Here is a 50,518-nt window from a genome sequence, read left to right as displayed (position 1 = left end):
TTCAGCGCGCGCCCTTCCTCGTGGTAGATGGCCGTGGCTTGTTGGTTGCTATACTCGATCTCGCCGAAATAGTCGCGCCGGGGGGCACCGCCCGCCGGGGTCTGGGTCAGCTTACTGCCGCCCGCGCCATACACGATGCTGTGGGTACCTTGGGGATTGACGATGGCGGTGGGGAGGTTCAAGTGATGGGCAGATTTGAAGGGCAAACGATGGACCAGACCCGGGTGGTATGACCGGCCCATCCTCCCCCATCCCCAAATCCTAAGAATCCTCATCCAGACAATGCGTACAGCCCCCAAACGTTAAAAAACGACAATTGTAGTACTCCCCCTTGCGCAGTATTACACTTGTAGTATATCTTTGGCCCAAACTACTGCCCCATGCCTGATTTGCCGATGCCTTCGGAGGCCCAATTGGAGATTCTCGACCTGCTCTGGCAGCAACAACCCGCTACCGTCCAGGACCTGCACGAGCGGCTGGCCGACCGCCGGCAGGTGAGCTACAACACCGTACTCACCCAACTGCAGCGCATGGCCAAAGCCGGTTTTGTGCTGCGCAATACCGAGCAACGCACCCACACCTACGTCGCCGCCCTGCGCCGCGAGCAGGTGGAGCACCGCCTGTTTGACCGCCTGGCCGACACCGCCTTCGGAGGCAGCAAAATCAACCTGGCCCTGCGTGCGCTCGGCAACGAAACCCCCACCGCGCAGGAGCTGGACGAACTGCAAGAATGGATCAACCGCCAAAAGAAATAAGCCATGGCCCTCCCCCCTACCCTCCTGCCCCTCGCCACGGCCTTCGGACTGGCCCTCTTGCACAGTCTCTGGATTGGCGGACTCCTCTACGCCGCCGTACGGGCCATTTTTCCGCTGCTGGGCAGCCCCGCAGCGCGGCACAACGTGGCCTACTTCGCCCTCTGCCTGCTGGCCGTGGGTTTTGGCCTGAGCTACTACCTCGTTTACGAGCCCAACCCCGTATGCGAACCCCTCGACGCCCTGGCCGCAGCGCCGCCCGACCTATTACTAATGGCCAGCACCGCGCCGCCCAGCACCTGGTTGGAGTGGTTCGAGGACCAAATCCCGACCTTCGCCCCCTGGCTTTCCCTACTCTATTTCTTAGGTCTGCTGCCCGCAGCGCTTTACCTCGTCCGCGACCAGCAACGGGTCGATACACTGCGCCGCACCGGGCTTAGCGACTTACCCGGCGCCTGGGCCGAGCGCCTGGGTACCGAGCTGGCCAGCCACCCGCTCACGCGCCGCGTCCGTTGCCACCTGAGCACCCGCGCCGGGGAGGTCATGACGCTGGGGTTTTGGTCGCCCATCGTCGTTTTTCCCGTCGCTTTGGTCAATGACCTGACGCCCGAAATGGCCCGCACCATCCTGCTGCACGAGATCGCCCACCTGCGGCATTTCGACCACTGGCTGAACTACCCCCAGCAAGTGCTGCGCACCTTCTTTTTCTACCACCCGGCCGCCTACGCGCTCAGCCAGCTCATCGATCAGGAACGGGAGCACCGCTGCGACGATTGGGTAGCCGCCCGCTGCGAAGACCGCCGCACTTACGCCACTGCCCTGGTCACCGTCGCCCGGGCCTCCCATTATCCCCAAAATTCTTTAGTTATGAGCGCCACCAAGACGCCTTTTTCCGCCCGCATCCAACGCATTTTTGTCGGGGAGCAACGCCACCAGGAGGGCAAAATCCTATTCTCCGGCCTCCTTTTTCTGCTGCTCGGTGCCGGCCATTTCAGCGTCCTCCATTTGGGCGCTGACGCAGGTGCAGTGGACTGCCAAGACAGCAAAGTAAGTCCAATCAACACCCCCACGCCGCCCCCGGCAAGTTCCCTGGCGACCCTGGATTCCGTACCCGCCCCAGCTGCTACTCCGGCCCCCGAACCCGCCAGCAGCAGCGCCCCGGCCCCGGCACCCGTCGCCCCCGACCAGAACCCCTGCGCCGACGCTCCCACGCCGCCCGATTCCCAAGACCCCCGCAGCCGCGCCCTCTACGAACGGGCCCTGAAAAAATACCAGGCCGAACACGGCATCACCCCGCCCCGCAATTCCGCAACCTGGGGATCTATCGGCGTAGCGCCCAACGCGCCCTACCCCGCGCCACCCGCACCTCCCAGCCCCTGCCTGAGCGTCGCGCCAACACCTCCGCCCGCCCCGGCTCCCCGCGTCGGCGTCGTCGTGATGGCACCGCCCGCGCCCCCCGCGCCACCGGCCCCGCCCCGGGTGCGCGGCAGCCAGTCTGGACTACAATCCGTCCCCCAGTTCAAACTCCTGGCACCCGGCGTACTGCATAGTGGCCCTACCGACACCATCCCGCCCCGCCGCAGCGGCCAACTGAAGGGACAAGCCACCAACAACAACGCCGTACGCATCGTCACCCCCAACCCCAACACCGAAAACGTTGTCTTTCTCGTCAATGGCGTTGCCGTCGCCAGCCCCAACACGGTAAACCCTAATGACATCGCCGAAATCAACGTCATCAAAGACCCGGAACAACTCGCCCTGCGCGGCTACGCCGGCAAAGAAGGCATCGTAGACATCCAGCTCAAAAAAGGCAGCGTCTCTCCCACCCTGCCCGTCACCCGCCCTTCCACCCCGGTAAGCCCAGATGCCCCCTTCGCTACCGCAGAAAAAATCGCCTACTTCATCAACGGTCAGCGCAGCACCGAAAAAGAAGTCAACGCGCTCGATCCCGACAAAATCACCCAGATCGAGGTCTACAAAGATCAAAAGACCCTTCGTGCCCGCAAGCTCAAAGGATACGATGGCATTGTGGAGGTGCGGACCAGGAAGTGAATGAGCGAATGAGTGAGCACGAAGTACTGCGCAGCAAATGAGTGAATGCGTGAATGAGTGACCGCCGTAGGCAGCAGCGTAGCTAATGGCTGCCGCACGGGACACGCTGCCGCTGAGCGAATGCGTGAATGAGTGACCGCCGTAGGCAGCAGCGTAGCTAATGGCTACCGCACGGGACACGCTACCGCACGCGACACGCTGCCGCACGGGATGGGTGTGACATTTATGAATTTTCATCTTTCGCAAAAGCCAGCGCAGTTACGTGCAGCAGTAAGTCACGCGAGGGGCAGCAGCGCAGATATTGGGTTCCTTAGGTTAGGCGTATTACCGGATATAAATGACATGAAGAATAAGAAGTCCGTTTTCCTGTTCCTGATGGCAGCCATGCTGGGTATATATTTTGGCCAAGCAGATATATTCGGCGTAATGCAAAGCCTACTGATTCTTTTTTTCATTGGATTCATTGGCTTTATCGCATTAATTTCCGGGCTTTTTAACAACAACTCCAGGGTCATTAAAATAAGTGGCTTAATGATTTTATTAGCCATCACCTCATGCATTAGCACTTCATCTACCAACTTCATTAAAATCACTGCCAAGAACAATACGGCGGAGCAAATAATCCTAGACCTAGCACATTACAAGGATCTACACGGCTCCTACCCAAACGACTTGCAAGCCATAGGGTACGAAGTGGACGTCTTCAGTTACCGAACGGATTCAGCTACTTCAGAATTCCGGTTGATGTACTTAGTTGATGGATGGCACTTTAGAGATTATTCCAGTAAAACCGAAAATTGGCGCGAAGGAGATTAGGAGAAAAACGAAAAGACAACATGGTTAAAGTGACTACCTTTTGGCAACACACCATACACTAGACGCTAGCGAGGTCAACTAACAACTCCCTCGCCTGCCACGTGCGGTAGCCATTAGCTACGCTGCTGCCTACGGCGGTCACGCATTCACTCCTTAAACCCTGCACAAATCTTAGCAAAAAGCGTCCGGGCGTGCCCTTCTTCCGCTTCTGCGCTCCAGCCGGCGATGTGGGGGGTAAGCACGGTGTGATCGCTTTGGCGGAGGTACTGGAATGGAGCGGGCAGGGCGTCGGGTTCGAGGTGGACGAAGCTTTGCTCTTCGTACTCGTGGACGTCCAGCGCAGCGCCTAAGATTTTGCCGCTTTGCATGGCCGCTACTAAGTCGGCGGTATTGACGGCCAGGCCCCGCGCGGTATTGATGAGGTAGAAGGGTTTGGCGAAGGCGTCAATCCAATCGCGATTGACGTAGTAGTGGTTGCCCTCGAGAAAGAGGTGGAGGGAAACGACGTCGGCTTCCGCCTGGATTTGTTCGAGGCTGGCGGCGGCAGCGAATTGGTCGCCGTAATCCTGGCGGAATTTATCGTGCGCCAGTACCCGGCAGCCGAAGCCTTGCAGGCGGCGTGCGGTCATTTGCCCCATGTTGCCGTAGCCGATGAGCCCCACGGTGAGGCTGCCGAGTTCCGTCCCGACGTTGCCGCGGCGGACCCAACTCCCCTCCCGCACCTGCCGATCGGCCCGCCCCAAATGGTTGAGCAGCATGAGCAGCATCCCCACGGTATGCTCCGCCACGGTGTGTTTACTGCCTTCCGGACTGTTGAATACGGTGATGCCCTTGCTGCGGGCGTAGTCGAGGTCGATGTGGTCCGTCCCCACCCCCCAGCGCGCGACGAACCTGAAGTTTGGTCCCGCGGCATCGAGCAGCTCCCGGTCGATGTTGAGCCGGGAGCGGACCATGAGCCCCTGGTAGTTCTTCAGCTCCGTCAGTACTTCGGCCCGGGGCAGGGCGCTGAGGTCAGCAACGGTATGGCCGGCGGCTTCGAGGGCCTCGCGGAGGAAAGGGTGGGCGGCCTGGTCGATAAATGCGATGTTCATGGGGCAAAGGTAGCTTGGAGGGCGTTTTTGGAGCTTCGCTCAATTTTTGAACCACTAAGAACACGAAGAGGGACTAAGAGAGCTTCGCTCTTTTTTGAACCACTAAGAACACGAAGAGGGACTAAGAGAGCTTCGCTCTTTTTTGAACCACTAAGAACACGAAGAGGAACTAAGAGAGCTTCGCTCTTTTTTGAACCACTAAGAACACGAAGAGGGACTAAGAGAGCTTCGCTCTTTTTTGAACCACTAAGAACACGAAGAGGAACTAAGAGAGCTTCGCTCTTTTTTGAACCACTAAGAACACGAAGAGGGACTAAGGGATTTTGCCCTTAGTGTAACTTAGTGCTCTTAGTGAACTTAGTGGTTCAAAAAACGCTCCGCAGGAGCCCTACGCGTGGAGCCCTAAGGCTGCCGGAGGAAGGCCTCCGTCCAGTCCCAGTCGGCGGCGCGGAGACGGAGCAGGTAAGTGCCGGCGGGGAGGTCGTCCACCGCTAGTTCAACCTGGTTGGCACCTGCGGCCGCGCCCAAACTGCCCTCGCGAACGAGCTGCCCCCAGGCGTTGTAGACGTGCCAGGAGACGGTGGCTGGATTGGGCTGTTGCCAGGTGAGTTGAAGCGGCCCATTCTGGTGCGGATTGGGGAAAAGGCGGGCGGCGCGTTCGTTGCTGCCTGGCCAATCCACCCGGCGGATGGGGCTGTTGCTGCGGGTGACATCGTAATCCACGGCGGTGATGCGGTAGTAAGCCAGGGGCGCGCGGACGGTGGTGTCGAGCAGCGTGTAGTCGGCCAGCGGGCGGTTCTGCGCAGGCAAGGTACCGATGGGTGAAAATGCGTCGCCGTCGGTGGAGCGAAAGACTTCAAAATGGCTGACGCCCGCTTCGGCGGCGGTGGACCAACGCAGGCTGGCCGCGTCTTTACCCAGCGGCCGGGCGCTGAAGGTGACCCAATCAAGCGGCAGCAGACACTGCCCGGCCCCGTTGCCGCAAACGATGCGTACTGTGTAATCTTCTACTTCGCCGAAGGCGGAGCCGCAGGGGCTGTTGAAGGTTTCGGAGTAGACGGCGCGCACCCGCAGCGTAGTGACGCCCTCGGCGGTGCCGGGGGGCACGGTGAAGGTGCCCGTGCCCTGGTGGTTGGCGTTGGGCACGGTAAAAGCAATCGCTTCGCTGGCATCGAACGTGCCGCTGCGGTCGTAGTCGATCCAGGCGTGGAGGCGATCGATGCCGAAAGAAAAGCCCAGGCCGGCGGTGATGGTGTACTGGTTGCCGATGGTCAGGTCGGTGCTGATGCTGCGGAAATCGGAGTAGTTGGTTTGCCCGGAGGCGTTGTCGATGGTATTGAGGCCCACGTAATCGAGGTAATCGGCTCCGGTGCCGGCGGCGCCTTCGGCGAAGCAGTAGCTCAGGTTGGCCACGCCGCCCGAGCAGCCGCAGTTGTTGTCGTAGGTCTCGCCGGAGGAGAAGGCGTCGCCGTCGTCGCAGGGCGTACCGATGAGGCTGTTCTGAAAGTTGGGGCAGAAGTCGAGCACGTCGCAAACACCGTCGTTGTCTCCATCGGGGGAGGACGGGGTGCAGGACTGGATATTGATGGCCGCCTCGAGCACGCCCCGGCCGTGGGTGCCCACGCGGATCAACTGGGCGGCGTACTGGATTTCGATGTCTTCCACGCGGGTGTTGGGCAGGTTGCCGTAGGCCAGCCAGTCGGTAAGGCTGGGATCGCGGTAAAAGACGCCGACGTCGGTGCCGACGAAAATGGCCCCGGGGACGTCGTGGTAAAGCTCCAACGCACCGGTGGAAACGTTGGGGAGGCTGCCGCTGATGTTGGTCCAGGTGGCCCCGGCGTCGGTGGAGACGAATACTTTTTCGCCCGTCGTGTAGCCGGCGGTGGAGATGTAGACTTTGTCGATGTCGGTGGGGTCGGCTTCGAGGTCGGAGATATTGCCAGCGGGCAGGTTGCGGGTGATCCAGGTGTCGTTGAAGGTATTTTTAACGTAGAGGCTGCCGCCCGCCACGGCGTAGATGCGTTCGGGGTTGGCGGGGGAGATGGACAATTCCTCCAGGTTGCCGCCGCCGGCCAGTTCCCCGCTGATGGCCTTCCAGGAGCTGCCCCGGTTTAAAGACTCGTACACCCGGCGGAAGCCCGCGATGAGGCGGTTGGGGCTGGCGGGATCGATTTTGTAGGGGGTTTCCCAGGCGCCGTCGTAGTTCACCGCTGCGGGTTTGATGCCGGAATTGGAGCCATTTTGCCAGCGGTTCATGCTGCCGAACTGGTAAGACCAGTAGCGGATGCCCGCGTCGGTGGGGTCAATTTCCTGGTTCATGCCGTCGCCCGTGCCGGCGTACTGGAGCCAGTCGCCGTTGCTCTGGCGGAAGACGTTGCCGTTGTCCTGGGAACCACCGCCGACGATATTGGCGTCGGTTTGGGCCACGGCAATGTCGTAGTACTGCGTGATGGCCAGTCCGTCGGAAAGGTTGACGAAGTGGTTGGCGGAGATCAGGTAGCGGTAGAGGCCACCGTCGTTGCAGTAATAGACGGCGTCGGGTTCCAGGGGATTGACGAACATGTTGCGCTGATCGACGTGGATGAGCGGCAGGCCGTTGTTACCGAGCCAGTGGCTGATGGCAGAAAAAGTGGCTCCGCCGTCGTTGCTGCGGTAGGTATCGAAGTTGCCGGAGAGGATGATGTCTTCGTCGAGCGGAGCGAGGGTGAATACCTCGTTGCTTTCGGCGAAGGTCTGCGTAGTGGGAAAGGTGACCCCGCCGTCGGAGGATAAGTGGAGGGTTTGGCCGTGGCGGGCCCAGAGGCGGTCTGGGGCCAGGGGGTGGGTGGCGAGGAAGACGGATCCGCCGCCGAAGTTTTGCAGCTGGGTGAAGGAGTTTCCGCCGTCGGTACTGCGCAGCAGGCGGCCGTTGTTGGTGCCCACGTAGACCTGGTTGGGATTACCGGGTTGGAGGCGCACGTCGAAGCAATTATCGGGCAATACCTGGGCCACGGTAGTGAAGCCGTTGGTGGTACGGTAGACGCCGTTGGCGGTAGCGACGAACATCCGCTGGGGGTTGGTGGGGTCGGCTTCCATCCAGTAGATCCGGACGTCGGAGGAAAAACTGAAGGCCAGGCTGGTGGGAGCCCAGGTGGTGCCGCCGTTGGTGCTTTTGTAGACCCCGATGCCGCTGGGGCCGTACCAAACGTGGTCGCTCACGGCAATGTAGAGGGTATTGGGGTTTTGCTGATCGACGATGATGGCGGAAACTGCCAGGAAAGGGAGCTCATCGCCCAGGGGAACGTAAGTCCGCCCACCATCTGTCGTGCGCCAAATGCCCCCGATGGCGGCACCGACGTAGAAGGTAAAGACGTCCGTAGGATGAAAGGCCACGCAGGTCGTCCGCCCCAGCCCAATCTGCACGCCGATGTAATCGGTGTAGTTGATTTCCGTCCAGGGGACGTTGGCGTAGGGGTTGAGCAGTTTTTCGTCGGCGGAAGTGGCTTTGCGGCCGTAAGCGGTGGGGTCGCCGAGGGTGCCGTCGGGGTTGAGGCGGCCCTTCCAGAAGGATTGCCAGCGCATGAATTTGACGTACTCGCCGTCGCGGTGGGGCCCACTGCTGAGGTCTTTGGGCGTCAGGCCAGGGTACTTGTTTTGGAAGTACCGCTCGCCTTCGGCCACAACCTGGGCGTAGTTGCGCGTGCTGCGCATGATTTGCTCCAGAGAATTTTGCCCAAAGGCGCTAGTGGTAAGGAGGAGAAGAGACGCAAAAAATAAACGGGACAGCCAATGTTTCTTCATGATGGGTGTGGGAAAGTTAATGCCCCAAAGATAATCGGCGAGGGGGACTATTCCGTTTAGCCGCGCTTTTGCTTGGGAGCTTCGCTCTTGCTTTGAACCACTAGGTACAGGAAGAGGGCTTCGCCCCCTATTTTGAACCACTAAGGACACGAAGAGGTACTAAGGCATTGTCACACTCGGGGCTTCGCCCCTCTTTCTGAACCACTAAGGACACGAAGAGGGACTAAGAGAGCTTCGCTCTTTTTTGAACCACTAAGAGCATTAAGTTATACTAAGGGATCTTGCCCTTAGTGTAACTTAGTGCTCTTAGTGAACTTAGTGGTTCAAAAACCGCTCCGCAGGAGCAAAAGTTAGTGAACTTAGTGGTTCAAAAACCGCTCCGCAGGAGCCAAAACCTTACCCTACCGGCTCAAGGGCATAAGTCTGGCTAATGACCAGCAGCGGCAAAGAAGTAATCCCGGCCGATTCCAGTGTTTCGCGGTGGGAAAACCAGCGGGCCCAGCCCTTGCGCGGCAGTTTGATCATCACCAGCAGGTCGTGGGCATTGTTTTCCAGGTAATTGAAAATGCCGTCGGTGACGTCTTCATTAAATACGGTGGTGAAGGTGGCACCGACGCCGCCGTTGGGCTGTTCGAAGGCCCGCCGGAACAGGTCGAGGGCTTCGGGGGATTGCCCGTTTTCGGGGTGGTGGACGTGCAGGTAATTAAACGTTGGCGCGAAGGCGGAGAGGGCGTGGTGCAGGCGGCGGGTGCCCGTCAGGTCGCTCTCCCGCAACGCCGTCGCGAAGCAGATGGACTTCAGGGGTTGGAAAGTGGCCGTAGCGGGTAAAATCAGGATAGGCACCTGCACCTTGCCGGCCAAAAAGGCGGCGTTGGTGCCGAAGAGGCGGTCCCAGCCGTCGTGCACGCCGTGGGTGCCCATGACGATCAGGTCCGTCGGGAAGGTGCTCAGGTACTGGTCAATGCCCTCCCACAGTCCGAGGCCGGTAACTGAACATGCGACCACCGGGGGAGCGTTCAGGTTGGGAGTGAGGTCGCTTACGCCGGCGGCCAAAAAGGCGTCCAGTCGTTCCTCGGCCTGGGCTTGTTGCACTTGCGTCACGTCCAGCAAAAGGTGGGCGTGCACGGAGGCGTCGGTCATCGCTGGCAAGCAGTGCAGGAGGTGAACGCTGGCGGATAAATGATCCGCCAACTGCAGGGCGTAGCGGTAGCTGGCGGCGGCGATTTCGCTGAAGTCAACGGGCACCAGGATGGATCGGATGGCGGACATAAGCAGTGGTTTGGTCTTTCCACAAAACTCGGTCGGCCGCGCACGGGGTTCGCTGATGCGGCGCAGGGAGCAGGCTGATCTTGGTCATTTTGGGTGTCCATAAGTGATCACGGCGAGCGGTTTGGGGCTTGGGCGCGGACGCAGGTGCTCCCCCCCGGCCCCCCAAAGGGGGGAGTCATGACAAGGAGCAAGGGAAGTCTGGGCCGGGACCTTCATTGCGCTTAAACGACTTGCGTGGCACCTGCGGCCGCGCCCGAAAAAAAGTTCTGCCCTGCAAAATGGGCGTTCCGAAATAAATCATTGGTGACGGTGATATCCATCAGCGTCGGGGCCCGCAAATGCCCGGAAATTTGTGCAAAAGCGAGTGACTATGCAAAAGATTATTGTACCCACCGATTTTTCCGCTACGGCTTCTGCGGCGCTGCGTTACGCCCATTTTCTGGCGCGGGCGACTGGTCTGGGCCTGGACATCATCCACGTCCACGACGGCTACGGCCACACCGAAGGCGTGAACGTGCGCAAGGGCGACCTGGAGGCCCACATGACGGCCCAGCGCAAGATTGACGAATTCGTCCGCTTTACCCTGAAACTCCCCGCCGATGCGCCGTTGAGCGCCAGCGAGGTCATCATCAGCAGCCGGGAGGTGACGGGGACGCCCGTGGAAGTCATCGTCGCCGCCAGCCGCGAGGAAGGCAGCCGCCTGGTGGTGATGGGGGGCGTGGGTACGGGGGTGGTCAGTCCCGTAACGCCCCTGTTTGGCAGTGTGGCGCGGTCGGTAGTAGAGCAAGCGGCTTGCCCCGTGCTGGCCGTTCCAGCTGGCTACGACGTTCCGGCGCTGCACCAAGTCTCCATTGCTTACGAAACGGTGGATGGCCTGCGGGAGACGAGCGCGGGCTTTGACTTTTTGCGTACTGCGCTGATGCCGACGATGCGGATGGTCCACGTCCGCAAAGCCGGTGCGGAGGCCGAGGCCTACCACCTGGCCGTGGGCGGCGACCAACAGCCCGAGACCGAATTTTTGGATTACCCAGCGGAACTCGACCTCCTGGAGCCCGGCGCGACGGCTCACCAGCTGTTGGAATACACGGAGCAGGAAAACATCGATCTGCTCATTCTGGGCCGCCGGCAGCGGGGCATGTTCAAGCGGCTTTTCGTGTCTTCGGCCATTACGCCGCTGCTGAATTACTCGGCTGGCCCCGTTTTGGTGATTCCCATCAGCGATTCTTGAGTGGCCGCTCGCTAACTGTGCTTCTTCGCCTTGAAGAAATGTACATCGACCCAGTAGGCGCTAGGTCCACCTTATTTTACCTCTCCCCCGGCCCCTCTCCACAGGAGAGGGGTGACCCTCTCTCGTCTTTTTTTGTTTGATGGAAATATTTACAGTACCCAGAGCAAAGGATGCAGACCCTATTCAAACGAACCAATGCAAATACACAACCATTTGAAAATCAACTAACTAAGACAGTATAATCACGGCTCCCAGGTCACCCCTCTCCTACGGGGAGGGGACGGGGGAGGGGTCTTGAAAGCGACTGAAAATTAAAAAACTTAAACAAAAATAAGTGTCCATTAAAAGCGATGGGTCCAATGTCCATACTGAAATCACAGTAATTCATAGACCCGACCCACCACTTTTGGGACGGATAAAAAACGCCCACCATGCTACCTACTGCTAAGTTTACTCCACTAGTGCTGTTGTTGCTGCTGGCGGGCCTCACCAGCCGCTGCTCCGAAGACCAGCTCATCGAAATGGATACGTTGGAGCGCGACCTGCTGCTGACCTGGCTGGCGCTGGAGCGGGCCGACAGCAGCCGGTTGATCACCTACAACTCGGCGGCCCAGCAACACTGGGCGACTTTGCGCAACGACTACCGCTCGGCGGCCCTGCAAGCCACCCTGAGGCAATCGGCCCTCCGCGTGGACTTCTGGATGCTGAGCCTGCGCAAGGCCGTAGAAAGCAGGCAATCCGAGCGGGCCATTACCGCCATCAGCCTGATCCAGAACGAAATTCGTGCCCTCCGCCCGCAGTACGGGCTGGACAGCGCCACCGACCGGCTGTACGACTTTTACCACCAATGGCAAGAAGTGGTAGCCACCAGCAACGACCCGATGATGTGCCTGCTGGAATGGGGAGAATACGAAGAGCAGTACGAAGTGGCGTTGGGCAGCTGGCGGGCCTACCTGGCCGCCCGGCCACGCTTTTCCGATACCCTCTTCCCGGGCTACAGCCAAAATGCGACGGCTTCGGAAAACGCCTCGGTGGCGCTGACGCAGGAGCTCGAAAATTTTGCCCTTGTGCTGGAGGGTGCGGACCATACCCTGGCCGCTGGGCCGAGCCATGCGATCAACCAACGCTTTTTTGATTACCTGGCCGTCGTGACGGCCTACCCCGGTGCTGCTGCTGCTGCTGCTGCGCCGAGTATGCGCTAACCAATAAATTTATCCACCATGTCCAGCATTCTTATTCCCGTAGACTTCAGTTATCCCTGCCACAACGCCTTCCGTTTTGGCTTGCAGTTGGCGCAGGCGTTAAAGCTGGAAGTAGTACTTGCCCACTATTCGCTGGGGTCTTTGAACCCGGGTCAGCCCCTGGTTTTTACGGGCGACGGCAGCCTGCGCGATTCCTCGTTGGAGCGGCTGCGCGACTTTGCCAAATCTTCCGGTGCGGAGGAAGCGGACGACGCTCCGGGGCTGGAATTTCCCGCAGGTGTTACTGTGCATTACGAGACGGAATACGTCTTTTCGGTATCGGCCTCCATCATTGCGCGGGCGAGCAAGCCGGACATTGCCCTGGTGGTGATGGCGACGCGGAGTTCGAAAAAGCTGTTGGACAAGTGGCTGGGGAGTACGTCGACCACCGTGAGTGAAGCTTGCCAGCGGCCGGTGTACCTCATTCCGGCGGACGTAAAATACCGGCCATTCCAGAAAATCGTGGTGGCCAATAATGATACTTCGGCGGAGACTTATCCCCTGGGGCAAATTGAGGGCTTGGCGACTACTTTCCAGGCGGAGATCCACTTCGTACACGTGGAATGGCCGGACCAATTTGCGCCGCTGCGTTTTGTGCCGTGGCGCTTGATGGAAAAGCTGCACCGCGAGGCTCCGGCCGATGGTCGCTACCCCTACGAGGTGGTGACGGTGGAAAACCAGGACGTTACGGCAGGATTGCTGGAGTACGCTGCTACTGTGGATGCAGACCTGGTGGTGATCGTCAATCGCCTGCGCAACCGCTGGCGTTCGCTACTGGCAGCGACGCTGACGCAGAACCTGGCTTTGCGGGCGGAGCGGGCGGTGTTGGTGTTGCATACTGAGGAGGGGGGTTAAGATTTACAATTTACAATTCAGCATTTAACATTTTGAATTGGCTGCCGCAGGGGATAGCGCTTCCACGGTGAGCGATGGTTTCTAATAGCCATTTGATAGACGATAGACGATACTTGATTTTGCTGACGCGAAGGATAGACGATAGACGATTCTTGATATTTGATTTTGCTGACGCACGAGATAGACGATTCTTGAGGTTTGATGTTTGATTGGGCTGTTGTGTGGGATTTCCATTTCTAAAAAGATGCGCGGTACTCTACGGTGATTAAGATGGCCAGGATGAGCAGTTCGAGGGAGAAATAGGCAATTCCGAGGGGCGTAAGTTGGGAGAAGTGGCGTACGACCAGGTAGATGCTCAAGGCACAGTACAGTGCATTGGCAAGCATGATGATGCGGAGGTAAGGTTCCCAGTTTTGCCGCAGGAGCCAGTGGCAGAGCAAAGAATAGCAAGCGAAAATGGCGGCCGGGGCGGCCAGGATCCAGAGGATGTCTTTGGGCATGCCAAACAGTGGCTGCCAGGCGGGGAGGATGAGGCCCAGGCAGAGGGTGGAGAGGAGGGCGCCTAGTCCGTCGAGGAGGAGGAGGGATTTGGGTTGGGGGGTGGGGAGCATGGATCGTTTGTTGCTTGCAGTTGAGGCTTGGTATCTCCTGCGAAAAATACAAATTTGCCCCAACGAGTTACCGGCATCGCGCAGATAAAGCGTGACGATGGAAGTTTGGTCGTTATGAAGTAGAAAACACCTAACAAAGGAAGCTTTTTGTTGGCCCATGTTTTAGAGCGTGTCTAAATTTTTACTTCCTGATAACCAAGCAGTTTGCTACGCAGTACTTCGTGCTATGAACCTGGCGTCACAAAAAATGGCTTACGTAGTCCACTATGCGCGCAATTTTTTGTCTAGCCAGAATCATAAGTCATTGATTATCAGTTCTTAAAAATTTTAGACACGCTCTAAGCTTAGGTAGGAGGCTGCTGCGCAGCGGTTTTTGAACTACCAGGCAGCACCTTGGATAAACCACCCGAAAGAATAGGTATAAACACGCAAATTTAGTGGCTACACTTAACTCGTAGCTACGGAGGCCCTAAGTTTGAATCGATGGTGCTCTCTCATGAAGTACAGTATTCTTTAACCCATCCTCAAACCATACGCCATGGCTTTTCAGAATCACAGGCCCGCCGCACCCGGCTGGATCGGAGGCTTCGAGCAATCGAACCCCGCCTTTGCTTACCCGCATCCCGACCTTTCCTCTCTCCCGATGCAAGCAAACCTGACCCACATTAATTTACTCCAACGGCAACAGGGGGTACAGTGGCCAGAATTCAGTTGGCAGACGATCAAGGGCATCCCGGATTCCCGTTGTTTTCAGATGTTCTCCCCTTACATTTCCCGACTGGGGTATACCAACACCGGTAAGATATACTCCATCATCTGCCCACAACAGGGCGCCTGGATTAAGGGCTTCGGCACGCTGAACGTGGAAGTAACCGTAACCGGCAACCGGGGCTGGGTCAACGAAGACACCCGGGAAATTGCGGCGGATATGACGGTAGACCCGAAGATTTGGTTCAGCCCCGATGCCGTGCAGAGTCCCCTGGGCAAGTTCATCTGGGATAGCTTCAGGTTACTGTCGGCCGCTTGGCCTTTCCCAGACAGTAAGCAGCACGCCATTCAACTGAACACGTACGCTCCGGGCTGCCCTGAACAGCCCATTTTCCCCTTACTGAGGGGCACCGCAACGGATTTTCAATCCCCATCCTTTACCGATCATTCTTCGGAAGCCTGGAGTGTTGGGAACCTGGAAGTAGAAATTGGGACACCAAAACCCACTACCTCCAAATTCGTCGATGACTTTAATGACCTCGTAATGAAGGCTTTCAACGTGGCTTCTGGCAACATGCTGGAACCGGGGAATACCCTGGCCTGGAACGTCTGGTTCGTAGCGCCGGAGTTGGTTGATCAAGACGAATGGGCGCACCACGCTGAAATATGGCGCAAGTCCATTGATGTCGATCACCGGGCGCCTACGGGTTCGGGCACGATCGCCCGCTTTTATGATGGCACGCCCTTCACCGTTGAAGACGCGCTGATCGAAGAAGCCGTTCAGGACATCGTCAAGTTTATTACCGGGCATCTGATGGAGGCGCGCCATCCGATGGTGCATTAATGGCTGAATGGGAAGAAATAACTGAGAACTGTCCTTTCTGGAGACAGGGGCTGCTGCGCAGCGCATTTTTGAACCACTAAGGACACGAAGAGGGGCTAAGATGTGGCAGGAAAACCTGGTTGAGGATATCCCAACTCAAATAGGAAGAACCCGGCTGAGGGTGTCCCCACCCGAACATCCACGTTCCGGGTAGAGACACCTCATATCCAGCACATTTTACGTTTTTTGAACTACCCGTTGGAGCTTCGCTCTCTTTTGAACCACTAAGGACACGAAGAGGTGCTAAGACAAATGGGGGAGGAGCTGCTGCGCAGGTTTTTTGAACCACTAAGGACACTGAGGCACACTAAGATTTTGAACCACCAAGGACGCTGAGAGGGGAAGATTCCTTAGTCCCTCTTCGTGTACTTAGTGGTTCAAAAACCAGATCGAAGATCCTAAAACTCAAGCGTTCTCCAGCGTATACTCCATGGTGATCTCCGTGTTCAGCACCTTGGAGATGGGGCAGTTTTCCTTAGCCTTTTGAATGATCCCGTCAAATTCCTCCGCTTCGATACCGGGTACTTCTGCAGTGACGGTAAGGTGGCTACCTACGATGGTGAGGTTCTGAAAATCCACGGCACACTCGGTGTGGAGTTTACCGGGGGTATGGCCTGCCTCGGTGAGCATGTTGCTGAGGGCCATCGTGAAGCATCCGGCGTGGGCGGCGGCAATGAGTTCTTCGGGGTTGGTACCAGCGCCGTCTTCAAACCGACTGTGGAAGGAGTAATTGTGTTGGTTGAGGGTTTTGGACTTGGTGGTGAGGGTGCCTTTGCCGTCCTTGACGGTTCCTTGCCAGTCGGCAGTTGCGGTACGTTTCATGTTTAACTTGTTTTTTATCCGGACAGTATCGGGAGGCAATATGTTCGCAGCTCCGGGCCTTCTTTGACGCGGAAAGGCTGGTCGCTCGGCAAAATACCTTGCTGGGTGCGCGCGGGGCGGCGCAGCAAATCCTGTTCGCTGCCTTATCTTTCCCCCCTTCGCCTGGGCCGTCGGTAAGCGCCTCCCTCCAGCGGGCCCACTTCCGATGGCTTCACCTCCCACTCAGCTTCGCGGATCAAAACCATACCATGAAATTCTTTCCCCTGCTCCTCCTTTGCTCCTTGTTCTTGCCCGGCACCTGCGTCAGCGCCCAAACGGACGGCCCCCGCAGCCAAAGCGCGACGCCCGCCACGGTGCGCAGCCAGGCCTACCAACAACGCCAACAGCTGCAAAGCAACAGCCCCGCCGCCGGCCTGGCCTTCACCAATATCGGCCCCAGCATCATGAGCGGACGGGTGGCCGACGTGGCCGTGGACCCCGCCGACCCCACCCACTTCTACGTAGGCTACGCCAGCGGCGGCCTCTGGGAAACCAAAGACAACGGCATCACCTTCCACCCCCTGTTCGATGACCAGGCGGTGATGACCATCGGGGCCATCGACGTGCACTGGCCCAGCAAAACCATCTACGTCGGCACCGGCGAGGTCAACTCCAGCCGCAGCAGCTACGCCGGCAACGGCCTCTACAAAAGCAGCAACGGCGGCAAAAGCTGGACCCACCTGGGCCTCGACGAAACCCACCACATCGGCCGCGTCATCGTCGATCCCAAAAACGCCAACACCGTCTGGGTCGCCGCCCTAGGCCACCTCTACACCACCAACCCCGAACGCGGCGTTTTCCGCACCACCGACGGCGGCAAAACCTGGGCCAAAACCCTCTTCGTAGACGATAAAACCGGCGCGGTCGACCTCATCCGCGACCCCCGCAAGCCCAACGAACTCTTCGCCGCCACCTGGGAACGGCAGCGCTGGGCCTGGGACTTCCAGGAGTCCGGCCCCGGCAGCGGCATCCACCACAGCAAGGACGGTGGCATCACCTGGACGCGCATCAGCAGCGAAAAAGCCGGTTTCCCCACCGGCGAAGGCGCCGGCCGCATCGGCCTGGCCATCAGCTACGACGGCAGCGACAAACGCCACCTCTACGCCAGCATCGACAACTACTTCCGCTACGATAAGCCGGTAGACCCCACCGACGAAACCCTCACCAAAAACCAGCTGCGCAGCATGACCAAGGAGGGATTCCTGGCCCTCAAACCTTACCAGATCGACGAATTCCTGCGCGGCAACGGCTTCCCCCGCAGCCTGACCACCGATGCAGTGCGCAGCAAAATCGAAAAGGGCGAAGTGACCACCGCCCAGCTCGTCGAATACCTCGAAGATGCCAACAGCCTCCTGTTCGATAAACCCGTCAAAGGATTCGAACTCTACCACAGTATCTCCGACGGCAAAAACTGGACCCGCACCCACGAGGATTACCTCGATGGCATTTACTACACCTACGGCTACTACTTTGGCGACATCGCCGTTCATCCCGCCGATCCCTCCACCGTCTACGCCATGGGCGTGCCGATCGTGAAATCCACCGACGGCGGCAAAACCTGGAAAGGCATCAACGGCGATAACGTCCACGCCGACCACCACTACCTCTGGATCAACCCCGCCCGCCCCGATCACCTGATCAACGGCAACGACGGCGGCATCAACATCAGCTACGACGGCGGCAAAAACTGGCGCAAGTGCAACAACCCGCCCCTGGGCCAATTCTACGCCGTAGCCGTCGATAACCACCCCGATGGCTACCGCGTCTACGGCGGCCTGCAAGACAACGGCACCTGGCGCGGACCGGGCAGCTACGAGGCCAGTCCCGGCTGGATGCAGGAAGGCGAATACCCCTACAAAGCCCTCTTCGGCGGCGATGGCATGCAGGTGCAGGTAGACCCCCGCGACAATGAAACGGTCTACGTCGGCTTCCAATTCGGCAACTATTACCGCCTCAACCCCAAGGAAAACACAACCAAGCCGATCACCCCCAAACACGAGCTCGGCCAGCGCCCCTACCGCTGGAACTGGCAAAGCCCCATCCTGATCAGTCCGCACCAACCCGACATTTTCTACCTCGGCTCCAACTACCTGCACCGCAGTTTCAACCGCGGCGACGACTTCAGCATCATCAGCCCCGACCTCACGGCGGGCGGCAAAAAAGGCGACGTGGCCTACGGTACGCTGACGACCATCGACGAAAGTCCGCTGCAATTCGGCCTGCTCTACACGGGCAGCGACGACGGCCGCATCAACCGCAGCAAAGACGCCGGGGCCTCCTGGCAGCGCATCGACGCGGGCCTGCCCCAGAACCTTTGGGTGAGCCGCGTGGAAGCCAGCCACCACTACACCAACGTGGTCTACGCCACGCTGAACGGCTACCGCAACGACGACTTCAGCAGCTACGTCTACCGCAGCGAAGACGCGGGCCAGACCTGGACCAAGATCGGCAACGACCTGCCCGCCGAGGCCGTCAACGTCATCGTCGAAGACGACACGACGCCCAACCTGCTCTTCGTGGGCACCGACCACGGCCTCTACTTCAGCCTCGACGGCGGCAATTCCTTCGCCGCCCTCCACAATGGCCTGCCCGCCGTGGCCGTGCACGACCTCGTCATCCAGCCCACTACCAAAGACCTCATCGTCGGCACCCACGGCCGCAGCCTCTACAAGGCCAACGTCGCCCTGCTCCAAACCGCCGCCAGCGCTGGCCCCGCCCTCACGCTGCTGCCCCCCACGCGGCTCCGCTATTCCGGGCGCTACGGCAGCCAAGGTTTCGATTTCACCACTATCGAGCCCAGTGTCAGCTTCCAGGTCTATCATCCGGGCGCGGCCGCAGGTGCTACGTTGCGGATAACGAGCAAGGGAGGGACCACGCTTTTCACCCAAAAAATTGACCTCATCCCCGGCATCAACGCCATCCCCTATGACCTGAGCTTCGACCTCGCCCAGGCCAGCGCCCTCGAAACCGAGCTCAACAAGAACCGCAAGGAAGACCAAAAGCCCATCACCGTCAAAGCAGCCGAAAACGACAAATTCTACCTCCGCCCCGGCAAGTACACCGCCGAACTGACCGTCGGCGACGAAAGTGTAAAGGCGGAGTTTGAGGTGAAGTAACCCTACTCGATACTGGCTGGCCGCCGCCCATCCGCTACAGCTTTTGCTGACGTAGTCACAACAGTTCATCGGATGCGTCGTCGGTCAGCCAGCGGAGTTAACCAAAGCCCCGGCCCCGGCGTTTAAAGACAGCACGTAAGAAACGGCAGACCATAATTAACCCGTCATTTGCATGTTACTCGAAATCAAGATTCCCGCCAGCGAAGTAGCGCTCACTTTTCCCAACGGCCTCAGTAACGAGGCTTTTGAAGAACTGTGTTTTGCCAACCAAGAGCTGGTCATTGAGCGCGAGGCAGATGGCAAAATATCGATTATGTCTCCAGTATCTCTTAACAGTAGTGAACACGAAGCTGAGTTCATTGCAGATCTCACCCTTTACGCGCGTAAGCACGGCGGTCGTTCTTTCAGTTCCCAAGTGGCATTTACGCTTAAGGATGGCGCTATAAAATCTCCGGATGCAAGCTATCTTTCGGAAGACCAACTCGTGGGTTATAGCAAAGAAGATTTTGATCACTTCGCTCAAATTGTCCCCCTCTTTGTAGTGGAAGTTGTTTCCCCTTCAGATAAAATGTCAGATGCAGTAAGCAAAATGACGGAGGTGTGGATAAAGAACGGCGTAGCGCTGGCCTGGCTGGTGGACGTAGAAAATGAAAAACTCTGGATTTACCGCCAGAACGGAACCGTTGATTTGATCGAAGGCTTTGATCAAAGCGTAACGGGGGAGGACGTACTGCCCGGGTTTAGTTTCGATTTGCGGCTGTTGGTTTGAAATCTGCTTGCTGGCACAACATTACCGCTCATCCGTACGGCAGTCGCAAAAGTTCAGCGGATGCGTCGGTGGAGGCGAAGCGACTGCGCAGCCAATATGCAGCAGCCAACTTAACTAATGCCCGGCCCCGGCGTTTAAAGACAGCACGTAAGAAACGGCAGACCATAATTAACCCGTCATTTGCATGTTACTCGAAATCAAGATTCCCGCCAGCGAAGTAGCGCTCACTTTTCCCAACGGCCTCAGCAACGAGGCTTTTGAAGAACTGTGTTTTGCCAACCAAGAGCTGGTCATTGAGCGCGAGGCAGATGGCAAAATATCGATTATGTCTCCAGTATCTACCCTGAGCGGCCAGAATGAATCCGTATTCAACGGTGAGCTGTACATCTACTGCCGCCAGTTTGGGGGGCACAGTTTCAGTTCCAGCACCGGCTTTACCTTGCCCGATGGTTCCGTCCGCTCTCCTGATGCGAGCTACGTTACGGAAGCAGCAATGGCCCTCCATTCCAGAAAAGACCTCCTGCGCTTCGCCCCCATCGTCCCCCTGTTCGTTGTAGAGGTAGCCTCCCCATCCGATCAGTTGGCGGAATTGGCGTTGAAGATGTCGCAAGTCTGGATTAAAAACGGCGTAGCGCTGGCCTGGCTGGTGGACGTAGAAAATGAAAAACTCTGGATTTACCGCCAGAACGGAACCGTTGATTTGATCGAAGGCTTTGATCAAAGCGTAACGGGGGAGGACGTACTGCCCGGTTTCGCTTTTGATTTGCGGCTGCTGCGGTAGAGGAGGCCGAGACCTTTCACGTGAGGTCGAGACTTTCCACGTCGAGGGGGGCATGAGGGTTTCTGCTGCGACGTAAAACGTCTTGACCTCACGCAAAAAACTCCAAGCAACTCCATGCTTAACTCCATGCAACTCCATGGGCTAAAAAAAACCTCGCCGGACGGGACGTCCGGAACCGGGGCAGCTGCGACGTAAAACGTCTTGACCTCATCTGACACTACGACGTAAAACGTCTTGACCTCACGCAAAAAACTCCAAGCAACTCCATGCTAGCATGAAATACTGCGAAGCAAAACTCCATGCAACTCCATGGGCTAAAAATACCTTGCCGGGCCGGGGCAGCTGCGACGTAAAACGTCTTGACCTCACCTGACACTGCGACGTAGAATGTCGGTCCCCAGCGGCGGAGCGGGGCTCAACCCTCAACAGATTAGCCCCCGAGTAACCAAACCCCAACCCAAAGCGTTAAAACAAAGCAGCAGCATAAGCCAAGTTAAAAAAATCCCCGTGCCACTAGAACTAACCATCCCGGAAGCAGAGGTGGAGTTGAACTTCCCCACAAGTCTTAGCAACGAGGCTTTCGAAGCCCTGTGCCTGGCTAACAAGGAATTGCTCATTGAACGTGATCCCGACGGTAAAATCAAAGTGATGTCTCCAGTATCCGGAAAAAGTGGCAGAAGTGAACTAAAATTTAACGGCCAGCTGTACAACTATGTGGTGGAACACGGTGGGGAATCCTTCAGTTCGAGCACGGGATTTGCGCTGCCGGATGGATCCGTAAAATCACCAGATGCCTGCTACGTAACCGCGTTGCAGATGGCAAGCCTTACCGAAACAGACCTCAACCATTTCGTGCCTTTGGTGCCGGATTTTGTGGTAGAAGTTATTTCTCCCACGGACCAACTCAAGGCTGCCGCTGCAAAAATGACCACCGTTTGGATAGCGAATGGCGTCCGCCTAGGCTGGCTGGTCGACGTAGAAAACGAAAAACTCTGGATTTACCGCCAAAATGGTACGGTCAGTTTAGTGGAAGGCTTTGAACAAGTCGTAACGGGGGAGGACGTACTGCCCGGGTTTAGTTTCGATTTGCGGCTGCTCCGGTAGCAGAAAGCGAAACCTTTCCCGCCGAGGGGGTATTGCGACGTAAAAGGTCTTGACCTTGCCTCCTGCCCCCCCCTGCACCTGCGGCCGCGCAAAAACCAAACAAGCCCCGTACATTGGCGCTCGCTAACCCCCATTCCGATGCGCCATTTACTTAGCTTCTTCCTTTTTGCTGCACTGCTCCTGGCCGCTTGCCCGCTCCGGGGGCAGCTCAACTGGGTAGCCAGCCACCCGGCCACCATTACCTATACGCTCGATCTGGAGAAGGTCCAGCAGCACGAGTTGCGTATTCGGGTGGATTTCCCCGCCGTCCGGCCCGGCGTCTTTACCGTGCGGATGCCGCAGGCCAGCCCCGGCCGCTACGCCACCCATAATTTCGCGAAAAACGTCTACGACCTTCGCGCCTACGACGCCAACGGCCAGGCCATTCCCATCTCCCAGCAAGACCTCGCCGAATGGGCCATCGCCAACCACGGCGGGGCGGTCCGCCTGGAGTACACCCTCTTTGCCAACGGTGGTGACGGTACCTACTCGGGCATCGACGACCGCAAACTCCACCTCAACATGCCCGCCAGTTTTATCTACGGCGAGCAACTCAATGACCGCCCCATCCTGCTGAAAATCAAGGACGGACAACGGCCAGATTGGACGGTAGCCACCCAGCTGGTGGACCTCGGGCAGCGCCGCTTCGCCGCCCCTAACTACTACTACTTTTTCGACTCGCCGACCCTGGTGGGCACCATCATGCGCGATAGCTTCCGCGTAAGCAACCCCGATGGCAAAGTACAGACCATCGAACTGGCCATGATGCACGAAGGAACCCGCGAAGCCTTCGATGCCTACCTGGCCTGGACGCGCGACATCGTCTTGACCCAACAAAAAGTGTTCGGCGAATTGCCCGATTTCGACTACGGCAGGTACACTTTCCTCTGCAGTTACAACCCCTGGATTGGCGGCGACGGGATGGAGCACCGCAACTCCACCGTCTGCTCGGCCTCCGTAGGGCTGGAGGAGTACGCCGACCGGCTGATCGGGACGGTCAGCCACGAGTTTTTCCACTGCTGGAACGTGGAACGCATCCGCCCGGCCAGCCTGGAGCCCTTCGAGTTTGACCACGCCAACCAGAGTGGAGAACTGTGGTTTGCCGAGGGCTTCACGAGTTATTACGATGATCTTTCGCTCGTCCGGGCGGGCATTCTTGCGCCGGAAGACTACGCCGAGGGCCTCACCGGGCAGCTCAATTACGTCCTCCTCCGTCCCGGCCGCCAGCACCGGGGGCCCGTGGAGATGAGTCAGCAGGCTCCCTTCGTAGACGCCGCAACGGCCAATGACCCCGACAATTTTGAGAATACCTTCGTCAGTTACTACCCCTACGGCGCCACCATCGCCCTGGCCCTCGACCTGGAACTGCGCCGCAAAGGCCACACCCTCGACGAACTGATGAAACTGGTGTGGGAACGCTACGGAAAAACCGAAATCCCTTACCACCTGCGGGACCTGCAACTCGCCCTGGGCGAAATCGTACAGGACCAAAACTGGGCCCAAGAGTGGTTTGCCCGCCACATTTACGGCAGTGCCCTACCCGACTTCCCTAGCCTCCTGGCGGAATACGGCCTGGAGCTGAAGCCCGTGCAACAAGACAGTGCCGGATTCCTGGGCTTGCGCCTGCGGGAGGAAGATGGCCGCATGGTCGTCCGCAGCCGCATCAATGAAAACAGCCCCCTGTACGCCACCGGCCTGGACCAGGACAGCAAGATCCTGCGCCTGAACGGAATAGAGATCATTTCCCAGGCCGCCTGGGATACGGCCGTGGCGGGGCTGAAACCGGGCAAGACCTACGCGCTGGCCTTCGAGCAAATGGGGATAGAAAAAACGGGAAATTTTGTGGCGGCGGCCAGCCCGGAGTTGGTCCTGCGGCTGGCGGAAAAAGCAGGAAAAAAGGATTTGCAGCGGCGCCGGGAGTGGTGGGGAGGAGTAAAGGGGGAAGGGAGTAAAGGGGGAAAGGAATAATGGGGGAAGGGAGTAAAGGGGGAAGGGAATAAAGGGGGAAAGGAATAATGGGAAAGGGGGAAGGGCGTACAGTACCACTATTCAGTATCTTTCGAGTATTGCCTTTCCTGACCCCGGCAGGGGTCGAACCTTAATAACCCCGGATGGAGGATGCACCGCATCCGGAATCCGGGGTACTCCCGCGAGGCGGAGGATGCACCGCATCCGGAATCCGGGGTATTCCCGCGAGAAACAGGACGGGACGTCAGGAGCCAGGGAAGCCCCCAAATGCTCAAAGGGGGAGAAGAAACTTACTCAGGTGGCTTCGGGCGGACGATCCACTCGATGGTTCTCGCTACCCCCGCCGCCCCGCCGGCACCACTACCCGCAGGCGACGGTGATCCAAACGAACGGTAACGGGCCCGTAGCCGAGCCATTCGCCGTCGGCTTCGAGTTCCAGGGTACCTTGGGTGGGGGCCACGCCGACCTGACTGGCGTGAGCCGTTACTACTCCGGGTACGCGGCCGATGCTGGCCGTGTAAAAGCGCCAGGCGTGGAGCAGAATTTTGGCGATGGAAAACTCCGGGGCGAAAGTCAGGGCCAGGTCCGGCCGTTCAGGGTCTGCCTGGGGCACCAGGCGCATCCCCCCGCCGTTGTAGCGGCCGATGCCGAAGTTGACGGTATGGACGGGCCCCTGGAAGGCCTGCCCGTCGTAATCGATGCGCACGGTGGGTGCGGTAAAATCCCGGAGGTAGGCCAGGGTCAGCAAGGGATAGAGCAGGCGGTGCTTGAAGCGGGCTTTTTCGGCGCGGCGCACCACTTCGGCGTCGTAGGCCATACCGGCTACGTTCAGGAAGCTGCGGATGGCGGGCATGCGGGGGCCGGAGGGGGTGCGGTAGTAAACGAGGTTGCCGATGGCGTGGTCGATCCAGTGCCCGGCGTGGAGCGTGGCCAGCCAGGCGGAGAGCTGGCGGGGGGTGCCCAGGGTGCGTACCCAGTCGTTACCCGAACCCAGCGGGAAGGGGGCGTAAAGGACGCGCTCGACATTGCCCGCCGCCACGATGCCGTTGAGGATATCGTGGTGGGTACCGTCTCCGCCGACGCCCACCAGGCGAAGCCGCCCGGCGCGTACGGCGGCTTCGGCCAAGACGGTCAGGCTGTTTTCGGCGTCGCTCTCCGCCCAGGTCATGCCGGGCAAGGCGGCTTGCAAACGCGGCAGCAGGCGGGCCCACTTGCGGGCAGCGCGGCCCCGGCCCGCCGCAGGGTTTACCAGGAAGTGCCAGTGAGGAATGGGTGGTTTCACACGTGAAAGTTAGGAGAGGGAAGTGCTAGTGGTTGAGGAATGAATTAGGGCTTAGCTTGGGCGAAGTGATCGTGGTGCTGAACAAGTGGACGAAACGCCAGCATAGCCGACTTATGGTGGCGTTTTGGCCAGGCCGTTCAGTGCCGCGAGGACAAGTCCAAGCTAGATCATAATTCGTTCTTCAACCACTAGGGTGGTCGCTACCTGCAGCTCAAGTCGACGATTGACGGAAATTGGTCTAAAGATGCAGCAGGTTTGGGGTAAATTTCGCACTTTGCGCAGTGCAAACCGAATGTTGAGGGATTTTCGTTTTTCGGTTTGCTGTTGTTCAGACTAACACGCTAAACTCCGCCACTATGTCTTTCGTCCCCATCATAGAAGTAAAAAACGTCCGCAAAGCCTACGGTGAAAAGGTGGCCGTCGACGATGTGTCTTTTGCCATGCCGCCGGATGCAATTCTGGGTATGCTGGGGCCCAACGGTGCCGGGAAGACCTCGCTGATCCGGATGATTACCACCATCACGGCACCCGATGCGGGGCAGATCTTCTTCCACGGTGAGCCCCTGAGCGGCTACCACCCCACGCAAATCGGGTACCTGCCCGAAGAGCGGGGCCTCTACAAGAAAATGTACGTCGGCGAACAGCTCGTCTACCTGGCCCGCCTCAAAGGCATCGACCAAGCCACCGCCGAAAGCCGCGCCAAAGAATGGCTGGCCAAATTCGAACTGGAAAACCACTGGACGAAGAAAGTCGAAGAACTCAGCAAAGGCATGCAGCAGCAGGTGCAGTTCATCGCCACCGTATTGCACGATCCCAAGCTGCTCATCCTCGATGAACCCTTCAGTGGCCTCGACCCCGTCAACGCCACCCGCATGCGCACCGAAATTTTGCGCCTGCACCACGCGGGGACGGGCGTCATCTTCAGCACCCACCGCATGGAGCAGGTCGAGGAACTCTGCGAATTCATCGTCTTGATCAACCACGGGCAGAACATCCTCAACGGAAAGGTGAGCGAGATCCGGCGGCGTTTCCAGGACAACCGCTTTCACCTGGAATTCAATGGCAGCCTGCCTGCGGGTATGGGCGACTACTTCCAACTCCTGAACCCCACCCCTTCGGGCGTCGATGTGCAGTTGAGCGCGACCCAGACCGGCAACGACCTGCTGCGCTACCTGCTCGACCACAACGTCCACCTCATCACCTTCCGGGAGTTGCTGCCCAGCCTCAACGAAGTCTTCATCAAGCAAGTCACCAAGCTCGGCCCGGAGGCCGCCGCCCCGGCAGTTTAATCCAGACCCGGCCCTGGCCTTCCCCGGCTCCTCCCATCCCCTGCCCTGCACCTGCGGCAGCGCCCACAAAATCTACCCCCAATGAAAAATCTCTGGCTCGTCATTCAGCGTGAATACATCACCCGCGTCCGGCGCAAGTCTTTCCTCCTCGCTACCCTGCTCACGCCGCTGGGCATTGCCGTTTTCATCGTAGTGGTACAATTCATTTTCAGCTACGAAAACGACGAGGTGAACCGCATCGCGGTGGTAGACCAGGGCAAGGTGTTCAGTGGCCCCATCCCCGACGAACAAGGCCTCTACTTCAAGTTCGTGGACAAGGACATTGAGACGCTCAAAGGGGAAATCCGCGACAGCGAGGACCCCGAATACGGCTCCATCCTGGTCATTCCCGAGGTAAAAAATACCCGCGCCAAAGACTTCCGCATCCAGTATTTCAGCGACGAGCCGCTCACGCTCGACCTCGAAATGGCCATTAAGGGACGGGTGGAAAAGGCCCTGCGCAACTACAAGATCACGGCCCTGGAACTGGATGAAAGCCTGCTCAAATCCCTGGATTCGGACGTGGACATCCGTTCCCAAAAAATTACCGTGGAGGAAGGAGAAAAGGCCGACACCAGCATGGCCGGCGTAGTCGGCGCGGCCCTGGGCACCATCATGGGCTTCATGATGTACCTCTCCATTTTCATTTACGGGATGATGGTGATGCGCTCGGTGATGGAAGAGAAAATGAACCGCATCGTGGAGGTGGTCATCTCTTCGGTGCGGCCCACTACGCTGCTGCTCGGCAAAATCATCGGCGTGGGTGCCGTGGGCCTGACCCAGGTGTTGGCCTGGATGGTCCTCATTCCGGCCGTCATTTTCCTGGCGACCCTGGTATTTGGTTTCGACGCCGATGCCGCCCAGCAGATGCCGCAGAGCCCGGAGATGGACCCCGAAGAAATGCAAAGCATGGTGGAACGGGTGATGGCCGGCGTGGCGGAAATGAACTGGTGGGTGATTTTGCCCTGCTTCATCATTTACTTCCTCGGCGGCTATTTCATGTACGCGGCCCTGTTTGCGGCGGTGGGTTCGGCCATGGGCGACGACCTGGGCGAGGGCCAATCGCTTACCTTGCCCATTACCATTCCGGTCATTTTGGCGCTCTACATCATGATGGCAGCCATGCAGGCCCCGAATTCAAGCCTGGCCGTCACCTCCAGTTTCATCCCGCTGTTTGCACCCATCGTGATGCCGGCGCGGCTGCCGTTTGGCCCGCCCGCCTGGCAGATCATCCTCAGCCTCCTCGTCGTCATCGGCTTCGCTGCCGCCATGGTGTGGCTGGCCGCCCGCATCTACCGCGTCGGCATCCTCAACTACGGCAAAAAGAGTTCTTTCAAGGACATGAGCCGCTGGCTTTTTTCCAAGTATTAAAGGATTAAAGGGGGAAAGGATCAAAGGCTAAAGGGTGCCCCTACTGGACTACTGAACTACTGAACTAGCAAAAGGGCGCGGCCGCAGGTGCAAAGTTTGCCTATTGGAGCAAGGAACGTCCGCCCCGGATAGTTTAAACCTAGGCTGTCTAATTAGCCAGGCCGCAGCCGTACTCACTTTGGCCAACCGGGGAGGCTCAAGCGCTTAATAGGTCGAGACCCTCTGGGTCGTAGGAGAATACGCCAATGTACTTAGCTGGATCGACCCAGAGGGTCTCAACCTAGGGGGGCACCGTGATTAGCTGGATCGACCCAGAGGGTCTCAACCTAGGCGGTCTAGGCCCCTAAAGCGCGTACGGGTTAAACCCATTAGATTAGACAGCCTAGGTTTAAACCTCTTCGAGGACGCCCGGCTCAATGGCCACGTTGAGGATTTTCAGCACAAAAGAACAGGTGGGCCCTTCTCGTAAAGTAGGTTCCATGGCCTCGGTCAGGGCAGCCATTACTGCGCCGTATTCCCCCGTAAGCTGGGTGGACAGGCCATTGGTGGCCACCCGGATGCCGGGCTGTTCCCGCAGGCGGTGGATGAAGGCAAGGATGGGCGCATCGTAATCGGGCGTAAGGGGATACAAAGAGAGTTCGGCGGAGATTTGCACGGAGGGATAATTTTGGCGGTAAAATAAAAAAGCGCCTGCCGGGCGAAGGCTCCGTGGCGGAGCCCTTACCCGGCAAGCGCTTTATCGTTTGCCCAGGTTCGTTACTGCCTGAGCATTCTCTTGGTGGCCAAACGACCTTCGGAGCGCACCTGCACCAGGTAGAGGCCCCGGGGCAGGTCGGCGGTCATCAGCGGCAAATCCTGGGCGTGGGTCTCGAAAGACTTGAGCAAGACGCCCGCCGCGCTGAATACCTGCACTTCCTTGCGCCCGGCGTACTGCTGGCTGAAGTGCAGGACGGTGCTTTCCCGAACCAGGTTGGGCCGCAACTCAAACAGGCTGAGGTCGAAAATGGGGTTACGCGTGGAAACGGCGTCGCCGAAGGTGACGTCGTCCCAGTAATAAGTCTCCCCCGTTCCCGAAGTACCGAAGTTGAAGAAGATCGAAGCCTTGTTGTAGCTGTTGGCCAGGTTAAGTACGGCGGTACCCATTGCCTGGTTGCTGAAGTCAAATACCAGGGTTTCCCAGGCCATGGCCACGGTGGTGGTCGCTTCGGTTTCTACCGAAATAGCGGGGTCGTTGGCCGCTTCCACCTTCAGGCGGATGGGCGTGCCGGCCGTAGGCGACCAAACGCGTACCGACATCGTTGTTGCCGAAGCCGTGAAGGGGATGGGACTACTGAAGCCAACCGTGCCGCCCATCGTAGTGCCCGCAAAAGTCTCGGAGCCGGGCATTTTCGTGCTTTGGGCTACGGTGTTGCTTGCATCGGTAGGGTCTGCCACAATTTCGGAAGCGTTGCCGCCGAAGTCGGTGAGGGCATAGTCCAGTGTCTCATCTTCAAAAGTAACGGGCAGGTTCAGCCCCGTGGGCGGAGGCCCGTCACCGCCGAAAGTGACGTCGTCCCAGAAATAAGTCTGTTCTCCCGCCATGGAGCCATCGGTCCCAAAGTTGAAGAAAATAGAAGTCTTGTTGTAGGTGCTGGCAAAGTTGAGCGGTGCGGTGCCGTTTACCTCGTTGCTGAAGTCAAACACCAACGTTTCCCAGGCCATGGCCACTGTCGTCAGGGTTTCGGTTTCAACCGAGACGGTGGGGACGAAAGCCTGCTCCACCTTCAGGCGAATGGGCGTCCCCGCCGTAGGCGACCAAACGCGTACCGACATCGTAGTGGCGCCTGCCGCGAAGGGGATGGGCGTAGCAAAGCCGACTTCGCCGCCAACGGTGGTGCCGGCCCACAATTGCGCGGCCATGGTTTTGGTGGACCGTACTACCGTGTTGGTAGCGTCGGTTGGGTCTGCCACAATTTCGGAGGCGTTGCCGCCGAAATCGGTCAGGCCGTAGTCCAGTGTCTCATCTTCAAAAGTGACGGGCAGGTTGAGCCCCGTAGGCGGAGGTCCGTCGCCGCCGAAAGTGACGTCGTCCCAGTAGTAAATCTCCCCCGTCCCGGAAGCGCCGAAATTGAAGAATATGGAAGCTTTGTTGTAGCTGCTGGCCAGGTTGAAGGCTGCGGTGCCGGGGGCCTCGTTGGTGAAGTCGAATACCAGGGTATCCCAGGCCATGGCCACCGTAGTCAGTACCTCGGTCTCCACCGAAATGGCGGGGTCGTTGGCCGCTTCCACCTTCAGGCGGATGGGCGTGCCGGCCGTAGGCGACCATACGCGTACGGACATCGTTGTTGCCGAAGCTGTGAAGGGGATGGGCGTAGCAAAGCCGACCGTGCCGCCAATTGTGGTGCCCGCAAAAGTCTCGGAGCCGGGCATTTTCGTGCTTTGGGCTACGGTGTTGCTTGCGTCGGTTGGGTCTGCCACAATTTCGGAAGCGTTGCCGCCGAAATCGGTCAGGCCGTAGTCCAGTGTCTCATCTTCAAAAGTGACGGGCAGGTTGAGTCCGGTGGGCGGAGGTCCGTCGCCGCCGAAAGTGACGTCGTCCCAGTAGTAAATCTCCCCCGTCCCGGAAGCGCCGAAGTTGAAGAATATGGAAGCTTTGTTGTAGCTGCTGGCCAGGTTAAAGGCGGCGGTGCCGGGGGCCTCGTTGGTGAAGTCGAATACCAGGGTATCCCAGGCCATGGCCACCGTAGTCAGTGCCTCGGTCTCCACCGAAATGGCGGGGTCATTGGCCGCTTCCACCTTCAGGCGGATGGGCGTGCCGGCCGTAGGCGACCATACGCGTACGGACATCGTTGTTGCCGAAGCCGTGAAGGGGATGCGGCTACTGAAGCCGACCGTGCCGCCAATCGTGGTGCCCGCAAAAGTCTCGGAACCTGCCGTCTTAGTGGTTTGTACCACGGTGTTGGTTCCGTCAGTAGGGTCTGCTACGATCTCCGAAGCGTTGCCCCCGAAGTCCGTCAGACCGTAGTCCACCGTCGCTGTATCCTCGAAGGTGACGGGCAGGTTGAGCCCCGTAGGCGGAGGTCCGTCGCCGCCGAAGCTTAGGTCGTCCCAGTAATAAGTCTGTTCTCCCGCCATGGAGCCATCGGTCCCAAAGTTGAAAAAAATGGACGCCTTTTCATAGATGTTCGCAAAGTTCAGCGCTGCGGTGCCGGGCGCCTGGTTGCTGAAGTCAAACACTAAGGTTTCCCAGGCCATGGCCACTGTCGTCAGGGTTTCAGTTTCTACCGAAATGGTGGGATCGAAGGCTTTTTCCACCTTCAGGCGGATGGGCGTCCCCGCCGTAGGCGACCAAACGCGTACCGACATCGTAGTGGCGCCTGCCGCGAAGGGAATGGGCGCAGTGAAGCCGACTTCGCCGCCAACGGTGGTGCCGGCCCACAATTGTGCGGCCACTGTTTTAGTAGACTGTACCACCCGGTTAGTTGCATCAGTGGGGTCTGCCACAATTTGGGAAGCGTTACCCCCGAAATCCGTCAGGGCATAATCCAGGCCGGTATCTTCAAAAGTAACGGGTAGGTTGAGGCCCTGGGCCTCCACACTCGCGAGCACTGTGCTGAGCACCAGGCACAGCAAAAGGGTAAATAATCTCATCGGTATTTTTTAATGATTGAATAGTTCGACAGAAGGATGTGGAGAAAAACCGTTTGCCGAAGAACTATGTAACGACAGTGCCCCAGACAACATTAAGTTTTGAAAACCACACTAATGCCTCTTGAAAGTATTAAAACTCCCTGAAGAAGAAAATGTTTAACCATTTTCCTTATCAAGGCGTACACGGGTTGGCAGCCTTAGGGGTGTCTTTCGGGCCAGGTTGCACAGAAGTTGGGTATGAAATCAAGGAAATTCCTGATAAACAAACTGAAAAGTGTGGCGAATACAGAACAATTGCCCTAAATTGAACCTAAACACAAACGGGGCCCAAACCATTCGAAGGGTTTTCCCCGTAGCTATGGACAATTGACACTGCGGAGGGGATTAGGATTCACCCAGGCCGCCATTTTAGCTTTCAATGGCCACCGCGCACGGTGGCGCTGCGCGAGCCCACCGAAAGCGAACAATGACCACACCCACTCCCCGCCACTACCGATAAAGTACGCCAGCTTCCTGCTCATCTGCCGCAGGAGAATGCCGCTTGATATTTTCATTCATAACCCAATTCTTATGCACTACAAGTTTTACCAAGGCGCCAGGCTTTTGCTGTTGGCCCTATTCACCACACTCCTGGTGCCCCTTGCGGCACAATCGCCGGAATGCAACGCCGGCGAACTCACCAGCCCCAACGGCACCCCCTACATCCCCGTCTGCTTAGACGATATGGATGAGGGCCTGACGGACATCATCCGCACGGGCTTCGTTGGTGGCACCAGCCAGTATTTCCTCACCAACCCCGGCGGCTTCATCCTGGAAGTGCTCGAAGGCGACCCGCCTTTTGACCTGCGCAGCTACGGTGCCCGGGTGCTGGCCATCTGGAGTGTTTCCTATACGGGAGACCTCATTGGCGTTGCGGTGGGCGACAACATCTGCTTGTCGGCCGCCACGGGTTGCTTCAGCCTCTCCAACCCCATCGTCGTCAACCGCAAACGCGGCGATGACTGCGACGATTTTTGCGTAGCCGACGGGGGCATGCTCACCCTTACCAACGGAGGAGGCACGGAAACGGACATTTGTATTTCCGACACCCTCGACGCCCGGGTGGACGTGACCCTGACGGGCAACCTGCGCGGCGACCAAATGACTTTCCTGATCACCAACGATACCGGGCGGATTCTGTCCATCCCCACCGATGACGGTCCCTTCGACCTCAGCGCCGCCGGAGCGGGCACCTGCCTGATTTGGCACCTTTCTTACGACGACGACCTGACCGGCCTCGAAGTAGGCAATACCCCCATGGATTTCGACGGCTGCTTCAGCCTCTCCAATCCCATTACGGTCAACCGGGCGGAAGGTTTTGACTGCATCAACGATTTCGTGGCCCAGCTCAGTGGCACCAACGGGGTCCCGTGCCCGGTAACCTCTACGGGAACGGGGTCAGTGCAGGCAACGCTTACCGATAGTGTGCTTACGGTCAGCGGCAGCTTTTCCGGGCTCACCTCCGACTTCGACCCCAACATTGCTGGCGGTGCCCACATCCACCTCGGCCTGGCCGGTGAAGCGGGGCCCATTGCCTTACCGCTTACAACTACGCTCGACGGTGACCTCCGTGGGGGCACCTTCGCGGCCGAAGACAATACCTTTACCCTGACGGCAGACCAGGTAGAGGCCCTCCGCAACCGCGGCTTTTACATCAACATCCATACCCTGGATTACCCCGCCGGCGAAATCCGTGGCCAGTTGCTGGCTGCCGACGCCGATGCCTACGCCGCCGCCTACTTGCTGGGTGTCAACGAAAACCCCTCCATCTACTCTCCCGCCCAGGGCGCAACGATGGTGGAGCGCGACGGAAACACCATCACCGTTTCCGGTAGCTTCAGCGGACTGATGGCCCCCGTGGCTACGCAGATCGTTGGCGGAGCCCACATCCACCTCGGCATTGCTGGCCGCAACGGCCCGGTGATCTTCCCCCTCACACTCGACCTGAGCGCCGACTCCACCGGAGCAACCATTGCTGCGGCCGATAACATCTTCACCCTGACGGACGAACAAGTGACGGCCATGGATGAAGAGCGACTCTACGTGAATATCCACTCCGCTGCCGTCATGTCCGGCGAACTGCGCGGACAGATTATGCCCCTGGCTACGGCCACTTTCTACGCCAACCTGAGTGGCCACCAGGAACAGCCCGTCCCCGTCAACACCCCCGGCAATGGCCGGGCCATGCTGAACTTCGACGGCGACAGTACCCTGACCCTCAGCGGTAGCGTCAATGACCTGATGGACTCCGTGCTCCTCAGCCTGGCTGGGGGTGCTCACCTGCACCTGGGTCTGGCCGGCGAATCCGGCCCCGTGGTCTTCCCCCTGACCATTTCCCTCGATAGCGCGGGCACGAGCGGACAGTGGTTGCCAGCGGATAATACCTTCACGCTTACCCCAGAGCAGGTAGACGCCTTCTACGCCCGCGGCTACTACGTCAACGTACACTCTACGGCGGTGAACAGCGGGGAAGTCCGGGGCCAGGTCATGAACCTCGCCAAGGGCTACTTCGGCTCCAATCTGGCGGGCATCAATGCCAACCCGGAAGCCAAAAAGACGGCGGGCAATGGCTTCGTGATCTACGAGCTTTGCGACGACGAATTGGTGGCCACGGGTTCCTTCCAGGAATTGGAAAGTGATTTTGCGGCCGAGATTGCCGGAGGTTCCCATATCCACGTTGGCGACGCTGCCAACACTGGCGGCATCGTTTTCCAACTCAACGTGGAGGTGGATTCCACCCTGCGCGCGGGCGTCTACCGGGCAGCCGACAATCGCTTTGCCATCGATTCGCTACAGCGGGCCACGCTCCTTGCCGGTGGCTACTACTTCAACCTCCACACCGTAGACCACCCGTCGGGAGAAATCCGCGGACAGTTGCTGCGGGATGACGACGCCTTCCCCACCGCCCCCAACATCATTGTTCCGGAAGACAGCGCCCGCGTGACCGTCTTTGAAGGCGGCAGCGACCTCGAAGAAGGCGCCTTTGAAGCAGCCACCGACCCCGACGGCGACCTGGTGGTGTACACCATTGAAGTTACAGAGCCTGAAGACATGGCCTTCGACAGCATCATCGCTTGCCTGAAAGTCGGCACCCGGACCTCCTCCACCGCCACCATCGGTGCCATCTACGACACGCTGATTGCCAACGGCGGCGTGGCAGGCCTCGAAGTTCCCCTGCGTTACCGCATCGTTGCTTCCGACGGCAGCGTGGCCACCCCCGGCCCCGCCCGCACCATCGTCCTCATCATCGGGACCGCACCCTGCGAGGTCGATGGCGGCACCCTGGCGCTGGAAGACGGCAGCACGGACCTTAGCATCTGCGCTGGCGACGGCATCCCCGATTCGATCAGTGTAGTGGTAACCGATACCGTCGGGACCAGTTTCACCTACATCGTCACCGACAGCAACGGCGTCATCATCGATGTCCCCGCCAATCAGCCCTTCGACTTCGATGCCGGCGATGGCGGAACCTACCTGATCTACGCCGTGAGCCACGACAGTACCTTCACCGGCGCTACCGTGGGCGAAAATCTGGACGACCTCGACGGTTGCTTCGATCTTTCCAACGCCATCGTCGTCACCCGCCTGACGGGCACGGATTGCCCCGGCTGCAACGTCGACGGCGGCAACCTGGCGCTGGAAGACGGCACCACCGCTTTCACCATCTGTGCCGGAGATGGCATCGCTGATTCCTTCAACGTGGTCTTGACCGACACCGTGGGTGCCAACTTTACTTATCTCGTCACCGACAGCGAAGGCGTGATCCTCTCCGTACCTGCCAACCAACCCTTCGACTTCGAAGGTGCCGGCGGCGGAGCCTGCAACCTCTACGCCGTGAGCCACGACAGCACCTTCATCGGCGCTACCGTGGGCGCAAACCTGGAAGACCTCGCCGGTTGCTTTGATCTTTCCAATGCCATCGTCGTCACCCGCCTGACGGGAACGGATTGCGACGGCTGCAACGTTGACGGAGGTACCCTGACCCTCGCGGATAGCACCACCAGCGTGACCATTTGCGCAGGAGACAGCATTGCCGATTCACTCTCCGTAGTGTTGACCGATACCGTTGGCAGCAATTTCACTTATATCATCACCGACAGCGAAGGCATGATCCTGTCCGTCCCGGCGGACCAACCCTTCGACTTTGAAGGCGCGGGCGGCGGAACCTGCAGCATCTACGCTGTGAGCCACGACAGCACCTTCACCGGCGCAACGGTCGGTGCCAACCTGGCCGACCTGGGCGGATGCTTCGACCTCTCCAACGCCATCGTCGTGACCCGCCTTACGGGCGATGCCTGCGACAACATCGGCGGCTTTACCGCCCAGCTGAGTGGCCTCAATGAACTGCCTACGCCGGTAACGACCACCGCACGCGGCACGGTAAGTGCTACGCTGGAAGGCAACACCCTGACGGTGAGCGGTTCCTTCTCCGACCTTTCTTCCGACTTTGACGTCAACGTCGCTGGCGGTGCCCACATCCATTCCGGCCTCGCGGGCCAGGCGGGTGGCATCGTTTTCCGCCTCAACAGTGAACTCGACAGCACCCTGCGCAGCGGCACCTTCGTGGCCGACAGCAACGTGTTTGAGCTCACGCCTGAACAAGTGACCCTCCTCCAGGACCGGGGAATGTACGTCAACATCCATACGCTGGACTACGCCGCCGGTGAACTCCGCGGACAGTTGCTTCCCGCCACGGTGGAAGCGGTTAAGACGACCCAGTTGCTGGGCGTCAATGAAGTACCGGCCGTCGTTACCGAAGCCATCGGTGGTGTGATGATCGAACGGGTGGGCAATACCCTTACCGTTTCCGGCAGCTTCAGTGGCTTGAATGGCCCGGTAGCTACCGACATCGTGGGCGGCGCGCACATCCACCGTGCGGTAGCCGGCCGCAATGGCCCGGTCATCTTCCCGCTGACCCTGAACCTGAGTGCCGATAGCCTGAGCGCTACCATTGCCGCCGCCGATAACGTGTTTGCCCTGACGGACGAGCAAGTGGATGCCCTGAACGATGAGATGTACTACGTCAACATCCACTCCGCCGCAGTGCGTAGTGGCGAACTCCGGGGCCAGATCAGTGACCTTACCGTCAGCAGCTTCTACGCCAACCTGAGTGGCCACCAGGAGCAACCCGCCGCCGTCAACACCCCCGCCGATGGCCGGGTGATGCTGTACTTCGACGGAGACTCTACCCTGACCGTCAGCGGAAGTGTCCGCAACCTGATGGATACGGTAGCCACCAGCATTGCCGGGGGCAGCCACATCCACCTGGGCGGCACGGGCACCTCCGGGCCCATTGCCTTCCCCCTCCAAATAGCCCTCGATGCCGACCGCCGCGGTGGCGTCTGGCTCGCCGATTCCAACACGTTTACTCTCGCACCGGCGCAGGTAGCCGCCCTCTACAACCGGGAATACTACGTCAACGTCCACAGCGGAGCCGTGATGTCGGGCGAAGTACGCGGCCAGGCCCTGCACCTTGCCAAGGGCTATTTCGGTGCCAATCTCTCCGGCCTCAACTCCAACCCCAACGCCGTGAAAAGCACGGGCAACGGATTCCTTCTCTTCGAGGCCTCCGGCAACCAACTGGTGGCCATGGGTGCCTTCGATGACCTTGAGGGAGATTTTGATGCCTCCATCGCGGGTGGTTCCCACCTCCACCTGGGCGACGCAACCACCACCGGGGGGATTGCCGTGGAAATGAACGCAGAGGTAAGCAGTGACCTGAAAAGCGGCAGCTATGCCCCAGACAGCAACCGCTTTACCCTCACCGCCCCCCAGGTGAGCGCCCTGCGCGACGGCGGCTTGTACTTCAACCTGCACACGACCACCAACCCCGCTGGAGAAATCCGCGGACAGGTACTGCGGGATGACAACGCTTACCCCGCTGCCCCGGAAATCCTCCTGCCCGCCGATGGTGCCACCGTTACCGTCTTCCCCGGCGGAACCGACGCCGACACCGCCTCCATCTCCCGGTCTACCGACCCCAACGGAGACACCGTGGTGTACATCCTGGAACTGGTAGGCATGGAAGACGCGGAATTCACCACCCTCCTGGCCTGCATTAAAGTGGGGGCCGACACCAGCTTTACCCAAGCCCTGGTGGGCCTCTACGATACCCTCTCCGGACTGGGCCTGCCCAACGGCGTCTCTATCCCCCTGCGCTACCGCTTCAAAGCCAGCGATGGCAGCGTAGCCACGGCGGGTGAAGCGCAAACCGTGACCATCACCCTGGCCGCGGAGCGCCCCGGCATCCTGGCCGTCAATGAAGTGGGCCGCGACGGTGCCGTAGAGTTCATCAACCTCGGCAACAGCACCACCTTCCTGGGCGATTACTACATCGGTGGCAACGGAGACTTCCAACGGATTGGCGACCTCAACATCCTCTGTGGCGACCTCACCCTGAAGCCGGGCGACCGGATTTCGGTGCAGCTCGACGCCGTAGCCGGACTGGACGCTGGCGAACTGGCCCTCCTGAGCACCAACGGCTATAACGCGCCCAACGTAGTGATCTACTCTTACCTCGCCTGGGGTGAAGGCAACCGCACGGGTGAAAACCTGGCCGTTGCCGAGGGCCTCTGGGACTTCAATACCGAACTGGGCAGCCCCACCGACGACGTTTCCATCCAGCTCATTCCCAACCGGACCGCGCGCGAATATGCCCTCGGTGCCCCGACGCCCTGTGCGCCTAACGTGCTCTCCGTCAGCACCCGTACCCAGGAAGCTGCCGACCTGCTCCGGGTCTTCCCCAACCCCTTCACTACCCGCCTCACGCTGGAGGTCGGTGGCCTGCGGGCGGAAAGCACCCAGTTGCAGCTGTTGGACATCAACGGCCGCGTTTTGGCCCAGCAAACCCTGAACCTGCGCGATGGCCGCATTGAACTCAGTACCGACCAACTCTCGGCCGGTGCCTACCTGCTCCGCCTGACCAACCAGTCTGGTGTCAGCACGCGCCGCATCATCCGGCAGTAAACCGTCCGTTGCTTCGGCAGCGCAGAAAAAGGCCCGTGTCTCCACCTCCGGAGGCACGGGTTTTTTTATGGTCCGGGGAAGCGTTTGGGGGCGCGGACGCAGGTGCAGTGGATGTTGGAAGTCCGATGTGCGACGTCAGATGTCTGCTGTGCGCCGGCTCCGGACGTCTCGTCCGGCTGAACTCCCTTGGAAGACAGGATGTGCCTGGTGTTTTACCGCACGCCAGTGACCCGCAGCAGGGCCGGCAAGCGCTCCTGGAGGGCATTGACGACCGCAGTGGAATCGGCCGCCAGGTTGATGGTACCGAAGACGTTGGACAAATCGGCGGCCAGCAGCACGGTGAGGTCCGTCCCCCGCTGGGGGGCCACCGCAGCGGGAAAATCAAGGACAAAGGGCAGCAACCCATAAGCATCGACGCGCAGGGTATCGTTGGTAGCGGTGAGGAGGTATTCAGCGCTGGCCTGGAGGTAGCCCCGTCCGTCGTTGAAATTGAGGAGTCCGGCCTGGGTGGCCAGCGGGGAGTTGCTGGGGGCCGAAGGAGGGAAGACGGGCAAAAAATCACTGCTCAGACCAAACTTCCCTCGCACCTGCGTCAGCGCCGCTTTTCCAATGCGCAGGGTGCCGACGGTAGAAACATTGCTCCCCGTTGACTGGGCCAGTACCAGGTTGGCGTTCAGCACCGCAGGGAGGGTATCGGTGCCGGAAAGGACGCGGACTTCCACGGGGTTCTCGGGTACCGCCAGCGGGGAATTGCCCGCCACCAGTTCCAGTCCGCCGAGGTAGTAGCGGAACCGCAGGAGGCGAAAACGATTGAGCGCGCCGTCGGTAAAGGTATCGGTAGTGCTGAAAGCCGCCTCACCCCAGAGGCGGGCAATCTCCACGCGGAAGGCGGGGTAGGTACAGCAATCGTCGGGGCAGGCTTCGTCGGCCCGCAGGTCGTAATTCGTTGCGTCGGGGTCAAGGCAGGCGATGCGGTCTTCGTAGCAGGCGGCACATAGGACGAGGGGGAGGATAGAGAGGAGGGCTCGGTACATTAAATGATTGGATGCGTGAATGAGTAAATGAGTGACCGCCGGAGGCAGCAGCGCTAGCTAATGAGCTGCCGCACTTGGTCGGCTGCCGCACTTGCCTGGTTGCCGCCGGGGGGACGGGCTACCGCTTGCCTGGTGCAAGGTCTGGTTTTTGGTGGATACAGGTTGTGGGATTCCCGTGGTTTTGGTCTCCTCCAGACTATTCATCTAAGCATTTCTACTAAACCAGGGACTACTGCACTTCTGAACCATCCCGTCCCCTACCCTGCCTGGGGTGGTGCTTTTTGGGGCTGTTCAGGGTTTTTGTTTAATTTACCGGCCCGGAAATACTTGCTTCGGGCAAAAACCTGCTACCCGCATTATGGCCTCCAGCGTTGACAACATTACTTACCTCACTGGTCGTTACGTAGCCAGGTTGCTCATCAGTAAGTTACCCGCAGACCGGCTCTACCACAACCTGCACCACACCATCAATGTCGTGCAGGGCGTCATCAATATTGGCAACGCAGAAAAAGTCTCGGAGCCGGAGATGGAGACCTTGTTGCTGGCGGCCTGGTTTCATGACGTGGGGCACATCAAAACTTACGAGGGGCACGAGGTGGCCAGCGCAGAAATTGCCCGTGATTTTCTCCTTCGGCACGACTACCCGGCCGAACGCATGGCGGCCGTAGCCCGTTGTATTCTGGCGACGACGATGCCCCAGCGGCCGGAGTCTCACCTCGAAGAAATCATTTGCGATGCCGACATGTACCACCTCTCGCTGGTCACCTACGAACACGCCCAGGAACTGCTCCGCGAGGAGTGGAGCCGGGTGTTAGGGAAAGTCAGCTCAGACGAAGACTGGGAGCGGGAAAACCAGGAATTTCTCCACCAGCACCACTACTTTACGCACTACGGACAGACGGTGCTGCAGCCCCGTAAAGAAAAATACGGGCTTGAGAAATAGGCCTTTTTTCACCACTTACTAGTTACCAGGATACCCTCCCATGATGCCCGAAAACCACTACATTAACCGCAGCAACTGGTTGCGGGCCGCCGTTTTGGGGGCCAACGACGGAATTCTTTCTACCGCCAGCGTAGCCGTGGGCGTGGCAGCGGCGGGTGCGGCCCGGGAACCCCTCCTGCTGGCCTCCGTGGCGGCTTTGGTGGCCGGAGCACTTTCGATGGCGGCGGGTGAGTACGTCTCCGTCAGTTCCCAGGCCGACCTGGAAAAAGCCGACCTCGACCGCGAGCGCGAAGAACTGGCCACCATGCCCGAGCAAGAATTGACGGAGCTGGCCGACATCTACCAGGCCCGCGGGCTCCGACCTGAAACCGCCCTGGAAGTGGCCCGACAGTTGACCGCCCACAACGCCCTGCTGGCCCACGCCCGCGACGAACTGGGCATCAGTGACCTGACCGAAGCCAACCCGCTGCAAGCCGCCGTGGCTTCTGGCTTGTCCTTCACCGTTGGGGGGATACTGCCCGTGGTGGTGGCAGCGCTGGCTCCACTGGGGGGGATGATTGGCCTGCAATATGGCTTTGCCCTCTTTTTCCTGGTGCTGCTGGGCTATTTCTCCGCCCGCGTGGGGGGCTCCGGGACCCTGCGCCCGGTTTTGCGCATCACCTTCTGGGGAACGGTGGCGATGGGCCTGACGGCATTGGTCGGTTATCTGTTCGGGGTGGAGGTCTAAGGCGTCCTTTCCCCCTTTGCTCCTTTATCCCGGGGGGGAGCACCTGCGGCCGCGCCCATTTGCCTTACTTCCTGGCACGGGTACCTATTTGTTAGACCAAATCGTATATTTGCACCCGCTTAGTCAGGTGGAACTGGGAGGCTCCGCCCTAAGCACAGGCCGACAACGAATGATTAAGCCTTCTTTCGGAGGGCTTTTCTATTTGGAAGCGGCCGCTTCATCACCCTTCTTAAAGTGGTGGTCCCGCCCCAAATTTCGTACGGCGGGTCCGCACGAAACCTAAATTTTTTCAGCTATGCAAGGCAAGGGAATTATCAAATTCTTCCTTGTGGTTATGCTCCTGGTAACTGCTTACCAGTACTTCTTCATCATCCCGACCAACGCCGTTGAGGCCGACGCCGCCGATTATGCCCAAGAAGAATCAGGACAAACCGAAGGCGAAGAATTCCGCATGATGCGTGCCTATTACCTGGACAGCATCTCCAACCAGGAAGTCTTCAGTATTCCACTCATCAAGTCGTTCACTTACCAGGATCTCAAAGCCCAGCAACTCAACCTGGGGCTTGACCTGAAAGGCGGTATGTCCGTCGTTCTCCAGGTAGACCTCCGGGAGTTCCTCCGAACCCTGGCCCGCAATACCAAGGACCCCACTTTTGATGAAGCCATCAACAAAGCCTCCCAAGCTCAATCCAACGCCCAGGACAACTACATCGCTCTTTTCGCCGACGCATGGCGGGAAGTGCGGGGAGATAAGGACCTGGCGTCCATCTTCAGCCGCAACGACGCCCTGCGCGACCAGATCCCCATGGGAACGTCCGACGCAGAAGTCATCCGTATTCTCCGCGACCAGGCCGACGAAGCCGTGGCCTCTACCTACGAGCTGCTCAAGAAGCGCATTGACCGCCTCGGCGTGGTGCAGCCCAACGTCAGCCTCGACGCCGAGCGCGACCTCATCCTGGTGGAACTGCCGGGCATCGAGAACGCCGAGCGCGCCCGCTCTTTCCTGACGGGTGCGGCCAACCTTGAGTTCTACGACGTTAAGCGCATCGACCAGACCGCCATCAACGCCCTGATCGAAATCGACCAACTCCTGGAGCGCCGGGCCAAGATCGCCGCCGGCCGCGACAGCAACTACGTGGAGGCCAAAACCTACCGCTACGACACGCTCTACCGCGCCGATGACCTGGGTAATCTTACTACGGAAATCGACCGGATTGATACAACGGAGGTGACCAACCAGACGGCCGGCCCCCTCTTCAGCATCTTCAGCCCCAACAACGGCAACCTCGGTCCCGCCGTCCTCGGTGTCGCCACCGAGCGCAACCTGGCTGCGGTGAAGGACATGCTGGAAGACCCCGAAGTAGAGCGTCTGCTGCCCCGCGACGTCATCTACCGCTGGGAGGCCAGTCCGCTGCCCATCGACGAGCAAGGCACGCTGGGTGATCTCTACGCCCTCTACCAGCTGGATCTGCCCCGCGACGGTGTTGCTCCGCTGACGGGTGAGTACGTTACTACCGCCAGCGCTGGTCCGCAGCCCGACGGGCAGCTGGCCGTCAACCTCAGCATGAACTCCGAAGGCGCCCGCATCTGGGCCCGGATGACGACGGAGGCCGCCAACGACCAAAACCGTCAGGTAGCCATCGTGCTCGACGACCGGGTGGTATCTGCCCCCCGCGTAAACGGCCCCATCCCCGGCGGCAACACGGCCATCACCGGTGGTTTTAACGTAGAGGAGGCCGATGACCTGGCCAATATGCTCCGCGTTGGTCGTCTGCCCGCCCGTACGGAAATCATCCAGGAAAGCATCGTTGGTCCCAGCCTCGGTGCTGAAAACATCAGCCGCTCCATCACCGCCTTGTTGATTGGTTTCGCGCTGGTGGTGCTGTTCATGATTTTCTACTACGGCGGTGGTGGCATCGTTTCCATTGCCGCGCTGCTGCTGAACATCGTGTTCATCTTCGGTGTCCTGGCCAGCCTCGGTACGGTACTTACCCTGCCCGGTATTGCCGGTATCCTCCTCACAATTGGTATGGCCGTTGACGCCAACGTCATCATTTTTGAACGGATCCGCGAGGAGCTACGCATCGGCAAAACGGTGCAAAATGCCATCCAGGATGGATTCAGCAACTCCTATTCGGCCATCATTGACGCCAACGTGACGACCCTGCTCATCGCCATCACCCTGGCCTGGTTTGGTCTTGGCCCCATCAAGGGCTTTGCCGTGGTACTGATGGTGGGCGTCATTTCGTCCATGTTCACCGCCGTATTGGTTGGCCGCCTGTTCATCGACTGGTGGGTAAATAAGAAAGGAGACCTGTCTTTCTGGACCGCCCCCAGCAAGAACCTGTTCAGCAACATCAACGTCGACTGGATGGGCAAGCGCAAAATCAGCTACGCCATCTCGGCCATTCTGGTAGTGCTCTCCCTGGCCTCCATCGCTACCCGGGGCTTCGACCTCAGCGTCGACTTCAAGGGGGGCTACAGCTACACCGTGGTGTTCGATAAGGCCGTGAACCCGCAAGACCTGCGTGCGGCCCTGGCTACTCCTTTCGGTGGCGAGCCGATTGTTAAGTCAGTCAGCACGGACAATACCTTCAACATCGTAACCGACTACCTCGTGGAAGAAACCGCGCTGGTAGATGGCAAAGAACCCCAGGAAGTGGTGCTGGCCGCCCTGCACACGGGCGTCCAGGCAGCGACCGGCGACAGTGGCCTTACGCTGGAGCAGTTCTCCGATACCGAAGCAGAATCCGGCACCCACATTACCAGTGTGAGCAAGGTTAGCCCTACCATTGCCGACGACATTATGCGCTCCGCCCTCTGGGCAGGTGCCATCGGTTTGTTGCTGATCTTCCTCTACCTCCTGCTGCGCTTCAATAAGCCCCGCTACTCCATCGGTGCTATTGTGGCCCTGTTCCACGACTCCATCATCGTAATGGGGGTCTTCTCCTTCTTCTGGGGCCGCCTCGGCTTCAATATGGAAGTTGACCAGGCCTTCATTGCTGCCATCCTGACGGTGATCGGTTACTCCATCAACGATACGGTAATCGTTTTCGACCGGATTCGCGAGTTCCTGAACACTTACCTCAGCCGGAGCAAAACGGAAGTCATCAACGACGCCATCAGCACCACGGTTTCCCGTACGGTCATCACCTCCTTCACTACCGTCCTGGTGGTGTTGGTGCTCTTCCTCTTCGGTGGCAGCAGCATCAAAGGTTTTGCCTTTGCGTTGATCGTTGGTATCGCAGTGGGTACTTATTCCTCCATCTTCGTCGCCACGCCTATCGTACACGACCTGACGAAGGAACCCGAAGTGAAAATTTCGGAAGGTACCCCCACTCCCGCCAAAGCCTAAGCGCTTCCTCCCAAGCAATTAGCGAGCATTAAAGGTGCGTGGATCGGCTTCGGCTGGTCCACGCATCTTTTTTTGGCGCGGTCGCAGGTGCTCCCCCCCGGCCCCCCGAAGGGGGGAGTTAGGACGAGGAGCAGGGTTTGGCGGAAGAGGGAAGTTTTCCTGGTGGAGGCCCCCGGATTACGGATGCGAGGCGTCTCGCTGGTGGAGGCCCCCGGATTACGGATGCGAGGCATCCTTCATCCGGGGTTATTAAGGTTGGACCCCTACCGGGGTCAGGAGGGGGTTAGGGGTTTGGGGCATGGCGCGGGTTAAAGCACCACTACCCGTTCCTTGATGCGGAGGCCGTCGGTTTCCATGACTAAAAAGTATACCCCGGCGGGTAGGGAACGGACGTTGATGGAATGCTCCGTCCGTACTGCTCCACCCAGTTGTTCTTCCCAGATGAGCCGGCCGGCGAGGTCGTAGAGCAAAACGTCATATATCGGCGTCTCGGTGAACGTGACCGTGAAGCTTTCGTTAGCGGGATTGGGGAACACGTCTGCTTCGATGGGTTGGGGTAAGACAGGTCCGTTGCCCCCTGCCCACTCCTGGAATTTATCGCCCAGGCAGTTTTCCAGCTCCCGGGCGAAGGAGGCCAACCCCACGCGCTGAAGGTCCGGGGCAATGGGACCGGTTACGGATCCCCCCGCTTCTACCTTGAGGCTGGCCGGACCACAGCCCGGAAAATCGTAAATCGGGTACGGGTTATCCACTCCGCTTTGGAGGCCAGGGAAGTAGGAGGTGTAGCCCTCCCTGCTCGGGAATAGGACAATGTACTGCTCGCCTTCTTCCAGTGGCGCAACGGGTCCGTTGCAGTTTCCGCCGTCCTGGCCCCAGAGGGAAAAGCGGGACACCCCCGGGAGGCTTCCGCCGATGATGCCTTCCAGCCGGAAGTCGTACAGCGGGGCAAAGCCGTCGACGTCGGGGCTGCGAAAGCCCAGGTAAGTGGCCCGCACTACGGCCGTTTCCCCTTCCGTCCATTCTACGTATTGGGCGGCGTACTCGCAGAAAGTCGCCGTAAATAAGCAGGAACAGGCGTAGGCCGTGGAGGGGAGGAAGAACAGGAGAAAAGCGAGGTATTTCATGCGGAATCGTTTACGGCAGGGTTGGAAAAGGTCAGGATAACAAGATAGACGGTAGAAAAAGTAGCGGCGTTGGCCGGATTGCCCTTTACTTGGTCTTTGGGGGCGGCGTTGGAGCAAGCGCTGGAGGGTGTTGCAAAACCTGTACCCGCCAAATTTTTGACCTTGCGCCGGAGTTTCGCACATTCGAATATGTTCGAAGATTAGTCCTCCCCCACCGCCTGGGGGTGGGACTACCACGCACTAAAATTCGCACATTCGAACATGTTCGAAGGTTCATCCCGTCCCCTGCATCTGTCCCTCCCCCAGCACCCGCGCCCGCGCCCTAAAAAATACTGCGCCGCTCAACGTTTTTCATCTCCGAGAAATATTTGCCTCCACCGATTATTCCTCCGAAGCGATTCCCCTCATTTCAAACGGCAAAAGAGGCCTCGGAGGATTATTCGCGTGGGAGCTTGATTTGCGAAAAACCCAACCGCTTTCAAAAAAATAGCTCGCCAGTGATAATCCAACCTCCTGGCGGATGCCCCAATGTTAAATTGTAAATTGTAAATTCTACCTCCCCGCCATCCATTCCTCCACCAACGTTTCAAGGGTAGCCATAGTCACGGCCCCATTGGCCAAAACGAGGTCGTGGAAAGCCGCCAGATCGAATTTCTCCCCCAGGCGACTTTCCGCCCGCGCCCGAAGTTCCCGGATTTTGAGCTCGCCCATTTTGTACGACACCGCCTGCCCCGGCCAGCCGATGTAGCGGTCAATTTCCGTATTGACTTCGTGCAGGGAGAGGGCGGTGTTTTCAGCCATGAAGGCGACGGCGCGCTCTCGGCTCCACCCAAAGTAGTGCATGCCGGGGTCCACGACCAGGCGGCACACGCGCCACATTTCGTAGACGAGGCGGCCAAATTCTTCGTAGTCCGTTTCGTAGATGCCGGCCTCTTTGCCGAGGTATTCGCAGTACAGGGCCCAGCCTTCGCCGAAGGCGGAGAGGTAGAGTTGCTTGCGGAAGCGCGGCTGCTCAGCCAACTCTGCTGCCAGCATCATCTGCGTGTGGTGGCCAGGCACGCCCTCGTGCAGCGCCAGGGCAGGCAAGACGTAAAGCGGCCGGCTGGGGAGATTGTAGGTATTGACCCAGAAAGCCCCCGCCTTGCGCCGCCCGTAAGACCCCGGCGAGTAGCGGCCGCCCGTATAGTTGGGCGCCAGGGCGGCGGGGACGGGCTCGACCGTCAGCGGCATCCGCGGCAAGTGGTTAAAATAGCGCGGCAGCAAGCCCTCCATGCGTTTGGTAATCCAGGCGGCACGCTGCAACAACTCCTCAGCGCTTTGGGCGTAAAACTGCTCATCCGTCCGCAAAAAATGCAGGAAATCGGCAAAAGAACCCTGGAATCCCGTTCGGGCAATAACGGCTTCCATCTCCTGGCGGATGCGGCGTACTTCGCGCTGGCCGGTCTCGAAAACGATTTGGGGAGAGACGTCGTCGGTCGTGAAAAAGCGAACGCGCTGCTCGTAGTACGCTGCGCCATCGGTTATGCTCCTGATACCAATGGCTTCCGGCAGTGCGGGCAGGTATTCCCGCTCCAGAAAGTCGAGCAACTGCTGGTAGGCGGGGTAAACGGCCCGCCGGGTAATGGCCGCAGCGCCCGCAGCCCAGGTAGCGTTGGCTTTCACCGGCACTACGAAAATGCTTTCTTCCACGGGCGCTTCCAGTACCCTGCGTATCTGGTCACCACAGTTTTTCACGATCAGGCCAGGAGAGGTTTTGCCCTCGGCCAGCCCCCGGCGCATGGCATCGATCTGGGCCGCGAAGTAGGCGGGCAATTCCTCCAGGGTGGCCAGGTGGCGCTCGTACTCCGCCTCGGTACCGACCCTCTGGCCCGAGAAACGATAAATCACCCCCGCCAGAAAACCGCCCTCGGAGTCGAGGGGGAAACGGTGGCTGCCGAAGTCACGCTGGAAAATTTCGTCGTCCAGGACGTGCTCCAGTAAGTCGCGGTTGATGCGTTGCTGGCCGGTCAGGTGGGTGCCGGGCGGCAGCGCGTCGCGCAGCCGCCGTAGGGTGGCCAAATCCGCCTGGTAATCCGCTTCGCTGCGGATGGCCCAATACTGGCCGCTCTGCTGGGGCCGCCAATTACCGTACGCCTCCACCAGGCTATCCAGGCGGGCAGCAGCGGTGGTTGCGGATTGGGCAGTGACGCCGGTGAAAGTGAGCGACAAAAAGCAGAAAAGAAAGGCGCGCATGGATGAGGTGGTTTGGGGGTGATAAATGTAGCGCGCTTATGGTTACGCAGCCCTAAAACAACACAAGCCCCGCTACTCCGAAGAGCGCGGGGCCTGTATTTTAGCCTTTTTCAGGCGGACTTACGCACAGCCCGCCAAGGCAATCTACGCCGTCTTACCGAACCACCACCATCTTCCGGCTAGCGGTAAAGTCGCCGGAAGTCAGCGTATACGTCAGTACGCCCGCGGCGCCGAGGTCGGCAGCCGTAAGGGTAACTTCGTTGCGACCGGCAACCGCATCAAGCTTACGCGTTAGCAGCAGGCGGCCTGCAGCATCCTGTACGCTCAGGGTAGCGGAGCCAGCAACGGCAAGATCGAAGCGGATCAGCGTAGAAGCGGTCACCGGGTTTGGAAGGTTCTGCAACAATCCGTTTTGCGCGGTCGCAGGTGCCGTGGAAGTCGTGAAAGCAAGGTTCAACGCACCACCTGTTCCGTTCAGGCTTACCCCTTCGCGGACCGTAATCTCATCCGTCAGGCTCACCAACTCGCTCAGGCGGCCACCAACCGTAGCCATCACCTCCAGCGTCAGCATCGCATCAGCACCCCGCAGGGCTACCGCCACCAGGCCGTCGCCGGCCCGGTTCAGGTTGATCGCGCCTTCGCCTTCGTAGCTGGCCGTCACCAGCTCCAGGCCAGCGGCCAGCTTGATCGTGCCCTGGAAGCCCGCCAGCTCGGTGCCGCGGATTTCCATGGTGTGCGTCTGACCAACTTCCAACTGTGCGTCGGCAGCTTCGATGGCTGCCGTAGAACGTCCGTTGCCCACTACGTCACCGTAAGCGAAGGCCACGAAGTCCGCATCCAGGATGCTGCCCGTCAGGTCATTGACATTGTACACCTCGGGGAAGGCCGCAGCGTAAGGGTTGCTCACGTCAACGTCCGCCGGCACGAAGCCCCAGCTCTCGCCGGTAGCGTAGTTAGCGTCCAGGCCCAGGATCACCCGCTGGATCGCAACGAGGTCCAGTACGTTCAGGTTCCGGTTCTGGTCAACGTCCGCCGCCAGGTAGTCGTAGGGAGAGTCAAAATCCTCAGCACCCAGGATAACCTTGGTAATCTTAACGATGTCCGAAGTTTTCACCGCTTGTACATCCACGGGTACGGCGTACAGCGGCTGTACGGTGTAATCTTCGCCAAGGTTCAAGTCAGCAAAGAAATAAACACCGGCGGCGTCGGTCAGCACCGTCTCGTCCATCGCTCCGCCTTCGCCAGTCAGCGTTACCGCTACGTTGGCCATGGCGCGGTCCGTCCGCGTGGCGATCGTTCCCGTCAGGTTCGGACCAGCCTCACCGCACACGCCGTCCTGGAAGGCTTGTACCTGTACGATGACGGAGCAGTAATCGCCGTTTCCGTTGTTGTCAACAGCATAAACACGGACGGGAAGGTCACCGAGGTCGTCGCAGTCGAGGTCGATGCCCAGGCGACCGGCGGAAGGATTAAAGCCAGCTACGCCCGCTTCTTCTTCCGTGTAGATGCTGTACTGGTCGATCAGGTTGCCGAAGCAGTCAAACACATCGCTGGCGATGAAGTCAGAAGCCCAGATCGCAGCCATGCCACCACCCTGTCCGTCGGGCATCAGGGTTGCCGTCAAGGTTTGGATACAGATTGGCGTCGGCGCTTTGTCCGGCGTTACACAGAACTCCAGGATCTCCACGTCGAAGTTGCCACAGCCGTCGGCCGCCCGGATCCGGATGGCGTGCTCGCCTACCGGTACGTTCGTAGCGCGGATCGAGTAGCTGCCGTCTCCGTTGTTCGTCAGCGTGATGCCTACGCCCAGCGCCGCAGCGTTGTCCGGACGGAAGCCCTGCGCAACGTCGTAGTTCGCGTCCAGTTGCAGCGTCACGTCAACGTCGGAGCACTCGTCTACCGCCGTGAAGGTCAGCGTCAGGTCGGCCGTGCACGTTACGCTCGTACCACCGAAGCATTCTTCCGGCTCGTCTGCCTCGATGACCGGGGCCACCTCGTCGTAGATTTTCACGAACTGTACGTAGCGGAACGCTCCGCGGCTGTCGTCGGCGGCGTACACATCGTTGTCGATGTTGTCGTTGCCGTTGTCGTCGTCCGTACCGTCCATGTCGTTGCCGTCGTCCAGCGTCTGGTCAAACTGCGGGGCACCGGGGTTGTAGTTCCGGTCCGTGAAGCGGCTCAGGAACGCAAAGTCGTCCGTCAGCGTCGTCGTCACCTGGGGGATGACGTTCAGGTAGAGCAGTTGCGTCTCCGGGTTGCGGATGCCGTCGCCGTCCCGCGGGATCAGGTAGGGCTGGCCCAGCGTGTTGTACTCACACCAGTTCACTACGTCGTAGGTGATCCGCAGCTTGAAGCACTCTTCGCCGGCGGCAATCGTGCGCAGTGTGTCGATGTAGTGCGTCGTCGTGATCAGGTCACAGGCCAGCTCTTCGGCTACGATACCGTCGTAGTCGGGAACGTCAGCGCAGGTGCCCTCTTCGTCCGTCGGGAAGGTGATCCGGTAGTCGTGGATGCCGTAGACCGTGATCCGCTGCTGGCAGACCTGGACGTTGGTCAGGCCCTG

Annotated in this window: 31 protein-coding genes; 18 read left to right on the top strand and 13 right to left on the bottom strand. The window is 59.3% G+C overall.

All coding sequences use genetic code 11. The annotated features are described in order from the left end of the window. Window positions 1-182 (bottom strand): hypothetical protein (locus tag H9S92_RS14750; RefSeq protein WP_187464702.1); only part of this gene is annotated, 182 nt, incomplete at its 3' end. 198 nt (window positions 183-380) lie between these two features. On the opposite strand from H9S92_RS14750, the gene H9S92_RS14745 reads away from it, so the two are divergent. From H9S92_RS14745 to H9S92_RS14735, 3 genes are all read left to right on the top strand, one after another. Next, entirely contained in the window at window positions 381-755 is a 375-nt protein-coding gene (locus H9S92_RS14745) for a BlaI/MecI/CopY family transcriptional regulator (protein ID WP_187467469.1), read from the top strand. Window positions 756-758: 3 nt separating this feature from the next. Then, complete coding sequence (locus tag H9S92_RS14740; protein WP_187467468.1) at window positions 759-2,804, top strand: M56 family metallopeptidase; 2,046 nt, start codon at window positions 759-761, stop codon at window positions 2,802-2,804. A 132-nt stretch (window positions 2,805-2,936) separates the two neighbouring features. Beyond that, complete coding sequence (locus H9S92_RS14735; protein WP_187467467.1) at window positions 2,937-3,620, top strand: hypothetical protein; 684 nt, start codon at window positions 2,937-2,939, stop codon at window positions 3,618-3,620. A 146-nt stretch (window positions 3,621-3,766) separates the two neighbouring features. Here the strand turns inward: H9S92_RS14735 and H9S92_RS14730 are convergent, their stop codons facing one another. From H9S92_RS14730 to H9S92_RS14720, 3 genes are all read right to left on the bottom strand, one after another. Beyond that, window positions 3,767-4,711 (bottom strand): NAD(P)-dependent oxidoreductase, encoded by a 945-nt coding sequence (locus H9S92_RS14730; RefSeq protein WP_187467466.1) that lies wholly within the window; start codon window positions 4,709-4,711, stop codon window positions 3,767-3,769. A gap of 402 nt (window positions 4,712-5,113) precedes the next feature. Next, the gene (locus H9S92_RS14725; protein WP_187467465.1) at window positions 5,114-8,401 is read right to left on the bottom strand and encodes a GEVED domain-containing protein; all 3,288 of its coding nucleotides are present in this window, start codon (window positions 8,399-8,401) and stop codon (window positions 5,114-5,116) included. A 486-nt stretch (window positions 8,402-8,887) separates the two neighbouring features. Then, window positions 8,888-9,760, bottom strand: a complete 873-nt coding sequence (locus H9S92_RS14720; protein WP_187467464.1) for a universal stress protein — start codon at window positions 9,758-9,760, stop codon at window positions 8,888-8,890. 370 nt (window positions 9,761-10,130) lie between these two features. On the opposite strand from H9S92_RS14720, the gene H9S92_RS14715 reads away from it, so the two are divergent. The 3 genes from H9S92_RS14715 (at window position 10,131) to H9S92_RS14705 (ending at window position 13,084) form a co-directional block, all read left to right on the top strand. Continuing rightward, complete coding sequence (locus tag H9S92_RS14715; protein ID WP_187467463.1) at window positions 10,131-10,988, top strand: universal stress protein; 858 nt, start codon at window positions 10,131-10,133, stop codon at window positions 10,986-10,988. Window positions 10,989-11,419: 431 nt separating this feature from the next. Then, a complete protein-coding gene (locus H9S92_RS14710) occupies window positions 11,420-12,190 on the top strand; it encodes a hypothetical protein (protein WP_187467462.1) in 771 nt (256 codons plus the stop codon). A gap of 18 nt (window positions 12,191-12,208) precedes the next feature. Continuing rightward, window positions 12,209-13,084 carry a universal stress protein gene (locus tag H9S92_RS14705; RefSeq protein ID WP_187467461.1) on the top strand — a complete coding sequence of 292 codons (876 nt, stop codon included), beginning with the start codon at window positions 12,209-12,211 and terminating at the stop codon, window positions 13,082-13,084. Between the two features lie 236 nt (window positions 13,085-13,320). Here the strand turns inward: H9S92_RS14705 and H9S92_RS14700 are convergent, their stop codons facing one another. Continuing rightward, window positions 13,321-13,695, bottom strand: coding sequence for a hypothetical protein (locus tag H9S92_RS14700; RefSeq protein WP_187467460.1), 375 nt, complete (start codon window positions 13,693-13,695; stop codon window positions 13,321-13,323). Between the two features lie 538 nt (window positions 13,696-14,233). Here H9S92_RS14700 and H9S92_RS14695 point away from each other — a divergent pair. Then, on the top strand, window positions 14,234-15,247 hold the full coding sequence (locus H9S92_RS14695) for a hypothetical protein (RefSeq protein ID WP_187467459.1): 1,014 nt from the start codon (window positions 14,234-14,236) through the stop codon (window positions 15,245-15,247). A gap of 444 nt (window positions 15,248-15,691) precedes the next feature. On the opposite strand, the gene H9S92_RS14690 is transcribed toward H9S92_RS14695, so the two are convergent. Continuing rightward, complete coding sequence (locus tag H9S92_RS14690; protein ID WP_187467458.1) at window positions 15,692-16,108, bottom strand: OsmC family protein; 417 nt, start codon at window positions 16,106-16,108, stop codon at window positions 15,692-15,694. 248 nt (window positions 16,109-16,356) lie between these two features. On the opposite strand from H9S92_RS14690, the gene H9S92_RS14685 reads away from it, so the two are divergent. From H9S92_RS14685 to H9S92_RS14665, 5 genes are all read left to right on the top strand, one after another. Continuing rightward, window positions 16,357-19,263, top strand: coding sequence for a WD40/YVTN/BNR-like repeat-containing protein (locus H9S92_RS14685; RefSeq protein ID WP_246463893.1), 2,907 nt, complete (start codon window positions 16,357-16,359; stop codon window positions 19,261-19,263). A gap of 172 nt (window positions 19,264-19,435) precedes the next feature. Next, entirely contained in the window at window positions 19,436-20,032 is a 597-nt protein-coding gene (locus H9S92_RS14680) for a Uma2 family endonuclease (RefSeq protein ID WP_187467457.1), read from the top strand. Window positions 20,033-20,216: 184 nt separating this feature from the next. Then, window positions 20,217-20,813, top strand: coding sequence for a Uma2 family endonuclease (locus H9S92_RS14675; protein ID WP_187467456.1), 597 nt, complete (start codon window positions 20,217-20,219; stop codon window positions 20,811-20,813). Window positions 20,814-21,320: 507 nt separating this feature from the next. After that, window positions 21,321-21,917: a Uma2 family endonuclease gene (locus H9S92_RS14670; RefSeq protein ID WP_187467455.1), complete on the top strand. Its 597-nt coding sequence runs from the start codon at window positions 21,321-21,323 to the stop codon at window positions 21,915-21,917. Between the two features lie 138 nt (window positions 21,918-22,055). Next, the gene (locus H9S92_RS14665) at window positions 22,056-23,924 is read left to right on the top strand and encodes a M61 family metallopeptidase (protein WP_187467454.1); all 1,869 of its coding nucleotides are present in this window, start codon (window positions 22,056-22,058) and stop codon (window positions 23,922-23,924) included. A 334-nt stretch (window positions 23,925-24,258) separates the two neighbouring features. Here H9S92_RS14665 and H9S92_RS14660 read toward each other — a convergent pair whose 3' ends face one another. Further along, window positions 24,259-25,206: a diacylglycerol/lipid kinase family protein gene (locus H9S92_RS14660; RefSeq protein WP_187467453.1), complete on the bottom strand. Its 948-nt coding sequence runs from the start codon at window positions 25,204-25,206 to the stop codon at window positions 24,259-24,261. Window positions 25,207-25,562: 356 nt separating this feature from the next. On the opposite strand from H9S92_RS14660, the gene H9S92_RS14655 reads away from it, so the two are divergent. Then, on the top strand, window positions 25,563-26,495 hold the full coding sequence (locus tag H9S92_RS14655; protein ID WP_187467452.1) for an ABC transporter ATP-binding protein: 933 nt from the start codon (window positions 25,563-25,565) through the stop codon (window positions 26,493-26,495). Between the two features lie 81 nt (window positions 26,496-26,576). Then, window positions 26,577-27,905, top strand: coding sequence for an ABC transporter permease (locus H9S92_RS14650; RefSeq protein ID WP_187467451.1), 1,329 nt, complete (start codon window positions 26,577-26,579; stop codon window positions 27,903-27,905). Between the two features lie 388 nt (window positions 27,906-28,293). Here the strand turns inward: H9S92_RS14650 and H9S92_RS14645 are convergent, their stop codons facing one another. Together H9S92_RS14645 and H9S92_RS14640 are read right to left on the bottom strand one after the other, a co-directional pair. Further along, the gene (locus tag H9S92_RS14645) at window positions 28,294-28,560 is read right to left on the bottom strand and encodes a hypothetical protein (RefSeq protein ID WP_187467450.1); all 267 of its coding nucleotides are present in this window, start codon (window positions 28,558-28,560) and stop codon (window positions 28,294-28,296) included. Window positions 28,561-28,661: 101 nt separating this feature from the next. Continuing rightward, window positions 28,662-31,535 (bottom strand): T9SS type A sorting domain-containing protein, encoded by a 2,874-nt coding sequence (locus H9S92_RS14640; protein WP_187467449.1) that lies wholly within the window; start codon window positions 31,533-31,535, stop codon window positions 28,662-28,664. Window positions 31,536-32,105: 570 nt separating this feature from the next. Between H9S92_RS14640 and H9S92_RS14635 the strand changes: the two genes are divergently transcribed. Continuing rightward, window positions 32,106-38,540: a CHRD domain-containing protein gene (locus tag H9S92_RS14635; RefSeq protein WP_187467448.1), complete on the top strand. Its 6,435-nt coding sequence runs from the start codon at window positions 32,106-32,108 to the stop codon at window positions 38,538-38,540. 212 nt (window positions 38,541-38,752) lie between these two features. Here H9S92_RS14635 and H9S92_RS14630 read toward each other — a convergent pair whose 3' ends face one another. After that, the gene (locus H9S92_RS14630) at window positions 38,753-39,574 is read right to left on the bottom strand and encodes a hypothetical protein (protein ID WP_187467447.1); all 822 of its coding nucleotides are present in this window, start codon (window positions 39,572-39,574) and stop codon (window positions 38,753-38,755) included. 358 nt (window positions 39,575-39,932) lie between these two features. On the opposite strand from H9S92_RS14630, the gene H9S92_RS14625 reads away from it, so the two are divergent. The 3 genes from H9S92_RS14625 to secDF all read left to right on the top strand — a co-directional run bounded on the left by H9S92_RS14625 (window position 39,933) and on the right by secDF (window position 44,599). Continuing rightward, window positions 39,933-40,517: an HD domain-containing protein gene (locus tag H9S92_RS14625; RefSeq protein WP_187467446.1), complete on the top strand. Its 585-nt coding sequence runs from the start codon at window positions 39,933-39,935 to the stop codon at window positions 40,515-40,517. A 40-nt stretch (window positions 40,518-40,557) separates the two neighbouring features. Continuing rightward, window positions 40,558-41,244, top strand: a complete 687-nt coding sequence (locus tag H9S92_RS14620; protein ID WP_187467445.1) for a VIT1/CCC1 transporter family protein — start codon at window positions 40,558-40,560, stop codon at window positions 41,242-41,244. A 295-nt stretch (window positions 41,245-41,539) separates the two neighbouring features. Next, window positions 41,540-44,599 (top strand): protein translocase subunit SecDF, encoded by a 3,060-nt coding sequence (gene secDF, locus H9S92_RS14615; RefSeq protein WP_187467444.1) that lies wholly within the window; start codon window positions 41,540-41,542, stop codon window positions 44,597-44,599. A gap of 308 nt (window positions 44,600-44,907) precedes the next feature. On the opposite strand, the gene H9S92_RS14610 is transcribed toward secDF, so the two are convergent. The 3 genes from H9S92_RS14610 to H9S92_RS14600 form a co-directional block, all read right to left on the bottom strand. Continuing rightward, window positions 44,908-45,723 (bottom strand): T9SS type A sorting domain-containing protein, encoded by an 816-nt coding sequence (locus tag H9S92_RS14610; RefSeq protein ID WP_187467443.1) that lies wholly within the window; start codon window positions 45,721-45,723, stop codon window positions 44,908-44,910. Between the two features lie 552 nt (window positions 45,724-46,275). Next, window positions 46,276-47,955 carry a DUF885 domain-containing protein gene (locus tag H9S92_RS14605; RefSeq protein WP_187467442.1) on the bottom strand — a complete coding sequence of 560 codons (1,680 nt, stop codon included), beginning with the start codon at window positions 47,953-47,955 and terminating at the stop codon, window positions 46,276-46,278. A 154-nt stretch (window positions 47,956-48,109) separates the two neighbouring features. Then, window positions 48,110-50,518 (bottom strand): T9SS type A sorting domain-containing protein (locus H9S92_RS14600; RefSeq protein WP_187467441.1); only part of this gene is annotated, 2,409 nt, incomplete at its 5' end.

Origin of the sequence: Neolewinella lacunae, assembly GCF_014349155.1 — a bacterium.
Classification (GTDB): Bacteria; Bacteroidota; Bacteroidia; order Chitinophagales; family Saprospiraceae; genus Neolewinella; species Neolewinella lacunae.
The sequence above is the reverse complement of the archived record's forward strand: the minus strand, read 5'-3'. Positions and strand labels throughout refer to the sequence as shown.

Excerpts from the sequence above, each read along its gene's own strand:
- H9S92_RS14745 (WP_187467469.1), top strand. The coding sequence starts at position 381 with ATGCCTGATTTGCCGATGCCTTCGGAGGCCCAATTGGAGATTCTCGAC.
- H9S92_RS14740 (WP_187467468.1), top strand. The coding sequence starts at position 759 with ATGGCCCTCCCCCCTACCCTCCTGCCCCTCGCCACGGCCTTCGGACTG.
- H9S92_RS14730 (WP_187467466.1), bottom strand. The coding sequence starts at position 4,711 with ATGAACATCGCATTTATCGACCAGGCCGCCCACCCTTTCCTCCGCGAG.
- H9S92_RS14725 (WP_187467465.1), bottom strand. The coding sequence starts at position 8,401 with ATGCGCAGCACGCGCAACTACGCCCAGGTTGTGGCCGAAGGCGAGCGG.
- H9S92_RS14720 (WP_187467464.1), bottom strand. The coding sequence starts at position 9,760 with ATGTCCGCCATCCGATCCATCCTGGTGCCCGTTGACTTCAGCGAAATC.
- H9S92_RS14715 (WP_187467463.1), top strand. The coding sequence starts at position 10,131 with ATGCAAAAGATTATTGTACCCACCGATTTTTCCGCTACGGCTTCTGCG.
- H9S92_RS14710 (WP_187467462.1), top strand. The coding sequence starts at position 11,420 with ATGCTACCTACTGCTAAGTTTACTCCACTAGTGCTGTTGTTGCTGCTG.
- H9S92_RS14705 (WP_187467461.1), top strand. The coding sequence starts at position 12,209 with ATGTCCAGCATTCTTATTCCCGTAGACTTCAGTTATCCCTGCCACAAC.
- H9S92_RS14700 (WP_187467460.1), bottom strand. The coding sequence starts at position 13,695 with ATGCTCCCCACCCCCCAACCCAAATCCCTCCTCCTCCTCGACGGACTA.
- H9S92_RS14695 (WP_187467459.1), top strand. The coding sequence starts at position 14,234 with ATGGCTTTTCAGAATCACAGGCCCGCCGCACCCGGCTGGATCGGAGGC.
- H9S92_RS14690 (WP_187467458.1), bottom strand. The coding sequence starts at position 16,108 with ATGAAACGTACCGCAACTGCCGACTGGCAAGGAACCGTCAAGGACGGC.
- H9S92_RS14685 (WP_246463893.1), top strand. The coding sequence starts at position 16,357 with ATGAAATTCTTTCCCCTGCTCCTCCTTTGCTCCTTGTTCTTGCCCGGC.
- H9S92_RS14680 (WP_187467457.1), top strand. The coding sequence starts at position 19,436 with ATGTTACTCGAAATCAAGATTCCCGCCAGCGAAGTAGCGCTCACTTTT.
- H9S92_RS14675 (WP_187467456.1), top strand. The coding sequence starts at position 20,217 with ATGTTACTCGAAATCAAGATTCCCGCCAGCGAAGTAGCGCTCACTTTT.
- H9S92_RS14665 (WP_187467454.1), top strand. The coding sequence starts at position 22,056 with ATGCGCCATTTACTTAGCTTCTTCCTTTTTGCTGCACTGCTCCTGGCC.
- H9S92_RS14655 (WP_187467452.1), top strand. The coding sequence starts at position 25,563 with ATGTCTTTCGTCCCCATCATAGAAGTAAAAAACGTCCGCAAAGCCTAC.
- H9S92_RS14650 (WP_187467451.1), top strand. The coding sequence starts at position 26,577 with ATGAAAAATCTCTGGCTCGTCATTCAGCGTGAATACATCACCCGCGTC.
- H9S92_RS14640 (WP_187467449.1), bottom strand. The coding sequence starts at position 31,535 with ATGAGATTATTTACCCTTTTGCTGTGCCTGGTGCTCAGCACAGTGCTC.
- H9S92_RS14635 (WP_187467448.1), top strand. The coding sequence starts at position 32,106 with ATGCACTACAAGTTTTACCAAGGCGCCAGGCTTTTGCTGTTGGCCCTA.
- H9S92_RS14630 (WP_187467447.1), bottom strand. The coding sequence starts at position 39,574 with ATGTACCGAGCCCTCCTCTCTATCCTCCCCCTCGTCCTATGTGCCGCC.
- H9S92_RS14625 (WP_187467446.1), top strand. The coding sequence starts at position 39,933 with ATGGCCTCCAGCGTTGACAACATTACTTACCTCACTGGTCGTTACGTA.
- H9S92_RS14620 (WP_187467445.1), top strand. The coding sequence starts at position 40,558 with ATGATGCCCGAAAACCACTACATTAACCGCAGCAACTGGTTGCGGGCC.
- secDF (WP_187467444.1), top strand. The coding sequence starts at position 41,540 with ATGCAAGGCAAGGGAATTATCAAATTCTTCCTTGTGGTTATGCTCCTG.
- H9S92_RS14610 (WP_187467443.1), bottom strand. The coding sequence starts at position 45,723 with ATGAAATACCTCGCTTTTCTCCTGTTCTTCCTCCCCTCCACGGCCTAC.
- H9S92_RS14605 (WP_187467442.1), bottom strand. The coding sequence starts at position 47,955 with ATGCGCGCCTTTCTTTTCTGCTTTTTGTCGCTCACTTTCACCGGCGTC.